The following is a 57,671-nucleotide window of genomic DNA, read 5'->3' as shown; positions in this document are numbered from 1 at the left end:
AGCCCAAGGTCGCTATCCGCGAGCAGGAGGAGGTACTGGAGCTGCGCGTGACAGACGGCAGGGTGCAGGGCGTGCGCACCCGCGCCGGCGACATCGACGCGGACCGGGTCGTGGTCTGCACCGGCGCCTGGACCGCGGAACTGCTGGCCAAGCTCGGCCGCAAGCCGGACATCCGCCCGGTGCGCGGGCAGATGATCCTGTTCTACGCCAAGCCCGGGCAGATCCGCCACCTGACGCTGTACCGGGAGCGCTATGTCATCCCGCGCCGCGACGGCCGCGTGCTCATCGGCAGCACCCTGGAAGACGCCGGCTTCGACAAGCGTACCACCGCAGAGGCCAAGGAAGAGCTCTACCGCATCGCCACGGCCATGTTCCCGCTCCTGAAGCGCACCCCCATCGAAGACCATTGGGCCGGCCTGCGGCCCGGCTCGCCGAGCGGCATCCCCTACATCGGCCCCTATCCCGGCGCCGAGGGGCTCTACGTCAACGCCGGGCACTTCCGCAACGGGCTGGTGACGGGCCCCGCGTCGGCGCGGCTCCTCGCCGACCTGCTGCTCGGCCGCGACGCCATCCTGCCGCCGTCGGCCTACGCGCTGGAGGCCATGCGCGCCTGACGGCTGGGGGCTGGGGGCTGGGGCCGGGGGGCTGGTACCGATCCAGCACGCCCGCGCCCCCGACGCAGCGCCTGACTCCGCAATACTCGACGCAAACCGCTCCGGGGTCGAGCCCATGACCGCCCAGCCACGCAGCTTCTACAGCTTCGACGACTACCTCGAAGGCGAGCGGGCCGCCGAGCGCGAGTGCCGCGACGAGCGCCACGAGTACGTCGACGGCGAAGTCTTCGCGGTGACCGGCGCGAGCTGGGAGCACAATCTCATCACCGCCAACTTCACCGGCGAGCTGCATGCTAGGCTCAAGGGACGCCCCTGCTTCGTGCTCTCCAACGACATGCGCGTGCGCGTCGAGAGTGCCAACACGGGCACCTACCCCGATGTGGCCGTGCTCTGCGGCGAGCCCAGCTTCTACGACGACCGCCGCGACACCGTCACCAATCCCACCCTGCTGGTCGAGGTCCTCTCCCCGTCCAGCGAGGGTTACGACCGCGGCGGCAAATTCGCGGCCTACCGCCAGCTACCGAGCCTGCGCCAGTATGTCCTCGTCGCCCAGGACCGCATCGCCGTGGACGTGCTGACCCGCGAGCCCGACCAGCGCTGGGTGCTCACCGCCTACGACGCCCTGGACCAGACCCTGGTGCTGGACGCCATCGACTGCGCAGTGCCCCTTGCGGACATCTATGCCAAGGTCGAGCTCCACCGCGGCGAAGACTGCGCCCACCCGCACCACAAGCCGCAGGCCATCGCCCGGACCGCGGGTTTCCCTTGCCGCACCCCGCGGATTTGGTTATCTTTAAGGGCTTGCTCGGGCACCGTCCCGGCATCCGCCCGCCGGTGTAGCTCAGTTGGTAGAGCAACGCATTCGTAATGCGTAGGTCAGCGGTTCGAATCCGCTCACCGGCTCCATTGCAGTCTCCTCGCAGTCCGGCCCCTGGCTTACGCACCATTGGCTCAACCGTCAGCGCGCGCTTAGGCTGTGGCCTCTGGATGACCGTCCGCCGAAGCCGCTGCCGCAATGGCGATAGACACGCCACAATGCCAAGCTGATCCCGACCGGGCGGTCGCCGCGCCGGCGTCGGAGCACATCCCCCGTCTCCAGCGCCTGCTGCAAGCCCTCTGCGATGACAGCCGCACCCAGGCGCTGATCGTCGAATGCGGCGACGAATCCCTGCGGGAGACGCTCATCGCCCACCTCGACCGGTTCCTCGGCGCGCGTGGAATCCACCCCATGCGGCTGCCACTGGCACCTGACGACGCCGACGCCCCCCGGGCGCTGGAGACGGCACTTGCCGCCACCGCCGCCGGCCAGGGCGCCCTGCATCTGCTCGTCCCGGACGCCGAGCTGCCGAGCACCCGCTGGCGCGCCCTGGATGTCCAGCTCGCGTCCTTGTCCGCGGGGACGCCGGCGCGGGTCATCCTCTGGCTGACACCGGCGCAGGTGCGCCGCCTGCCGACGCTGATGCCCAGGCTCTGTTCCGGGCGCTCCGGTACCTTTCGGTTCGAGCCGGCGGCAGGGCAGCCGCGACCGGCGCCGATGCAGGTCCCGGTCCGCATCGGCGGCCGGTGCCTCGCCACGCAAAGCCGCCGCATCGCGGAGCTTCAAGGTGCTCTCGCGCACGACCCGCCAGCGCCGGATGAAGCGCGGCTGCCGCTGGTGGAAGCGTTGGCGAAGCACTATCGCGACCTCGGCGAGTGGGACAATCTCCTGCGGCTCGTCCGCGATGAGGAGCTGCCCCTGCGCCGGCGGCTCGGCGATGCGCATGCCATCTCCGACACGCTGCGGCAGCTCGCCGACATCCAGATCAGCCGCGGTGCGCTCGCGGAGGCATTGACGCTGCTGCGCGAGCAGTGCATTCCGGCGATGGCGCAGCTCGGACGGGCCAGCGATCTCGCGGCCCTCTACGGCACCCTGGCCGACGTGCACGAGGCCCGCGGTGAGGCCGACGCGGCCTTGGCGATCCGCGCCGAAAAGGCGCTGCCGCTGCACGAGCGCTTGGGCGATGCACACGCGGCGGCCGTCACCCAGGGCAGGATCGCTGACCTGTATCAGGCCCATGGCCAGCTCGACGCGGCACTGCGCATTCGCCGTGAAGAAGAGCTGCCCGTCTTCGAGCGCCTCGGCGACGCGCGCGCCACTGCCATCACCCAGGGCAAGATCGCCGACGCCCTTCAGGAGCGCGGCGAGCTGGACGCAGCCCTGCGCATCCGCCGTGAGGAGACCCTGCCCGCCTACCGGCACCTGGGCGACCTGCATGCGGTGGCCATCACCCAGGGCAAGATCGGCGATGTGCTCCAGGCCCGCGGCGAGCTGGACGCGGCGCTCGGCGCCTACGAGGAAGTCCGGGCGGCCTTCGAGCAGCTGGGAGATGCCCAGCACGTCGCCCGCGCCTCCGGCGCCATTGCCGATGTGCTCCTGGAGCGCGGCGACATCGACGCGGCGCTCGGGATGCTCCGCACCGAGGAGCTGCCCGTCTACGAGCGCCTGGGCGACGCCCTCTCCCTGCTCGTCTGCCGTGCCAAGATCGCCCTCGCGCTGCTGCGCCGCAATGCCGCGGACGACCGCACGCAGGCCAAGCACCTGCTCTGCCAAGCCCTCGCCGACGCCCGCCGGCTGCGTGTGCCTGAAGCCGGGCGCATCGAAGAGCTCCTCGCCGAGCACGGCATGGACTGCGCAGGCACCGCGCCGGCCGACGGCAGCCCGTAACCCGCGGCGCCCGCAGCCGTACAGGGGGTCGGCAGGCCAATCCGGCCCGTACAAGCGCGCCAGAGCCCCTGAGCCAACTCCGAATCGGATTCCGCTGCGCTGCATCCGGGCTGCGGCGTCTGGGCTCCGTTCGGTGTCTGGTCGGTCACCGCGCCGCGCCGCCGGACCAGCCCAGCCTTGGCCGGCGGCGCCCGGCACCCGTAACATGCGTGCATCGTAGCCCAGGCCCGCGCTCAGCCCATGACCGAGAGCTATCGACCACCATCGGACATCCTGGAGGTCCTCCAGCAGATCGAGTACGAGGAGCCCCTGGGCCCCGACGACCCGCGCTACGTGGACACCCGCGAGGCCCGCGGCAGCCAGCGCACGCTGGACCGCCTCGCGCGCAAGCTCGGGCTGCTGCTGGCGGACGGGCGCATGTATCCGCCGCGGCAGAAGCATGTGCTCTTCTTCGGCCACACCGGCAGCGGCAAGACCACGGAGCTGCTGCACTATGCGACCCAGCTTGAAGGCCCCGGGCGCTTCTGTATCGTCCAGCTCGACATCACCAAGGACCTGGACCGCAACAACCTCCAGTACGCCGACACCCTGATGGCCATGGCCCGCGCCCTGCTCCACCGGCTGGATGTCGCGGGTGTGGACCTCGGCACCGATGCGCTGGCGCCGTTGGATGCCTGGTTCAGCGAGCGCGTGCTGACCACCGAGGCAGGCAGGGAGCTGCGCACGGAGATCAAGACCGGCGCCGCGGGCAAGGGCGGCATCCCCGGCCTGGTGAAGCTCTTCGCCAGCTTCACCGCCGCCTTCAAGGCCAACGCCACTTACAAGGACGAGCTGCGCCGCGTCATCCGCAACAGCTTCGGCGAGCTGGCGGCGGCCTTCAACACCCTCATCCAGCGGGCCGAGGACGCCCTGCGCGACACCGGCAACGGCAGCCGCGTCGTGTTCATAATCGACGGCACCGACAAGCTGCGCGGCGAGGACACCCGCCTGTTCTTCGTGCACGACGCCGAACAGCTGCTCGCCATCGAGACCCTGGTGGTCTACACGGCGCCCCTGAGCCTCAAGTACGAGGGCAACCTCGCCGGCAAGCTGGACGCCGACCTGATGCTGCCGATGATCAAGCTCGCCGAGCGCAACGGGACGCCCTGTGACGCCGGGATGCGCGCGGTGCGCGACATCCTGCTGCGGCGCGCCGACCGTACGCTGTTCGCCACCGATGACGACATCGAGCGACTGGTGCAGGCCTGCGGCGGCCACCCGCGGGAGCTGCTGCGGCTGCTCAAGCTCTGCTGCGAGTTTGCCGAGGACGACTGCATCGACGCCGCCACCGTGGACGCCGCCGTCCGCCAGCTCGCCTCCGAGTACCGCCGCTTCCTGGCGCCGGACGACTACGCCCTGCTCGCCGGCATCGATCGCGACGGCATCCACGCCGGCAATGACGAGCGCACCCGCCGCCTGCTCTACAACCTGGCCCTGCTGGAGTACAACGACGGCACCTGGCGCCGCAGCCATCCGGTGGTGCGCACGCTGGAGGGCTATGCGCGGGCGGCCGAGGCCGCGGCCGAGACCGGCAACTGACCGCTCGCGGATCGCTGTGACCGACGACGCGCACCGCTTCCACCTCGACCGCCACCGCGCGGCCACCGAGCTGGCGCCGGAGCACATCCCGGACTTCCAGCGCCTGCTGAAGGACCTCTGCTACGGCAGCCGCTTTCAGCTGCTCATCCTCGACTGCCGCGACGAGCGCCTGCGGGAGCTGCTGATCGCCCGCATCGACGAGGTGCTGGAAGGCAGGCGACTGCGTCCGGCGCGGCTGCGCCTCGCGCCGGACGACCCGGCCGACGTGCCCGCCCTGGAGGCGGTCCTGGCCACGCTCGCCGCGGATCACGACGCCATCCACATCACCGGCGCCGACGCCTGGCTCACCGACCCGCGCTGGCGGGCGCTCAACATCCGCCGCGAGGCCATCGCCGAGCGCGCCCCGGCCCGGCTGCTGCTCTGGCTGACGCCGGAGCAGGTGAGCCGGCTGCCGGACCTGGCACCGGACCTCTGGGCCTGGCGCAGCGGCGTCTTCGCGTTCGAAGCCGCGCCGGACGAACCGCGGCCGGCACCGGAGCGCTTCGACGCGGCCATCGACAACCGCAGCCTCGCCCAGCGCAGCCGGCGCATCGCGGAGCTGCGGGCCTACCTGGCCGAGGACCCGCCGCCGCCCGATGACCTGCGGCTGCCGCTGCTGGATGAGCTGGCGACGCTGTACGAGGACCTCGGGGAGTGGGACAAGGCACTGCGCATCCGCCGCGAGGAAGAGCTGCCCGTCTACGAGCGCCTCGGCGATGTGCGCTCGGCCGCCATCACCCAGGGCCAGATCGCCGACGTGCTCCAGGCCCGCGGCGAGCTGGACGCGGCGCTGCGCATCCGCCGCGAGGAGGCGCTGCCCGTCTTCGAGCGCCTCGGCGACGTGCGCGAGGTCGCCATCACCCAGGGCAAGATCGCCGACGTGCTCCAGGCCCGCGGCGAGCTGGATGCGGCCCTGCGAATCCGCCGCGAGGAGGCGCTGCCCGTCTTCGAGCGCCTCGGCGATGTCCACTCGCTGCTGATCACCCGCGCGAACATCGCGCTCGCCCTCCTGCAGCGTGCCGCCGACGGCGACCGCGTCGAGGCCAACACACTGCTCTGCGAGGCCCTCGCCGACGCCCGCCGGTTGCGCATCCCGGAGACGGAGACCATCGAGCGGATGCTGGCCGAGCAGGGCATGGACTGCGACGCGACCGCGCCCATGAGATAGCGAGGCATTCGTTCCGGCCTCGGACTGCGAGGCCGGCATGATGCGGCCGGTGTGGGAGCGCCGTCCCCGGCGCGATTGACAGTGCCATCCGCAGCCGCCCTGGAAGTCGTCGCGGCGGGGACGCCGCTCCCACATTCGGAGCGCGCCGGCTTCAGCCCTCGGGCGCCGTAGGATAGAAGCCCTCGTCGAGTACGCCCTCCGGCGCATAGCCGCACTGCCTCGGCAGCGCGTCATCGGGCAGGCCCGTCTGCTTGAGCGCCAGCGCCCTTGCCTTCGGGTAGGCGCGCTCCATCGCGTCGGTCAATGTCTGCTTCTGGCTTGGTGAATCTTCGAGGAGCGTGGCGATCTGTGCGCGTTGCTCGATGATGGTGTCGCGCCAGCGCTTGCCTTCGAATTCGCGCCAGCGCTCGGACAATGCCTGGAGCTGAAACTCCCATTTCAGCAGGTGCGCGAGCAGGATCACGAGACGGCTTTGCAGCTCGCGGAGGTCGCTCTTACCCATGTCCTCCAGCGCTTCGATGAGATGTGCGGCATCGATGTCGCCTGCGCGACCGGCGCGCAGCAGATCGACCTGCTCGGCAATCCAGGCGTTGAAGTCCCGGTGGTAAAGGTCAGCGGGTTGGCTCATGGCGAGGCACAGGTTTGAGTGGCGGAGTCGGCGTGCTGCTCTGCTGCTCTGTTTGCTTACGGTGTCTACGGGACGACGATCAGTGTGAGTTTGCTGCTTGTCACGCCAGCTTGTCCATCCTGCGGGCCCCAGCGGGATCGACCGGCACGGCCGACGCCGCCGGCGACTATGCTTCAGTCAGTCCCGCCGCACAGGCCAGCAGCCGATGGCAGGCGCCCGCACCAGCCCCGACCCCGTTGATGGCGACGACGCGCCACCGCCCGCGCGCAGCGCGCCCGAGCACAGATCGCCGCAAACAAGCGACGCCGTGCCCGACGCCGCGCGACGGGACGCCGTATTCCAGGTCCGCGGCGTCACCAAGGTCTACCGCATGGGCGAGGTGCGGGTGGAGGCCCTGCGTGGGGTGGACCTGGCGCTGTATGCCGGCGAGCTGGCGGTGCTGCTGGGGCCGTCCGGCAGCGGCAAGTCCACGCTGCTCAACATCCTGGGCGGCCTCGACACGCCCACCGCCGGGCAGGTGCGCTATGCCGGCCGCGACCTGGCCGCGGCGAGCGACCGCGAGCTGACCCGCTACCGCCGCCGCCACGTCGGCTTCGTGTTCCAGTTCTACAACCTGATCCCGAGCCTGACGGCGCGGGAGAACGTGGCCGTGGTGACAGAGATCGCGCGCGACCCGATGCCGCCGGCGGAGGCCCTGGACCTGGTGGGTCTCGGCGCCCGCCTCGACCACTTCCCGGCCCAGCTCTCCGGCGGCGAGCAGCAGCGGGTCGCCATCGCCCGGGCGGTGGCCAAGCGCCCGGACGTGCTGCTGTGCGACGAGCCGACGGGGGCGCTCGACTCCGCCACCGGCATCGTGGTGCTGGAGGTGCTGGAGCGGGTGAACCGCGAGCTCGGCACCACCACCGCGGTGATCACCCACAACGCCGGCATCGCGCAGATGGCGGACCGGGTCATCGTGCTGGCGGACGGGCGCATCGCCGAGGTCCGGCGCAATGCCATCCGCGTCGCGCCGCGCGAGCTCAGCTGGTGAGACCCATGCGCGCGCTGGACCGCAAGCTCGTCCGTGAGCTCTGGGGCATGCGCCTGCAGGCGCTGGCCATCGCGCTGGTGATCGTGAGCGGTGTGGGCGTCTTCATCATGTCCTTCAGCACCGTGGACTCCCTGTACGAGACCCGCGCGCGCTACTACCGCGAGCACCGCTTCGCCGCGGTCTTCGCACCGCTCAAGCGCGCACCGGAGGCCCTGGCCCGGCGCGTGGAAACCATGCCGGGCGTGGACCGGGTGCAGACCCGGGTGGTGGCCTTCGTGAGCCTGGACATCGCGGGCTTTCCAGAGCCGGTGAGCGCGCACCTGGTGTCCCTGCCGGACCATGGACCCGCCGCCGGCGCCGGCGTCCTGAACCGCGTACACCTGGCGAGCGGCCGGCTGCCGCAGCCGGGGCGCACCGACGAGGCGCTGATCTCCGTGGAGCTGGCCCGGGCGCATGACCTGGCCGAGGGCGATACGCTGCGCGCCACCATCAACGGCCGCCGCGAGCGCCTCACCATCGTCGGCCTGGCAAGGTCGCCGGAGTACATCTACCAGATCGCCCCCGGCGCCATGTTCCCGGACCCGGCCCGCTACGGCATCCTGTGGATGGGTCGCGAGTCCCTCGGCAACGCCTTGGACATGGACGGCGCCTTCAACGACCTCACCCTGACCGTAACGCGGGGCGCGAGCGTCGAGGACGTCATCGACCGGCTGGACACCCTGCTCGCGCCCTATGGCGGTACCGGCGCCTATGCCCGCGAGGACCAGCTCTCCCACCGCTTCCTCACTGAAGAACTGAAGCAGCAGCGCACCATTGCAACCGTATTTCCGGTGATCTTCTTCGGCGTGGCCGCCTTCCTGCTCAACGTCGTGGCGAGCCGGCTCATCGGCCTCGAGCGGGAGCAGATCGGCACCCTCAAGGCCTTCGGCTGGGCCAGCGCCGACATCGGCCTGCACTACGCCAAGCTGATGCTCGCCATCGTGCTGCTCGGCATCACCGGCGGCATCGGGCTCGGCATCCTGCTCGGGCGCGGCTTGAGTCACATCTACATGAGCTTCTACAGCCTGCCCTACATGGACTTCGTGCTGCGCCCGCGGGTGGTGGCCGCCGCGGCGGCGGTGAGCATCGGTGTGGCGCTGCTCGGCACCCTGCATGCGGTGCGCGGGGCGGCCCGGCTGCCGCCGGCGCAGGCCATGCGCCCGGCGCCGCCGCCGGTATACCGCGCAACCATCGTCGAGCGGCTCGGCCTGCAGCGCTGGCTCGCACAGCCGACACGGATGATCCTGCGGCACATCGAGCGGCGCCCGCTCAAGTCCCTGCTCACCACCCTCGGCATCGCCATGGCCTGCGGCATCATGATGATCGGCGGCTTCCAGCGCGGCGCCATCGACCACATGGTGGGCGTGCAGTTCGGGCTGAGCCAGCGCGCGGATCTCACCGCCACCTTCACCGACCCCACCTCCGGCCATGCCCTCTACTCCCTGCGCAGCCTCCCCGGCGTCGAGCATGCGGAGGGCTTGCGCAGCGTGCCGGTACGGCTCAGGCACGGCCACCGCAGCTATCGGACAACCCTGGAGGGCGTGGCACCGGACGGGCGCCTGCTGCGGCTGCTGGACACGGACCTCAAGCCCATCGATCTGCCGCCCGAGGGCGTCGTCCTGAACGACTACCTCGCCGGACTGCTCGGCGTGCGCGCGGGCGATGTGCTGCGGGTGGAGGTGCTGGAGGGCGAGCGGCGCACCCTGGAGCTGCCCGTCGCCGCCACCGCCCGGCAGTATCTGGGTGTGGGAGCCTACATGCAGCGGGCGGCGCTGAACCGGCTGCTGCGCGAGGGCGATGCCCTCTCCGGCGTGCATCTCGCCGTGGACGCGCGCGAGCGCCGCCGTGTCTACGCCCTGCTCAAGGACATGCCGCGCATCGCCGGCATCGTCGAGCAGGCGGCGGCCATCCGGGCCTTCTACGACACCCTGGCCCAGAGCGTGCTGTTCTTTACCCTGGTGGCGACGCTGCTCGGCGCGACCATCGCCTTCGGCGTGGTCTACAACAGCATGCGCATCGCGCTGTCGGAGCGCAACCGCGAGCTCGCGAGCCTGCGGGTGCTCGGCTTCGAGCGCGGCGAGGTGGCTTACATCCTGCTCGGCGAGCTGGCGCTGCTGACGCTCGCCGCCATCCCGCTCGGGCTCGCCATCGGCTATGGGCTGTGCGCCTATCTGGCCTATGCCTTCCAGAGCGACCTGTACCGCATCGCGCTGGTGCTGGAGCGCGATGTCTACGCGCTGGCGGCGCTGGTGGTCATCATCTCGGCGCTGGTGTCGGGCGGACTCCTGTGGCGCAGCCTGGGGCGGCTGGACATGGTGGCGGTGCTCAAGAGCAAAGAGTGACACCATGGGCTGGCTGCGACACCCCGGCATCCTCACCGCCGCGCTGGTGGTGGCAGGCCTCCTGCTCTGGGGCTTCTGGCCGCGGCCGGTGCCGGTGGAGATGGTCACCGCCGGGCGCGGGCCGCTCAGGGTCACCATCGATGAGGACGGCCGCACCCGGGTCATCGACCGCTACGAAATCCGCGCGCCGGTGGCCGGCGTCGCCTGCCGGGTGGATCTGGACGTGGGCGACCCGGTCAGCAAAGACCAGGTGCTGCTCGGCATCACCCCGCTGCAATCGGCCGTGCTGGACCCGCGCAGCCGCGCCGAGGCCGAGGCCCGCGTCGCCGCCGCCGAGGCGGCGCTCGCCTCCACGCGGGAGAACGCCGGGGCGGCCCGCGCCCGCGCCGAGTACCGCAGGGCCGAGCTGGCCCGGGTGGAGCCGCTGGCGGCAAAGGGCGTCGTGTCCCGCGAGGCGCTGGACCAGACGCGCATGGAGCGCCTGGCCGCCGACGCGGCGCTGCGCGCGGCGGAGCACGCGGTGAGCGTCGCCCGCTACGAGCTGGAGGCGGCCCGCACCGCGCTGGCCCACTCCAGCGCCGCCGCCGACAGCGAGACCGCCGAGCGCGTGCCGGTGCGCGCCCCCATCGACGGCCGTGTGCTCGCCGTGCAGCGTGAGTGCGAGGGCCCGGTCAGCCTGGGCGAGCTGCTGCTGGTCGTCGGCGACCCGTCGCGGCTGGAGGTGGAGGTGGATCTGCTCTCCGCCGACGCCGTGCGGGTGCAGCCCGGCACACGGGTGCTGTTCGAGCAATGGGGCGGCGAGCAGCCACTGGAGGGCGTGGTGCGCACCGTGGAGCCCGTGGGCTTCACCAAGGTCTCGGCCCTGGGTGTCGAGGAGCAGCGCGTGCTGGTCATCGCCGATTTCACGTCACCCGCCGCGCGCTGGCAGCGCCTCGGCGACGGCTACCGCGTCGAGGCGCGCTTCGTGCTCTGGCAGGCGGACGACGTGCTGCAGGTGCCGGCCAGCAGCCTGTTCCGGCCGGCTGATCCGAACGCCGACGGCTGGTCGCTGTTCCGGGTGGAGGACGGCCGCGCAAGGCTGCACCAGGTTGAAGTCGGCCGGCGCACCGGCCTGCGGGCGCAGATCACCGCGGGGCTCGAGCCCGGCGACGCCGTCATCGACCACCCCAGTGACGACGTGACGGACGGCGTAAGGGTGAAGGCTCGATAGACGTGCTGCGCACACCAGTCGCCGGAAAAGACCCGCGCTTTCGCGCCGACCGGGCCATACCGACGACCTGTGCAGAGAATCCTCGCAGCAGGTACCGACGCTGGGCATGGGCCTTGACCCGGAGGCAGCGATCTGTCGTCATCCCCGGCCGGGCGCCGGGCCGCCGGCGTCCCTGACCACCACGCCATCAGTCACCGCCGATCGAAGCGAGCCCGAAACCCATGTCCGACTTCCCCGACCGCCACGAGCAGATCCGTCTGGTGCACGCCGAATTCATCCGCCAGGTGGCGCAGACCTGCGGCAACGCCGAGCGCCGGGCTGAATTCGACGCCCTGCTGGCCAGTGCCGAGCAAAGCGGCTGGGGGGCGCTGGTGGCCGCACTCGAGCGCATCGCCGCCGGCGAGCGCGGCCCCGAGGTCTTCCGCGGACTGGACGAAGAGGACCAGATCATCGCCGACGCCATCCTGCGCGGCATGCAGGACCCGTCCACCCTGCCCGACCCGACCCAGCGCCAGGACCCCACCATGGCGGCCCCCGGCCTCGCGCACATGATCCATGCCGCGCGCACGGGCAATCCACAGGCGCTGGCGCTCATCGGCAACATGGCCGAGCAGATGAGCACCGTCGGCGGCCAGATGGCGCGCCTCGCCGGCGTCATCCGGCCCATGATCCAGGGCGAGCGGGATGCAGACCGGCTCACCCGCGGCATGGACAGCCAGGGCGAGCGCCTGGTGCTGGAGATCCTGTCCGAGCTCGGCAAGCTCGAAGCGCACTGAGAAAGCCCGGGGCGTCAGTCGCCCGCGCCCACCCCCAGGGCGTCCGGATTCATCACCTGCATGGCGTCATCGCCCATGCCCATCACCAGCACGCCCGCGGCGGTGGCGCGACGCACCACGCTGTCATCCGGGTAGAGGCTCGCCAGCACGCCCACGGCGCGCTTGCCCTCGTACTCGGGGCAAAAGCGCGGCAGCTCGGCGAGCTTCAGGAGCAGCGGGTCGATGTGGCTGGCCTGAAGGCGCGACTTGGTCTCGTTGACCAGGACCACGTCACCGCAGGCGAGAATGGCGTCGTACTCGCGCGTCTCGCCGTTGCGGCGGCGTGCGATGCGCACGGCGAAGAAGTCCGGTATGTCGCATCCGAACAGCTTGGCCGCGACCCGCGGCAGGCTCGGCGCCACGATGTCCTCCACCAGGGTGCCGAGGCGGTTGGCGAGATCGCCCCACTGCTTGTTCATGCGCTTGCGGTCAAGCTCGGTCTCGTCCTTGAACTCCCGCATCTCGTCTGCGAGTCGGTTCAGCGACATCTCGGTGCGCATGGCCTGGTAGCTGAGCTCCTTCATGTATTCACGCAGCTCATCGACTTCTTGGCGAATGGCGGTGGTGGCCATGGGCGCTGTCCTCCAGGCGTGTACGCAGTGGGTTTTCGCCTAGCATAGCAAGTTGCAGCGTGCTCAGACCATGCGCGGGCCGGCGCACCCGTGGCGGAGCGAGCCCAGCCCGCAGCAGGCGACACAGCGCGGATTGACATCCAACGCCACCGCGCCGCCCGGCCCCGGCTATACTGCGGCGCCAATCCCGGCGCCCAGCGCGCCCTGCCCTTTGCAAGCGACCGGAGCAGGCGATGGCAGATCCCGCCGCAACGGCCCCTTCCCCGCCCCCCAGAGCCGAGGTCGACCCGGAAGTCGCGCGCGCCGTGGATGCCGGCGACACCCTCGCCGCGGTGGACCTGGGCTCCAACTCCTTCCACCTGCTGGTGGCGCGCATGGACGGCGGCACGCTGCAGGTCATCGACCGGCACAAGGAAATGGTGCGCCTCGGCGAGGGGCTCACCAGCGACAAGCACCTGCGCGAAGACGTCGCCGAGCGCGCACTGGCCTGCCTGGAGCGCATGGGTCAGCGGCTCAAGGACATGCCGCCGGAGCGGGTGCGCGCGGTGGGCACCAATACCCTGCGCCAGATCCGGCCCGAAGCACATTTCGTGGAGCGGGCCGAGCGGGCGCTCGGACACCCCATCGAGGTCATCGCCGGGCGGGAGGAGGCGCGGCTCATCTACCTGGGCGTCTCCCACGGGCTCGCCATCGGCGACGAGAAGCGCCTGGTCATCGACATCGGCGGCGGCAGCACCGAGCTCATCGTCGGTCAGGGCTTCCAGGCGACCCTGCGCGAGAGCCTGCACATGGGCTGTGTCAGCATGTCGCGGCGCTTCTTCAGCAACGACAAGATCACCGCCAAGCAGATGGACAAGGCGGAGCTCTACGGCGCACTGGAGGTACGCCCGGTGCGCGAGCTGTTCCGGCAATCCGGCTGGGCCACGGCCACCGGCAGCTCCGGCACGGTCAAGTCCATCGCCGCCGTGGTCATGGCCGAAGGCTGGAGCGAGGACGGCATCTCGGCCGAGGCCCTCGAGCGGCTGCGCGCCGCCATCCTCGACGCCGGCAAGGCCTCCGGACTGCCCTTCAAGGGCTTGAGCGAGCAGCGCCGGCCGGTGTTCGTGGGCGGTGTGGCGGTGCTGCGGTCGCTCTTCTCCGCCCTCGCCATCGAGCACATGCGCGTGTCCGACCAGGCCCTGCGGGAAGGCCTGATTTACGAAATGGTGGGCCGCCTGGAGCACGAGGACGTGCGCGAGCGCACCGTGGCGACCTTCAGCCGGCGCTTCGACGTGGACCAGGCGCATGCCGCCCGGGTCAGGGACACCGCCCTGCACCTGCTGGCACAGCTGTCCGAGCCCTGGGAGCTGGCCCATCCCGACTATGCGCCCATGCTCGGCTGGGCGGCGGAGCTGCACGAGATCGGCCTCGCCGTCTCCCACAGCCATTACCAGAAGCACGGTGCCTATCTGATCGGCCAGGCGGACCTGTCCGGCTTCACCCGTCAGGAGCAAGAAGTCTTGGCGGCGCTGATTCTGGGCCACCGGCGCAAGTTCCCGGTGGATGCCTTCCTGGCGCTGCCGAGCAGCGTGCGCTGCTGCGCGCGACGGCTGTGCGTGATCCTGCGCCTGGCGGTGCTCATGCATCGCGGCCGCAGCGCGGACAGCATCCCCGAGCCCGCGCTCAGCGCCGCCGGGGATACGCTGGTGCTGCGCTTCCCGGAGGGCTGGCTGGACGACCATCCACTCACCCGCCTGGAGCTGGAGGAAGAGGCCTCGCGACTGCTCGCCGGCGGGCTGAGCCTGGACTTCCGGTAGCGGCTGCCCCAGCGCTGCGCCCGCCGCCGCAGCACAGCGGGGCCCCGACCCAGCCCAAGCACGCAGCCCCGCCAGGTCGCAGCGGCGACGCCCCAGCCGGACCGGGCGTCCTCCCCGGCCATGCCCCGCAGCCGCCTCCGGCAATGATCCGGGAAAGGCCGCACCCGGGTGCGCCCGTGGCAGCCCAACACCGCGCACCGAAGCCCGAAGCCCGAAGCCCGAAGCAGTTGCGGACAAGTAACCTCGTGCGCGGATGTTGCTGCTAGAATCAGCGCGCGAAGAATCACCCCGTCCGCGCGCCTGCGCGGCATCCCGCCAACGAACGAAGGAGGACAGCGACAACCATGGCCAAGCTCTTTTCCGCCGAGTGGATGAACCAGCTCAAGGATGGCTGGAACAACGACCCCGAGGTCAGCGGCAAGCTCGCCGAGATCGGTTTCGACTCCGTCATCACCTGCGGCTTCAAGAACGAGGAAAACCCCCGCGGCGTCTTCGTCGTCGAGAAGGGCATCTGCACCCGCGCCGGCGACTGGAACGGCGAGACCCCGGACTGGGACATGCGCGCCGACATGGACGACTGGCTCAAGTGGGTCAAGAAGGGCATCGGCATGATGGGCATGGGCACCGCCTACGCCACCGGCAAGCTCAAGTTCAAGCACGGTGACTACGCTGCCATGATCAAGGACCCGCGCATGGCCGGGCCCTTCGTCAAGAGCTTCAACCTCATGAAGGACATCGGCGCCGACGAGCTCGGCTGAGCCGCATCCCTCTGCCGTCCCGCCGGGCGGCGGCGTCCTGCCGCCGCCCGATGCGCCACGATTCGCCCCCCTCAATCGGCTCCCGGAAGCGGCCCCCGGTCTGCTCTGCCCACCCAACCTGGCCCCGCCGCGTCGGGCCGAAGGCGGGTTTCTCGTTGGCTGCTGGATCGTCGACTTGGTCAACTAACGTCATCGACGATCACCACGACCCTGATCGCTTCCAGCGTCGCTGCCAGCAGTCGCAGACCTGATCCTCCGGCCAGCTGGCGGTCGCCATCGGCGGCACCGCGCTGCGCCTCGATATCGCCAAGCTCCTCGGCGTCCAGACAGCCGCGGCAGCTTCGTCCGGACGAGCGCACGATCCTCCAGCTCTGCGGATATTGGTCCTCTGTCCGATCAGCGGACGGAGCACATGTCCGCGACGCTTCGGCGCGCTCAGGCTGCCGTCTGACTGCGCCCCCTCCGCCACCAAGGCGCCGCAGCTCACCATACCGGGACGCGCCCGGTCGCGCACATCGGTTCCGCAATGCCCTGCCGAAACCGCGCCGGGGAGCCAGGCGCTGCGCGACGGCAGCGACGGCGCTCGGCGCGCAAGTGCTGGGCGGGCCAGTGCTGGGCGGGCCAGTGCTGGGCGGGCCAGTGCTGGGCGGGCAAGTGCTGGGCGAGCCGGTGCTGGGCGTCCACCATCTGGGTGCACGTCATCGCTTGACCTCCAGCGCGCAACACTGAGCGGATGCCTTCCGTATCGCCGCGAAGCGCTGTTGGTCACGCATCAGGCGGTTCCCGTTCAGCCGACCCGCCCTGCGGCCGGCAGGCATGCAGGCATGAAAGGATTTAACAGTCCGGCGTGATGCGACGGACCAGATCTTGACATTGTAAACAGTCGAGCTATCTTATCGTCGACAACAATCAAATCGTGATGCCCCCATCGCACAAGCGGCGGTTTACCTATGGCCGAGAACGAGACCCTGGACCTAAAACCAGCCCTCGGTGGAATCAGGCGCGCCGCCTCATTCAAGAGGGCGCGAGCCCGAATGAGCTTGCTCAGGAAGTGCTTCGAGTGCTGAGCCTCACGCTCAAGAGAGTTGCTCCTACAACAAGACATTGAGCACGATGCCAATGCATCAGATTTCTGAAGCAGACATCGGCGTCATCGCCGCACGCCTGCTGGCGGCCCGCAAGGCCGCCGGACTCACGCAGCAGGAGGCCGCTGAACAGTTGGGCGTCAGCCGACCGACCCTGATCGCCATCGAAAAGGGCACACGGGCGGTGAAGCCCGATGAAGTGGTCAAGCTGGCGAGGCTGTATGGGCGCACCCTGAACGAGATTGTCCGTCCAAGTCCCGCACCGCAACCCATCGAGCCGCACTTGCGCGCGTCCCTGCGAACGGAGATGAGCGCAGAGCTGCAAGCGGTCATCGGAGAGTTGACGGCCTTTGCCGACGACTATCGGGCGCTTGAAAGGCTCACTGGCAGCGAGCCGTTTCGGGACTTCGCGCCCGAGGTCTCGGTACCGCAGCGCGTGGAGGTAGCGGCCTTCGCCGAAGACGTGGCGATCCGCGAGCGCTCCCGGCTGCACCTGGGCGATCAACCCATCGTTGATCTGCGCTCCCTGGTGGAACAGGCCGGTGTGCATGTCTTCTACGGCAGCCTGCCCTCGCGGCTCGCCGGCCTCTACGCCTTTGTGCCGGACCTCGGCTACTGCATCCTCATCAACCGCAAGCACCCGCCGGAACGCCGGCGCTGGACGCTGTCGCACGAATACGCGCACTTCCTTGCGGATCGCCACAAGCCCGGCGTCGATTACGTCCAGCCGGCCAAGCGCAAGCCCCTGTCAGAGCGCTTCGCGGATGCCTTCGCGGCGAGCTTCCTGATGCCGGAGACGGCCATCCGCCGGAGTTTTCTCGCCATCACGGAGCGCAGCGGGGACTTCCAGACCGCCGACCTGAGCCGGCTCGCACACCACTTCTACGTATCGGTGCACGCGGCCGCGCTGCGGCTGGAGGACGTCGGCCTCCTGCCCCGCGGCACCTGGGAGGCACTCGCAGAGCGCGGCTTCAAGCCCGGCGCCGCCCGGCAGCTGCTCGGGCTGCCGACGCGTCCGCCCTCGGAGGACCCCTTCCCCGAGCGGTACCGCTACCTCGCGGTGCAGGCCTACCTTAAAGCGGCCATCAGCGAAGGTCAGCTCGCCCGCTTCCTGCGCACCGACCGCGTCACGGCCCGCGAGATCGTCGACGCCACGCTCACCTCCCGCGATCTGGATGCGGACGGCGACGCGCAGTCCGTGCAGATGCCGGAGCAGCTGTCGCTGTTCGACTTGGCGTCGTGACGCCGGCCTGGGCCATGTCCGATAGCGTCGTTCTGGACGCCTGCTGCCTCATCAACCTCGCCGCCGCAGATGCGCTCGAAACCTGGCTCGGCGAGCTTGGGCTCCGCTGGATACTGCCGGAGGCAGTGTTGGCCGAGGCGCTGTTCCTGCGGCGAGGCGCCGAACCCGCCGCCGATGATGTCCACTCGAGCACGGCCGACGCTGCGCGCGAGCCGATCCTGCTTGATCCACACATCGAAAGCGGCCTACTGACCGTCGTCCGTCCTGAGACCGAGGCGGAGCTGGCCGCCTACGTCGCCTTGGCCGCCGAGCTGGACGACGGCGAGGCCATGGCGCTCGCCATCGCCCGGTGCCGTAGCTGGCAGCTCGCCACCGACGACCGCAAGGCGATCCGCCTGGCCGGTGAGGCGGGCGTGCTGGTGCTGACGACGCCGGCGGTGCTGAATCGGTGGGTGGACCGGCTTGGCCCGTCGGCTGGGGAAGTCCGCAGTGCGTTGATCGCCATCCGCGACCGCGCCCGCTTCCTCCCGAGCGGGCGCGATCCGTTTCACTGATCCCCACTGCGTCTGCGCGGCACGATATGCGCGCAGCAGAGGCGAGGCAGAGCCTCGCGCGCCGCATTCCCGGGCCGAGCCCGGGAACGAGAGGCAACCTCTCTTGTTTGATGGCGAATCCCCCACACGCGGGCGCACCCTGCGTCGTCACCGCTTCCAGCCCTGATTGTGTCAGGCCGGGATGACCTGACTCAGCAGTCAGCTGACCAGGTGGCCGGCGTTATGATCGAGGACCATCGCAGCGCACCCTGCCCCGCCCCCTGTCCCACCACCCTGTGCCGGACTGACCTTGCCGCAGCAACGCCACCTCAGCCCCGACGAGCGCGCCTATTTTCGCCTGCTCTGCGAGACGGTGTTCGCCAATCCCTTCGCAGCGGATCGCGGCCGGCTGGCGCGACTGCTGGGCGACGCGGAGCCGGCGCCGACGGCTGAGCTCGTCTCCCAGGCGGCGGAGTATCACCGGCTGATGCCGGGCCTCGATGCCAGGCTGCAGGCACTCGCGGCGCGCGGGCGCTCCCAACTCCAGGACTTCACCGGCGAGGACCAGGCACTGATGCGCCGGGTTTTTCTCTTCCACTGCTATCAGCGCTTCGGCGAGCGCTTCGACCCACTCATCGCGCGCGGCGGCAGCGGCGGGCTCGGCCGGGGACTCAGGCAGGAGCTGACGGAGGCGTTGGCGGGCTACGGCTTCGAGCCGGCCGAGTGCCGGCGCTGGATCGCGCTCTACTACCAGCTGCGGCGGGCCTATTTCTTCATCGATCAGGCACTGGTGGGCCGCAGTGCACCCATGCGCGTCCTGCGCCAGGCGCTATGGAACAGCGTGTTCACGGCGGATCTGGCCACCTATGCGCTGCTGCTGTGGGAGCGGCTTCAGGACTTCCCCACGCTGCTCCTCGGCGAGACGGGCACCGGCAAGGGGCAGGCGGCGGCGGCCATGGGCCGCTCCGGCGTCATCCCGCTCAACGACGCCGGCGACGGCTTTGCGCGCGGCATCGAGGCGGGCTTCATCGCCACCAACCTGTCGGCGCTGTCCGAATCGCTCATCGAGTCCGAGCTCTTCGGCCACCGCAAGGGCGCCTTCACCGGCGCCGTGGACCACCACGAGGGGCTCTTCGCCCGCTGCGATGCCCAGGGCACGCTGTTTCTGGACGAGATCGGCGACCTCTCGCTGGCCGTCCAGACCAAGCTGCTGCGCCTGCTCCAGGAGCGGACCTTCTCCCCGGTGGGCAGCCACGAGGAGCGGCGCTTCGCCGGCCGCGTGGTGGCGGCCACCAACCGGCCGCTCGCCGAGCTGTTGGGCGACGACGGCTTCCGCCGGGACCTGTTCTATCGCCTGTCCGCCAACATCATCGTCCTGCCGACACTGCGCGAGCGCCTGGCGGCCAGCCCCGCGGAGCTGCACGACTTGGTGGACGCCCTGCTCGCGCGGCTCGCCGGTGACGAGGCCGCCGCTGCGCTGCGCCCGCGGGTGCTGAAGGCATTGGACGCATTGCCGCGGGACTACGCCTGGCCCGGCAACGTGCGCGAGCTGGAGCAGGCCATCCGGCGCATCATCCTCACCGGCGGCTGCGCACCGGACCCGCTGCCGCAGCCCACCGGCACGGACGCCTGGCTCGACGCGGCCGCCGCGGGCCGGCTCGACGCTGCGGCGCTGCTGCGCGGCTATTGCCGGCGGCTCTACGACCAGCTCGGCACCTACGAGGCCGTGGCGCGGGTGACGGGGCTGGACCGGCGCACCGTCAAGCGCCACGTCGAGGGCGGCTGAGGACCAGCGCCGCCGCAGGGCTCAGGCATCGGCGCGATGGGCAACGGGGGCGACAGGAACGCCACTGCGGCGTTGCGCGGGCCGGACGGCTCCGGCAGCATCCGCACGCCCTCGTCGCGGCGGGGACGCCGCTCCCACAGGGCACCGCAACGGCCCCAGCGCCGGAACGCGCACAAGAGGCCCTTCGGTCCTTCGCCTCTTCGCGTCTTCGCGTGTCCTCTCCGTGCCCCGCCCTTCGCGCCTTCGCGCCTTCGCGCCTTCGCGTGCCCCAACCGCGTCCCGCCCTTCGCGCCTTCGCGCCTTCGCGTGCCCCTCTTCACGTCCTCTCCCGCGCATCCTCGCGCGCCGCAGCCTAACCAGCCCAAACAGCCGCCCCCGCACCCGACCCGCTACAATGCCGCCCCATGCTGCTGTCGCCCAAACACCGTTTTCTGTTCGTGCACATCGCCAAGACCGGCGGCACCAGCGTGCGCGCGGCGCTCCAGGGCCGGCGCTGGGCGGACCCCTGGTACTGGCCCATGTTCCTGTGCAGCCGGTTCAGTCATCTGAGCGGGCATCGCATCGCCACCAAGCTGCCGCGGCACGCCAAGGTCGTCGCCGCCAAGGAGCTGCTGCCGAAGGAGTGGTTCGATGCGCTGTTCAAGTTCGCCTTCGTGCGCAATCCCTGGGACCTTCAGGTCAGCTCCTTCCACCACATCCGCCGCGAGCGTCCGCAGTTCCTGGGCGGCCACGAGGATTTCGCGGACTTTCTGCGCTGGAAGCTGGACCCGGCGCGGCCCTACCAATTCCATGTGGACACCTCCATCGAGCTGCAGACGGACTATCTCATCGACCTGCACGGCGACATCGTGGTGGACTTCATCGGCCGCTACGAGCGCCTGCACGAGGACTTCGACGAGGCCTGCCGGCGCATCGGGCTCGCCGGCGTGACGCTGCCGCATCGCCGCCGGGCCGCGGACCGCGAGCGCGACTACCGCGGCTATTACGACGACGCCACCGCCGCCCTGGTGGCGGATCACTTCGCCCGCGACATCGAGCTCCTGGGCTATGCCTTCGACCCGGCCGACGCCTGATCGCAGCCCGAATCGAAGCCCGGACCGGACGCCGTCACCCGCCAACCGACCCCACACTCAACATGGACTGGCTCCTGCTCGCGCTGCTGTCCGCGGCGGCCCTGGCGTCTGCGGATGCCGCCACCAAGGCCTGGCTCGGCGATTACACCGCCGCGGAGGTGAGCGTCGTGCGCTTCTCCGTGAGCGGGCTGCTGCTGGCGCCGCTGCTCATCGGCATGCCGGCGCCCTGGACCCTGCCGGCACCCTTCTGGGGCTGGCTCGCGGCCATGCTGCCGCTGGAGATCGCGGCCATGCTGCTGTACATGGCCGCCATCCGCGATCATCCGCTGTCGCTGACCCTGCCGTATCTCGCCTTCACGCCGGTGTTCGTGCTCGCCATCGCCGATTGGCTGCTGGGGGAGCAGGTGTCGCTGACGGGCGCGCTCGGCGTGCTGCTGGTGGTGGCGGGCGCCTGGCTGCTGAACGTCCGCCATGCCAGGCTTGGCGACCTGCGCAGCTGGGCCGCACCCCTGGCGGCGATCTTCTGGGAGCCAGGCTCGCGGATGATGCTGCTGGTGGCGCTGCTGTACGGCTTCACGGCCACCATGGGCAAGGCGGTGCTGGACTACCTGCCGCCGACCCACTTCGGGCCGTTCTATTTTCTGGTGCTGGGGCTCACGATGCCGCTGGTGTGGGCGCTGCCGCTGCGGATCGGGCGGGCGGCCGGCGCGGCGGCTCCTTCCCCCCGGCTTGCGCTCTTCGGTCCCGGCGGGCTGCTGCGCCGGCCCCGCGCGGTGCTCGGGGTGGCCGCCCTCCATGGGCTCATGGCCTACACCCACTTCCTGGCCATCGCCCGGGTAGAGGTGGCCTACATGCTCGCCGTCAAGCGCACCAGCCTGCTCTTCGGCATCCTCTACGGCGCGCTGGTGTTCGGGGAAACGGGCCTGCGCTCGCACCTTGCCGCAGGCGCGCTGATGGTGGCGGGCGTCGCCGTGATCGTCAGCAGCTGACGCGCGCCCCCCACCCCAACGCATGAGCCGGTCGGACGTGCAAGCGGCGCCCATCCGCCGGGCCTTTCCGCCGGTGCTGGGGGAGGCGCCGCGGCTGTTGATCCTGGGCTCCATGCCGAGCGAGGCGTCGCTGGCGGCGCAGCAGTACTACGGCCATCCGCGCAATGCCTTCTGGCCCATCATGGCACAGCTGCTGGGGCTGCCGGCGGGGACTGACTATGCCGGCCGCGCCCAGGCGCTGCGCGACCACTGCATCGCGCTCTGGGACGTCATCGCCGCCTGCGCCCGGCCCGGCAGCCTGGATGCGGACATCCGCCCGGACACGGTGCAGGTGAACGATTTCGCGGCACTGCTGGCGGCGCACCCGAGCATCCGCTGCATCGCCTTCAACGGCGGCACCGCCGAGCGCGAGTTCCGCCGCCGGGTGCTGCCGACGCTGACCAAGCCGCACGCCGGTATCGAGCGCCTGCGGCTGCCGTCCACGAGCCCGGCGCATGCGGGGATGCCATTCGAGGAAAAGCTGGCCGCCTGGGGGGTGATCCTGGAGAAGATTCGAGAAGATCGGGCAGAAGCTCGGGCGCCCGCTGCAAGGCCGCGAAACACCTGAGGTCAGCGATCACTGATCATCGGCGGACTGAAGTCCGCCGTCCCCGGGGTACCGACTGACACCGGTGCACCCGGGGCGGCTCCTGCGTTGTCTTCGCGCTCTGCGTGGCATTGGTGGTGAGAGGCTCTTCGCAGATGCCGCTCAGCACCCGCTCTCGGTGGTGGCGTCCACGTTCTCCTGCCACCAGTCCTGGTAGGCCTGGTCCGGCGCCACCAGCCGCGCGGTGCCCGAGGACAGGGGCTCCCCGGCCGCGTCGCGCACCTCGATGGCCATGTCCACCATGCCGCCGCGCAGGATGCGGGAGACGGTCAGCGTCACGCCGATCTCGTCACCCGGGCAGACCGGCCTGCGGAAGCGCTCCGGGCAGAAGGTGAGCCCGAGGGTGCCGTCACCCGGGAACAGGGTGCCGAACAGCGCCGAGATCGTCGTCTGGATGAGGCCGCCCGGCACCACGATGTCGTGGATGTCCGGGAAGCGCATGCGCGCGGCGTCCAGGTCGCGGTGGATGGCGTTGTAGTCGCCCACCAGGTCGCAGTACTGGTCCACCTGCTCGCGGGTGAAGGCGAGCCGCGCCTCGTGGCGCATCCCCTCCTCCAGCATGGCTGCCGTCAGGCAACGGGTTCGGGTCATGGGCTGGGCCTCCCTGTTGTGGAATCTGGCCGACGGACACGAACCCGTCATGATAGCCCCTGCCCGGGCCGTCTGCCCCGACCCCGGGCAAAAGACTTGGCAATCAGGCGGCAGTCCGGTGCTCGGCGGCCCCCATGCCTGCGCCCCGGGCGCCCGACCCATGCGGCTGTTCCCGCCGGATGCGCACCGACGCCGCCGGATCGAACAGCTCCAGCCAGTGCACCACGGGCACGTCCGCGGCCCCCGCCAGGTGTGTCTGGCAGCCGACGTTGGCCGTGGCGATGAGCGCCGGGCCGCCCTGCTGCAGGGCCTCGATCTTGCGCGCCCGCAGTTGGCCGGACAGCTCGGCCTGAAGGATGGAATAGGTGCCGGCGGAGCCGCAGCAGCTGTGGGCATCGCGCACCGGCAGCAGCTCGAAGCCCGCGTCGCGCAGCAGCGCCTCCACCCGCCCCATGAGCCCCTGGCCGTGCTGCAGGGTGCAGGGGGGATGGAAGGCGATACGCTGCGGGACGCCCTGCTCCACTGGGCTCGGCAGCTGGGCCAGGTCTGTCGCCGTGAGCAGCTCGGACGGGTCCCGGGTCAGCGCAGACACGCGGGCCGCCTTGTGAGCATAGGCCGGGTCGTCTTTCAGGTGATGGCCATAGTCCTTGACCATGGCACCGCAGCCGCTGGCGGTGACCAGGATGGCCTCCGCCGGCTGTGCCGCATCCGGTGCAATGTACGGCCACCAGGCATCGATGTTGCGGCGCATGAAGACGCGGGCCTCGTCGGCGGCGGCGAGGTGCTCGCTGACCGCCCCGCAGCAGCCCCCGCCGGGACGGAGCACCTCGATGCCGACGGCGTCCAGCACCCGAATCGCCGCACCGACCGCGGCGGGCGTGAGCGCCGGCTCCGCGCAGTTCTCCAGCATGATGACCCGGCGCGGGTGCCGGCGGCTCGGCAGCGGCCCCAGCTCGCCGCCGTCCGGCAGCTTCGCCTTGAGCGCCGCCGGCAGCAGGGGCTTGACGGTCCGGCCCAGCTTGACCAGGGGCAGCAGCCGGCGCGGATAGGGCACCAGCAGCCGCAGCGCACGGCGCATGACACGCTCCATGAGCGGTCGGTCCACCTGCTGCTCCACCAGCTCGCGGCCGGTGGCCAGCAGCTTGTCGTACTGCACGCCGGATGGGCAGGTGGTCATGCAGTTGAGGCAGGTGAGACAGCGGTCGAGATGCGTCTGCACCGTCCGCGTCGGCGCGTCACCCTCCAGCAGGGACTTGATCTGGTAGATGCGCCCACGGGGCCCGTCCAGCTCGTCGCCCAGCAGCTGGTAGGTGGGGCAGGTGGCGGTGCAGAAGCCGCAGTGGACACAGCTGCGCAGGATGCGGTCGGCCTCGCGGCCGGCATCGGTGTCCGCAAGCTCGGAGAGGAGGTTGGTTTGCATGGGCGGGGCGCGGTTGCTCAGCAGTGACGGCGACGTCCCGGACAGAGACGGCTTGGGCTCTGCCCCTACAGGTCGGGATACAAGCGCCCGGGGTTCAATAGCCCCCGTGGGTCGAAGGCGCGCTTCAGGTTCTGGTGCAGGCGTTTCGGCACGGCCGCCTGGGGCGTGAAGACACCGTCCGCCGGCCGCTCACCGGCCCCGGCACGGAAGAGCGTCGCATGGCCGCCGGCGGCCTGGGCCAGCTCCCGCACCCGTGCCGCGGGCAGGTCAGCGCGCAGCCAGCGGACAGCACCGCCCCACTCCACCAGCGGCTCGGTTGGGGACGCGCCCGCGGCCAGCCCGGCTGTGGAATCCGCCGGGGTGGCCGGCGGCAGGGACAATCGCCACAACGGCGCAGCGCCGGCGAAAAAGCCGAGCCGCTGCTCGCGCAGGTCGCGCCAGAAGCCGTCGGCGGCGTCCAGCGGCAGGCCCTCGACAATGCGCTGGGTCTCCGCCAGCGCCTCCGCGCCGCCGTCCACGCGGACATGCAGCCGCCCGTCGAGCCAGGCGGTGGCGGTGATGGGCAGCGCCTTGCGCGACCAGCGCCTGAGCAGGTCCAGGGCCTGCGGCAGTGTCTCCTCGCGCACCAGCGTCAGCGTGGCGGGCGCCCGCGGGATGACCTTGAGCGACACCTCCAGCAGCACGCCGAGCACGCCCAGCGAGCCCGCCATGAGCCGGGAGACGTCATAGCCGGCGACGTTCTTCATCACGCGGCCGCCGAATTCCAGCACCTGGCCTCTGCCGTTCAGGAGCCGCACGCCGAGCACCGCATCCCGGACGCTTGCGGCATAGGGCCGGCGCGGGCCAGAGAGCCCGGCGGCGACGGCACCGCCGATGGTCGCGGTGGATTCTCCTGCGGCATCGACGGCGCCGAAGTGCGGCGGCTCGAAGGGCAGCTGCTGGCCATGCCCGGCCAGCAGCGCCTCCACCGCCGCGAGCCGCGTGCCGCCACGTACGGTGATGGCGAGCTCCGTGGGCTCGTAGGCGACGATGCCGTGGTGGGCCGTGCAGTCGAGCTCGGCACCCGCCGTCACCGGATTGCCGTAGAAGGCCTTGCTGCCGCCGCCGCGCACGGCAAGCCGGCGACCGTCCGCGGCTGCGGCGCGGACCTGCTCGGCGAGGGCTTGCTCGGCATCGGTGCTTGGATTCTCCGCTGGCATCATGGACAAAGCTCAGACTCGTGCTTGATTGGTCAGCGCCGCCACAGACCTTTGGCAGCTTGATCGGAATGCTTCAATTATGTTTACCGTCCCCACATTTTGCAGGTATCACAAGGCCCCTACGGTTAGGGCGGGACGCGCGAATTATGGTTACCGTCCCCGTATTTCGTCCCCGTATTTCTCGTGCTTTTCATCATGACCTCGGGAGCTTGTAGGCCACCTTGTCGCCGTCCAGGCTGATGTAGCCCTGCTCCTTCAGGTCACGGATCAGCTGCGCCGCCTCCGCGTCCTCCAGCTTCGGCTTGAACAGGGAGATGATGGTGTTGGTGAGCGTCTTCACCTTGCGCGGGCGCGACGGGCCGCGCCCGGCGAGATTCCTGACGATGACGCCCACCTTGTCGCCCTCGGCCACGGTGGCCGGGGTGCGCAGCGGCGGGATCTCGGCGAGGTCCTGCTCGCGGTGGGCCTCGACCCCCAGCCGGCGCAGGTGCTTGATGAGCGGGTCGAAGCCGGTGTCGCGGCTGATGACGTGGAAGTAGCCCTTCGGGTCCAGGTGCACCAGCTCGCCCAGCGTGAAGGCGATGTGGAAGTCCAGCGCGTTGCGGCCGTTGCCGGAGATCTTCACATAGCGCGCGGCGTCGCCGAGCTGCTGCATGGCCTCCACCAGCTCGAAGGGCAGCTTGGTCTGGTTCTCGCCGACGAAGACGTGGACCTGGTAGCCCTTGCCCACCAGCAGCGACAGGTTCCTGGGCTGCACGTTTTCGAAGTCGATGAGAACGTGGTTCAGCTTGGTGTCGGCGTCAGCGGTGGCGTTGGCCATGGAGGTGTCCTTGGCAAAACGGTCAGTGGAGTCGGGGTGCTCGCCGGAGCGCCGACTTCCAGTCGGCAAATTCGCCGGGGCGCCGACTTCCAGTCGGCAGGCTCGCCGGGGCGCCGACTTCCAGTCGGCGGATTCGCCGCCGCGCCGTCTTCCCGCCTTCCAGTCGGTGCACAGTCAAAACCTCGGCAGCTCCGGAAACTTGAGCTCGCCATGGTGCACATGCATGGCGCCGAATTCGGCGCATCGGTGCAGCGTCGGCACGGCCTTGCCGGGGTTCAGCAGGCCGTGCGGGTCGAAGGCGGCCTTGACCGCGTGCATCTGCTCAAGCTCGTCCGAGCTGAACTGCACGCACATCTGGTTCAGCTTCTCGACGCCGACGCCGTGCTCGCCCGTGACGGTGCCGCCCACCTCCACGCACAGGGTCAGGATCTCGCCGCCCAGGTCCTCGGCTCGGTCCAGCTCGCCGGGGATATTGGCGTCGTAGAGGATGAGCGGGTGCAGGTTGCCGTCGCCGGCATGGAAGACATTGGCGACGCGCAGCCCGTACCGGCTGGAGAGCTCGGCGATGCGGTTCAGCACGGTGGGCAGCTCTTTGCGGGGAATCGTCCCGTCCATGCAGTAGTAGTCCGGCGAGATGCGGCCGACGGCGGGAAAGGCCGCCTTGCGGCCCTTCCAGAACACCAGCCGCTCGGCGTCGTCGCGAGCGGTACGCACGTCGGTGGCGCCTGCCGCGAGCAGCAGGTCGCGCACCCGCATCACCTCTGTGGACACCTCGGCATTGAAGCCGTCCAGCTCGCAGATGAGAATGGCCGCGGCGTCCACCGGATAGCCCGCGTGCACGAAGTCCTCCGCTGCACGGATGGCCGGGTTGTCCATCATCTCGAGCCCCGCCGGCACGATGCCGGCGCCGATGATCTGCGCCACCGCGGCGCCGGCGGTCTCCACGCTGTCGAAGGCGGCGAGCAGCGCCTGCGCGCGCTCCGGCTGCGGCAGCAGCTTAACGGTGACCTCGACGATGACGGCGAGCATGCCCTCGGAGCCCGTCATCAGCGCCAGCAGGTCCAGCCCCGGGGAGTCCAGCGCCTCCGAGCCCACCTCGAACAGCTCGCCGTCGATGGTCACCAGCTTGAGCTTGACGATGTTGTGCACCGTGAGCCCGTACTTGAGGCAGTGCACGCCGCCCGAGTTCTCGGCGACATTGCCGCCGATGGTGCAGGCGATCTGGCTGGACGGGTCCGGCGCGTAATACAGCCCGTGGGGCGCCGCCGCCTCGCTGATGGCGAGGTTGCGCACGCCGGGCTCGACGCGTGCGGTGCGGTTGTCCGGGTCGATGTCGATGAGCCGGTTGAACTTGGCGAGCGACAGCAGCACGCCATCGGCAAGTGGCAGTGCGCCGCCGGACAAGCCCGTGCCGGCGCCGCGGGCCACCACCGGCACGCCCATCTCAGTGCAGCGCTTGAGCACCGCCTGCACCTGCGCCACGGTCTCCGGCAGCGCCACCGCCAGCGGGCGCTGGGCGAAGGCCGTGAGCCCGTCGCACTCGTAGGGGCCGAGCTCCGCCGGCGTGGACAGCACGGAGGTCGCGGGCAGGATGCGCTTCAGCGCGTCCACGATCTCGGGCTTGGGGCTCAGCGGACGTTCGTCTGGGATTCTGGGCATAGCTGGACGGCATGACTGACGGGCTTCATCCTTGCCCCATGCTGCGACTGTCGCAAGGCTTCTGCAAGGCGCGGCATCAACTGCGGGTCGCCCGCATGATGCGATAGACCTCTGCCAGCGCCTCATCACCACCGACATTGCCGGGGAAGATCACCACCGGCAGGCCCGGAAAGCGCGGGTGGTCGTCCGGACAGCGCACCACGGAGCAGCCGGCGCGGACCTGGCCGAGCACGCGGGCGGTGGTGAGCGCGAGTCCCTTGCTCAGGGTGTCGTTGGAGGTGATGCCGCCCTTGCTGATGAGAAAGCCGATGTCCGCCGGCAGGCGCTGGACGAGGCGCACCAGGAGGTCCGACACCTGCTCGCCGAAGGCCAGGCGCTCGGCCTTGCTCGGGAAGCTCCGCTCACCGCGGCTGGTGTAGAGCACGGCGCCGCGACCGTCGGCCTGGGCGCGCTCGACGCCGCTGATCAGGTCTGCAATGAGCCCGTCTGCATCGTCCAGGCGGTCCAGGTCCACCTCCAGCGCCACGATGTCGGTGTTTGCCGTCAGGTGCTCAAGCTGGCGGGTGGACTTGCCGACGTGGCTGCCCATGAGCACGACGCCGGGGCGTCCGCCGCGGGTGAACTGCCCCATGTCCGCGGGCGCCACCGGCTGCGCCGGCAGCGCGGCGAGGGAGGTGAGCAGGCTCGCGGCGCTGCGGAACAGGAAACGCTTGCCCCGCGCCGTGGCGGCGAGCACGGCGGCGGCGAAGGCGTCCAGGTCCGACTGCTGCTCCGCATCCACGGCGCAACAGGCGTTGCCGGCGAGGGCCGTGAGCCTGGCTTCCAGCCCGGCGCGATCCCCGCGCAGGTCCGCGAGCCCGAAGCGCTGCACCATGCCGGCGCTGATACGCCCCTGGGTCTTCTCTTCCACATAGTCGGGCAGGAAGGCGGTGCTGAAGCCGAACACAGAGTCCCGCGCGAACTCCGTCTCGTGCACCGGCACGGGCCGGTCGTCGACCATGAGATAGTGCGTGCCGTCGCGGGTGATGCGGCCACCCTCGAAGAAGGCCGGCACCAGGAAGTGGGCATCGAATGGGCCCAGCTCGGCGGCGATGACGTCCGTCTCCACCGGATAGTGACCGCGCAGCGTGCTGTCCGAGCGGCTCACGATGACCGGCTGCACCGGTGTGCCGGCGGCGGCCAGGTCCGCGAGCGCAAGCCGCAGGTTGACACAGATGTTCCGCGTCACCGCCGCCGCGCGCTCGGCGTCCATGCCGCGGGTGTTGCTGAGCACGAAGCACAGCGGGGATTTGTCCTGCAAGGCGTGGGTCAGGGTGCGCACGTCCCAGCGGGTCAGCAGCAGACAGCCGTGGACCGTCTGCGAGCCGGTGGGGTCGTCGTCGATGGCGATGATCTTGGTGACTGGTGTCGTCATGCTGCTCTCGGTGAATGCGCTGCCCGGGGCCGCCGAGCGCGAGCCCGCCCGGGCCGCCCGGCTCCACTCGGCCCGCCGCCGGTGCGGCGCGATGCCGCGGCGGGGGCGTTGTGGGGGATCGGTTTGGGCTTTGCTTGTGATTCGCCGTGTGAGGAGGCTGCTTTCGCTTGACAGCATCCGGCGCGGGCATTGAGCCCACGCCGGATGTGGCCGAGTGAAACTCGGCGGCCCCAGGGGCGGCGCCCGTGGGATTTCGCCGAGTGAAACTCGGCGGCCCCAGGGACGGCGCCCGTGGGATTTGGCCGAGTGAAGCTCGGCGGCCCCAGGGGCGGCGGGTCCCGGGCTAGCCGAGCAGGCGGGTGGCACGGTCGCGCAAGGCCTCGCCGGTGATGCCGTTGAACGCCATGATCTCCGCCGGGCTTGCGGTGGTCTCGCCGCGCTGCCAGGCGATGAGGTCCCGGGCCGGTGACTTGGTGCGCAGCAGCACGGGCTCCAGCGCCGTGCTGCCGCCGCCGCTGACGGCCAACAGGGCATCGCCGTCGAACAGGTCCGCAAAGGCCGCATCGTCCATGAAGGCGCCGTCCGGCTCGGCGCTGTGCTGCCAGGCGACATCGCCCGGGCGGAACAGCCGGCGCGGGTTGGCCACGGCGACGATGCGCACACGCTTGCCTGCCGCCTCCAGCTGATCCTTGGCCGCAAACACGGGCAGCAGCACCATGTCGCCGGTGACGGCGAAGACCACCAGCGGTCCGTCGCCGCTGTCCGACTCGTACAGGCTGATGGCGCCGTCATTGATGGCCTGCTCCGCCTGCGCCGGCGTGGTGTGCACCGGCAGCGCAGACTTGCTGGCGACGATGCTGATGGCCTTGTTGGACTGCTGCACCGCCCAGGCGTAGGCCGCCTGGATCATGTTGGCGTCGCTCGGATACAGCAGGTAGACGTTACCGTTGCGCAGCTGGGCGCCGATATAGCTCTCGATCTCCGGGCGCTGGTGGGTCCAGCCGTTGCGGCCCTGCTCCAGGGCGCCGGCGGTGAACATGCTCACCACCGCGGGCGTCTTCCGGCGCAGCTCCGCCATGGCCTGGCCGACGGTCTGCACGATGGGCCAGCCGTTGATGGCGAAGGACTCGTAGCTGAGCCACAGCGAGCGCCCGCCGAAGAGCGCGATGCCGGCGGCGAGGCCCGCGCAGGCGTCCTCCGACAGGGGCTCGTACACCTGCCCGCTCGGCCCCTGGTGGTAGAGGTCGTCTGCGGTGGGATGGCGGATGTGCAGGCGCTGGTTGATGACCTTCATGGCGCTTGCCTCGGTGCCGTCGGCGTTGCTGACGATGAAGGCCGGGTCGCGCTCGCCGAGCGCGGCGACCATCTCCGCCATGGCCGTGGACGGCACCGCCTTCTCGCCCACCGGAAAGTCCTGCATCGGCAGGGTGCCGATGGCATCCAGCGCCCGCTCCCGCTCTGTGACCGCCACCTCGGCCGCCGGGCCGCCGCCGGCGCGGGAGAGGTTCTGCCGCACCAGGGCCCACTGCTGCGGCGACAGGGCACCGCGGGACAGCGCCTCGGCAATGGCCGGCTTCTCCGCCGTGTCGCCGGGGTAGAGGTTGTGGGACTTGGCACCGTGGGCATGCACACCGGCGCCCTTGAGCTGCTTGATGATGACCACTGTCAGCGTGCCGCTCATGGCTGACTCGGCCGCCTCGCGCATCGCCTCCAGCACCGCGCGGGTGAAGGCATTCCGGGCGGCGTCGCCAAAGCGGGTGCTGTCCACATAGGCGCCCGGCTGACCGGCGTCGTCGTAGTCCCTGGCATCCACCAGGATCACGCGCTCGAAGTCGTGTGCGCGCCACAGATTGGTCATGGCCGCGTTATCCATGAGCGAGACCATGGCGTGGTGCTCCTGGCTGTAGCCGTTCCACACCAGCACCGGCAGGAAGTTGGTGATCTCCGGATAGGCCGTGTGGAAGTGCTTCATGGCGCTCAGCACATAGGGCTCGCCCAGGCCGCCGTCGCCGATGGTGCAGGGGAAGAGCTTGTCCGGGTGCAGATAGGCCCCGGCCATGGCGAAGTGCTGGCCCTGCCCCAGCGGACCAGCCGGTGCCAGCAGCCCCGGGATGGCGCCGGACAGATGCCCGAGCAGCCCGTCGCGCTCGCGAAAGCGCGCCTGGAGCTCGGTCATGGTCTCGATGCCCATGCCGCTGAGCGACCCGTCCAGGAACATGGCGCTGTAGAAGCCCGGCGCATGATGGCCCACCTCCGTCACGATGTTCTTGTGCCCGAGCAGCATCAGCGCCGCAACGGCATCCGCGGAGCTGGCGAAGCCGCCCGGATGACCGGACTGCTTGGACGCGCAGAGCTGCAACGTGGTGTAGCGCAGGGCGTCCGCCGCGAGCTGGGTCTGGTACACGGCGTCGGCGTCGATGGCGCCGATGGCCGTTTCACCCGCGGCGATGACGGGCTCAGCGGCCAGCTCAGCGTCCCGCGGGTCGGACTCGGCAAAGTAGAGCATCCCTTCGCAGAAATGCGGGATGGACGTGGCAGGGGCTTGAGACGCGTCGAAGGCCTCGGTGCTCAGGACGGCGGACATGGCAGGGCTCCAGGTGCATGGATGGGTTGATGGATGGCGAAACGGACTGCGGGGCGCTGCCCCGGCATGCACTCAAACTGAAGCCGCACGCAGTTTTCCGCAATGAGCAATAGTTTTCACAATACGCAAAACGCCTGCCCCAAAAAACGGGGACGGTAACCATAATCCATACCCCAGCGATGGCCCACCAAGACGGTTAAGGTTACCGTCCCCATAATAGTGGGGGTCCTGGATGCGCCTGGGCAGGTCCTCGATGTCCTTGAGCTGCGCCGCGCCGTGCAGCTCCGGCGGCAGGAAGCCCGCGCTCTTCAGCAGCCGATACCCCGCGCGCAGGTGCTCGGGGACCATGGACAGGTCATCCTCCGGTACGGGCCTGCCGGCACCCGGCAAGGCATCGAGCTCACCGCGCTCGATGGCCTCCTGGATCTTCTTTTCGGCGAGGGCGTCGATGAGCCACATGGCATGGTCTGCGTTCACGGCTTGCCGCCGGGGTGGATGTAAGCTACATACATTGATATATGTTCGCAGACCAAGGCGCCTGAAGATGCCCCAACTGTTCTTTTCCGTGGAACGCCCCGTGGCGGACGAGCTTGCCCGTCGCGCCGCCGCAGAGAACCTCTCGCTGTCGCAGTATTTGGCCCGACTCGTGCGCGAGCAGATCCAGACCGAATGGCCGGATGGCTATCTGTCAGCGGTCATCGGCTGCTGCGCGGATGATCCGCTACGGGAACCGCCGGACGAGGCGCCGGACGAGGTCGAGCTTCAGTCCCCACGGCAGGCCCCGGGAGTCCAGGCGTGAAGTGGCTGCTGGATACGAACGCCTGCATTCACATCCTGAACGGCACGTCCGCCCCCGTCATCGCGCGTTTCCGGGAGCGATCACCACGGCAGCTGGCAATTTGCGCCGTGGTCAAGGCAGAGCTGCTCTATGGCGCCCGCAAGAGTCGCCGGGTCGCCGACAACCTCGCGCGTCTGGAACGCTTCTTCGCGCCGCTGTCGAGTCTGCCCTTCGATGAAGCATGTGCTGCGGAATACGGCCTGCTCCGCGCCGATCTCGCCGCGCGGGGCACCCCCATCGGCAGCAACGACCTGATGATTGCGGCGATCGCCCGCGTCCACGACCTGATCGTGGTCACTAACAACTCTGATGAGTTTGCACGGGTGGTTGGGCTGCGCGTGGAAGACTGGGAGACCTCCTGAATCCCCGCGCGATCCGCACCCCCCGCGTTTTCGCGATACGAATAAGCTTTCACGATACGGAATTCGATGCGCCTGGCTGCTGCACCGCACAAAGCCCGCCAACCGCACCAATGCTGGGCTCACAGACCGTCCGTGGATAATTGATAGATCATAGCCTATGTAAAAAATCGGAAACTTCAACGTTGTCTAACTGAGGTATGCGGCTATGTTTCGCTCCGTACCCCGCGCACCGGGGGGTTCAACGAGGAGTGGAGAGCATGTCTACGACCGTCTTGACCCTAAGCAGCGCCGCCGCCCTGGCGGCCCCCGTGATCCTCTGGCTCACCGGCCTCGTGCCGCGTGATACCGCCGACCGCAACGGCGCCACCATGGCGAAGCTCGCCACCGGTGTCGCCTGGAGCGCCTTCGCGCTGGCCGTCCTGGCCTTTGCCGGCTACGCCGCCGGACCCGGCTTCGGCAGCGCCCAGACCCTGAACCTCATCGCCTTGCCGCTGCCCTTCGGCGTCGGCGACTTCGCCATCGGCGTCTTCGTCAACGCCGTCACCGTGATCATGCTGACGCTGGTGTCCCTGGTGGGCGCCGTGGTGACCACCTATGCCCGCAACTACATGGCGGGCGACGCCGGTGAGGGCCACTTCCACAAGTGGCTGATGCTGACGCTTGCGGCGATTCTGACGCTGCTGGTGTCCAGCAATCTGCTGATGTTCGCACTGGCCTGGATGGCCACCAGCCTGAACCTGCACCGGCTGCTGCTCTTCTACCCGGAGCGCCGGGCAGCGCAGATGGCGGCGCACAAGAAGTTCGTGTTCAGCCGCATCGGTGATGCGAGCCTGTTCATCGCGGTGCTGCTCATCGGCGCCTCGGTGCACACGCTGGACTTCCAGACCCTGTTTGCGGCCATGGAGCGCGTCGAGGGCCCGCTGCCGCTGGGCCTCGAAGCCGCCGCCTGGCTCATCGCGCTCGCGGCCGTCCTGAAGTGCGCCCAGTTCCCCTTCCACGGCTGGATCATCCAGGTGATGGAGGCGCCGACGCCGGTGTCCGCTCTGCTGCACGCCGGCATCGTCAACGCCGGCGCCTTCCTGGTGATCCGCATGAGCCCGGTGATGTCGGTGTCGGGCGGCGCGCTGGAGGCCCTGGCCGTGGTCGGTCTCGTGACCCTCGCCGTGGCCTCGCTGGTGATGCTGACGCAGACCAGCATCAAGGTGTCGTTGGCCTGGTCCACCTCGGCGCAGATGGGCTTCATGCTTATGGAAGCGGGCCTCGGCCTCTACAGCCTGGCGCTGCTGCACCTGGTGGCCCACTCGCTCTACAAGGCCCACGCCTTCCTGGCCTCCGGCAGCAGCGTGGACGGCTTCCGGGCGCCGGCGCTCAGGTTCAAGGGCGGCGCGCCCGAGCCCTGGCACTGGCTGGTGGCCTTCCAGGGGGCGATCCTGATGGCGCTCTTCGCCGGCTTCGCCTTCGGCGTGGACCCGAGCCACCAGCCGGCGCTCATCGTCACCGGCGCCATTGTCGCCATCGCCACCGCCCAGCTCCTGCTCCAGGCCCTGGTGCTGGAGGACAACGCCCGGCTCCTGCTCCGCGCCACAGCCATCGGCGCCTTCGTCTGCTTCGCGTACTTCGGGCTGCATGCGGCCTTCGAGCACGCGCTCATCGGCAGCGTGCGGCCGGCCGAGACCATGGGCGGCGCCTTCGAGCTCTGGCTCAGCATTGCCATCGTCGCCGTGTTCGTCGGGCTCATCACGCTGCAGCACCTGTTCACCCGCATCCACGCCCCGCTGCGCCAGGCCATCCAGGTGCATCTCTATAACGGGCTCTACGTGGACGTGCTGGTGACCCGACTCATCGTGCGCCTCTGGCCCATCCGCCAGCCCATGACGGCCGCCCCGGCCGCCGCCTGATCGGCATCAACCCTTCGCTGCAACCGAATTGAACGAGGACAGAAGCCATGAACCCGCAAGACCTGCGCTTCGATGACGAGATCCTGGAGCAGCAGCCGCAGGCGGCGACCGCCGAAGGCTATGCACCGCTCACCCCCGCGGACGCCGACCCGGTGACGCCGGAGCTGGCGCAACAGATCGAGGCCGCCTGCAACCGCATCGCGCCGGTGTGGCCGCTGGACCGCTTCGTCGCCGTGAACCCCTTCCACGGCCTGGTGGACCAGCGCTTCGAGGAGGCAGCGGCCACGCTGCGGCGCATCGCCGATGCACGCATGTACATGCCCCGCAGCTGGTACCACGAGCAGCTTAAGGCCGGCCGCATCACCGATGACGACCTGTGCGAGGCGGGCTGCCTCTGCGGCAGCAAGCTCACGCCGCAGCAGATCCGCGATGCCGCGGCAGCGGAGCGTCAGGGCCCCGCCGGCGGCGTGCCGCTGCTGACAGCGTTGGTGGACGAGCTGGATGCCGACGATTGGTCCAGCTTCGTGGTGGAGCGCATCAGCCACCACTGCGCCGCCTACTTCGACATGGGACAGGCCACCTGGAAGCGGCCCTGGGCCGGCATGTCGCTGTACGCGGCCTGGCGGCGCTTCGCGGCCCTGGACTACAGCCTCACCATGATGGGCCAGGACGGCATGCGCGCCCGAGTCAAGGCGCTGCCGGAGTCGCCGCGGGCCTGCATCGCCTCGGCCATCCGTCGGCTCGGCCTCCCGGAGACCGCCGCGCTGGACTACATGCACGCGGCGCTGATGGACATCGGCGGCTGGGCGGCCTGGACGCGGCTCCTGCGTTGGGAGGCGGAGCTGAACGGCAGCAGCGATGACACCATCGTCGAGCTGCTGGCCATTCGCCTCGCCTGGGACCTGCTGCTCTACGAGCACAAGTCCACGCCGACCATCCGCCCCCGCTGGCGTGAGATCTGCGCCCGCCTCGGCCGCGGCGAGACCGACGCCGGTGTCGGCGGCGACCGCACGCCCACCGGCGGCAACGACGCCGAGGTGGAGCATGTGCTGCTCACGGCCCTGGAGCAGGGCTACCAGCGTCGTCTCATCGAGCAGCTCGCGGCCGGCGGCGATGGTAAGACCCCGGTCACCCGCCCCGCGGTGCAGGCGGCCTTCTGCATCGATGTGCGCTCGGAGATCATCCGCCGCGCCTTCGAGACCGTCTGCCCCAAGGCGCAGACGCTCGGCTTCGCCGGCTTCTTCGGCGTGCCCATCGAGCACGTGCCGCTGGGCGCCGTGGAGCCCCGCTCGCACATGCCGGTGCTGCTCACGCCGACCTACAAGGTCTGCTCCGCCGTTCAGGGTGCAGACCAGGACGAGGCCGAAGAGACGCTGGCCACCCAGCGCCGCCGCACCGGCATCCTGAAGTCCTGGAAGGCCTTCAAGATGGGCGCCTCCAGCTGCTTCAGCTTCGTCGAAGCAGCGGGCCTGCTGCTCTACGCCCCGAAGATCATCGCCGACAGCTTCGGCTGGAGCCGGCCGGTGGCGGCACCCGATGATCTGCACCTGGACGAAGCCACCGAGCAGCGCGTGGGCCCGACGCTGGAGGCGCCCCACCACGGCGCCTGCGCGCACCATCATGCGCATGACAGCATCGGCATCCCGGCGGCCGACCGCGTGCCGCTGGCGGAGGGCATCCTCAAGGCCATGTCCATGACCGGCAACTTCGCCCGCCTGGTGCTGCTGGTGGGCCACGGCAGCACCGTGGTCAACAACCCGCACGCCACCGGCCTGGACTGCGGCGCCTGCGGCGGCATGACCGGCGAGGCCAGCGCCCGCATCGGTGCGGCGCTGCTGAACGACCCGGCGGTGCGCAAGGGCTTGGTGGAGCGCGGCATCGAGATCCCGGCGGACACCTGGTTCATCGGCGCCCAGCACGACACCTGCACGGACGCCGTCACGCTCTACGACACCGACCGGCTGCCGGCGGGCTATGCGGAGGAGCTGGCGGAGCTGCGCAGCTGGCTCAAACAGGCCGGCGAGCTGACGCGGCTGCAGCGCGCCGCGCGTTTGGGGCTGGAGAGCCAGTCCCTGCGCGCCGTCACCGCCAATGTGGAGCACCGCAGCCGCGACTGGGCGCAGGTGCGGCCCGAGTGGGCGCTGGCGGGCTGTGCGGCCTTCATCGCTGCCCCGCGGGCGCGCACCCGCGGGCTGGACCTCGGCGGGCGCACCTTCCTGCACGACTACCACTGGCAGCAGGACGAAGGTTATGGCGTCCTGGAGCTGATCATGACCGCGCCCATGGTCGTCGCCGGCTGGATCAACCTGCAGTACTACGGCTCCACCACCGACAACCGCCGCTTCGGCAGCGGCAACAAGGTGCTGCACAACGTCGTCGGCGGCGCCATCGGCGTGCTGGAGGGCAACGCCGGGGACCTGCGCGTGGGTCTGCCCATGCAGTCCCTGCACGACGGTAAGCAGTGGATGCACGAGCCCATGCGCTTGAGCGTCTTCCTGGAGGCACCGCAGCAGGCCATCGACGACATCATCGCCCGCCACGACCTGGTGCGGCAGATGCTCGACAACGGCTGGCTGCATCTCTTTCGCATGGATGACCAGGGCGGCATGCACCGTCGTGTGCCCAGCTCCGGCTGGCAGCAGGTGAGCCGCGAGGCCCTGCCGGCCGCCGCCTGACCGGCCGCCGGAGCGCGGCAGCGCCGAGCCCCACTCGGCCCCCTGGGGGCGCCGAGTTTCACTCGGCCGCACCTGGGAGCGCCGAGTTTCACTCGGCGGCACCCGCCGCGGACTCAACGCCCGCGGCGGGTGCTCTCCCAGAACCACGAAAAAACACCGCCCGCGTCAGATCAAGGCTGCAACGACGCCATCGCTGCGGCATCGAGCCGCAGCGATGGCGGGCCGAGTGAAACTCGGCGGCCCCAACGCGCCGAGTGGAACTCGGCGGCCCCAACGGGCCGAGTGGAACTCGGCGGCCCAACGCGCCGAGTGGAGCTCGGCGGCCCCAACGCGCCGAGTGGAGCTCGGCGACCCCAGGCATGAGCAGATCCACCAAGACCAGAAGCAACGAGACCTGATAACCACCACCACAAGGTGACCGCCATGAGCGAAGCACTGCAAGCCGCCATCGCCCGCCAACGCATGCTGCTCCAGGGCCGGCTCGCCGGCCAGCTGGGCCGCCTGGTCGAGCCCTGCCGGGATCTCTGGGGCGATCGCGCAGCGCTGGAGGTCCTGCTCGACAGCGCCCTGCACGAGCTGCCCGCCTGCAAGTACCTCTATCTGCTGGATGCCGACGCCCGCCAGGTGACGGCAAACCTCTCCCGCCAAGGCCCGCTGCCGGAGCACCACGGCCGCGACCGCAGCCGGCGCCCCTACCTGGCCGAGGCGCTGGCCGGCGCCGAATTCTCGCTGTCACCGGCCTATCTGAGCCGCAACCAGGGCCGACCCTCGCTCACCGCCATCCAACGCGTGACGGCCGCCGACGGCGGGCTGCTCGGCTTCCTCGGCGCCGACTTCGACCTGCGCGAGCTGCCGCTCACCCGCGAGCTCTACCGCCAGCCGGACCAATGGCTGCAGCTCAAGGGCGACCCGGCCATCCGCGGCGGACTCTTCTACCAGCAGCGGGTGGAGAGCCTGATGGACAGCCGTATCGACGAGGTGCTCGGGCTGTTCACGGAGCTCGTCACCGACCATGGCGTCTTCCACGGCAAGCTGCATTTCTCCAGCTCCCGGGCGACCATCTGGTCCCTGGACGACCCCTACCGCTTCCGGGTGCTGGACTTCGAGGACCTGACCAACCCGGACACACGGCTTGCCTATCCGCAGCGGGATTACCCGGCCGAGGCGGAGATCCCCGGCGAGCGCGTCGGCGCGGTGTTTCAGTCCTTCAGAGGGCTGCGACTCATGGACGAGAACATTTACCTGCGCTCCGGCTCCCTCAACATTTTCAACGGCATCGTCGCCCTCAACTTCAGCTGCGACGGCTCGCACTACATGCGCTGGGAGGAATTCCTGGACAAGGACATGGACTTCTGGCTCGGCACGGGCATGTCCTGTGCCGCCCAGCCCCACGCTGAGCCCGCGTGCGAGTCCGCCGCCGCCTGAGGTTTTCACGCTGCGGCGCAACGCACCGGCGACGTTGCGGCCTGAACCGCGCCGGCGCCGGTGCAGCGGACTGCCAGACACGGAAACGCGCACGCCCCGCGGCGATGCGATGGGACTTGGTTGAACACTTTACGGACGGGCAAACACCATGCAAGCGCTCAAGCACATCCTCTACTTCGCCGACGGCGAGTTCGGCCCCACCCGAGCGTTCCGCAGGGCGGTGGCGCTGGCCCGGGAGCATGACGCCAGGCTGACGCTCATGGACGTCACCATCGAGTCCGGCATCGGCGCCGACCTGGTGAAGCGCTTCGGCCTCGCCGACGACGTGCAGCAGAGCGAGCAGCGCCTGTATGCCCTCGCCGACCTCGCCGAGGAGTGGGTCCGGGGCCAGGCGCCCCGACTGCGGGTCACCATCGGCACACCCTTCATCGAGGTGATCCAGGCGGTGCTCCGCGACGGGCACGACCTGGTGCTGAAACCCGTGCGCCAGCGCCCAGGCTGCCGCGGGCTCTTCGCCAGCACGGACATGCACCTGCTGCGCAAGTGCCCCTGCCCGGTGTGGATCGACCGCGAGCCGGAAGACGCGGCCACGGGAGCGCCGGCGGTCACGCCTGACGACCCGGCCACCCACAGCTGCACCAGGGTGCTCGCCGCCGTGGATGCGGCCCAACCCGACAGCCGCGCGCTGAACCGCCGCATCCTGGACACGGCGGCGGCCGTGGCGGCCCGCGACGGAGCGATGCTCGATGTGGTGCACGCCTGGCAGGCACCCTTCGACGGCGCCCTGCCCGGCACCCGCACGGAGCACGATCCGCGGCTCGCGGATGCCCTGGGGCTCATCGAGCGCCAGCACGCGGCCGCCCTGGCGGAGGTGACCGGCGACTACCGCACGCAGCTGCGCGACGGCGCGACCCACCTGGTGCGCGGCACCCCCGCCGAGCAGGTGCTGGCGCAGGCCCGCCGCCTGGCGAGTGATCTCATCGTGCTCGCTACTCTGAGCCGCCCGCGCGAGCCCGGGCTCTTCATCGGCACCACCGCGGAGGACCTGCTCCAGGGCGCCGAGACTTCGGTGCTGGCGCTCAAGCCCGCGGGCTTCGTGTCACCGGTGGGCTGAGCGGTCCCGGCCCCGCCCCGTGCCGGCTCAGGCGTTGCCCAGGTCGCCGAGCCGATACTTGGCGATCTTGCGATAGAGGGTGCGCTCGCTGATGCCGAGCGCCGAGGCCACCCGCCGCCGGTTGCCGCCGCAGCGCCGCAGCTGACCCGAGATGTACGCCGCCTCCACGTCGTCCAGACTCGAGCCGGATGCGTTGTGCGCAGCCGGCGTGCACACCGGGGGCGCCGCCGCCACCTCGCGATCGGCCCGGTGCGCGACGCGCCCCTGTGGCACGGGCGCGGCGCTGTAGTGCTCGCGCATGCGCAGCCCCGCCGCCACCGCATCCGCCGTGACCCGGCCGCGGTGCCCCTGCTCCAGGTGGGCCACCGCCACCTGCAGCACACTGCGCAGCTCGCGGACATTGCCCGGATAGTCGTAGGCGAGCAGCAGCCGCAGCGCCTCCGGGTCCAGGTGATAGCGCCGGTGCGCCGCCCGCCCGATGCGCTTCAGCAGGGCGTCGGCGAGCCCCGGCACGTCCTGCGGGCGCTCGCGCAGCGGCGGGATGCGCACCCGAAAGCAGGCGATGCGGTAATACAGGTCCTCGCGGAAGCTGCCCGCCTCCACCAGCTGCCACAGGTCGCGGTTGGTGGCACAGATAACGCGGGCATCGGTGCGGATGACCTTGTTGCCACCGACACGGCGAAACTCCCGCGCCTCCAGCACCCGCAGCAGCTTCGCCTGGGCGCTGGGCGAGGCCTCGGCGATCTCGTCCAGGAACACGGTGCCGCTGCCCGCGATCTCGATGAGCCCCGGGCGCGTCTGCACACTGCCGGTGAAGGCGCCGCGCTCGTGGCCGAACAGCTCGCTCTCGAACAGCGACTCCGCGATCACCGAGCAGTCCACGGCCACGAAGGGTCGGTCCCGGCGCGGCGAATACCGGTGCATGAAGCGCGCCGCGAGCTCCTTGCCCGTGCCGGTCTCGCCCACCAGCAGCACCGGCGCATCGGTGCGTGCCGCCTGCTCCAGCTGCTCCATGACGCTCAGGAACGCGGGTGAGCGCCCCACGGGCCGGGTATCGTCTACCTCTTCGTGGCCCTCCCGGGCCGCGATCTCCTGCACCAGCTCGCCCACATAGCGCTCGCCGTCCGCGCCGGCGATGGGATACATGTTGACCCGCACCCAGTGGGTGCCGCCGCCGGCATCGCCGTGGGTGTGCAGGCAGCTGCGCGGCTGCTGCTCCGCAAGGCAGGCGGCGAAGGGGCAGTCCTCGCCCGTCTCGTCGCAGGGCCGGTCCTGATTGTGCAGCACGCGGTGGCAGGGCAGGCCCGCGAGCGCCGCTCCCGGTTTGTTGAAGGCGCGCTCGAAGGCCTGGTTCACGGCCACCACGCGCCGGTCGGCAGCGATGACCACGAAGGGCCGCTCGTGGGTCTCCAGCAGGGAGCGCAGCGCAACGAGATCGGGCATGGGCGAGCACCTCCGAACAGGTTCCGTGCCGCCCGCAGTCGGGGGCGGGATGGGGCGTTCCCTGCCGGGCGTGCGTCCGCCCGCGCGCCGCCGGCAACGGCGCCACCGACCACACCGGGCTGCGCCGTCTGCGCTCAGCGCTGCCGGGCCACCCGCCGCCGCCTGACAGTTCTGTCAGGCGGCGGCAGGTCCTGCCTGCACTGGCAGTCCGGCAACTGCCGGATCTGTCAGGTGGCGCGGGCCGGCCACGGCGTTAGGCCGTTGAAATTGCAGCGTTCCATGGTTTCAGCATGGATTATGCAGAAAGGAGCGGTACGGAGGAGACCGTCAGGGATGGGGCTTCTCCGATATTGCAATGGGAGGAACCACTTGATGCTGCTGACAACGACCACGCGAGCCGCCGCATTGCTGCTGGCGCTCGCCGTACCCACGGCCTTTGCGGCCAACGTCGTACCCAACGACGCCAAAATGCCCGGGACCCAGCCCGAGGACGGCATCGTCCCCCTGGACGATGTCGGCGTCTGCGCCAACTGCCACGGCAATTACGATTTCAATGCGGAGCCGCTGCACAACTGGCGCGGCAGCATGATGGCGCACTCCAGCCGCGACCCGATCTTCTGGGCCACGCTCGCCGTGGCCGAGCAGGACTTCAACGGCTCGGGCGACATCTGCATCCGCTGCCACACCCCGGCCGGCTGGCTCAGCGGCCGCTCCACGCCCACCAACGGCGCCGGGCTCGACAACAACGCCGACCGCAACGGCGTTCAGTGCGACCTCTGCCACCGCCTGACCAACCCGGACCAGTCCGAACACCTGGGTGTGCAGATCTCGCCCTTCCTGGCCTACCTCGCCGATGACCAGGGCAACCCCATCGAGGGCCACTACGGCAGCGCCCAGTACGTGGTCACCGACAGCAACGGCACCAAGCTCGGACCCTATGCCGACGCCTTCCCGCCGCCGCGGGCACATGCGGCGCTGCAGTCGCAGTACCACCGCTCCCCCGAGCTCTGCGGCACCTGCCACGATGTCTCGAACCCCGTGGTCGGCGGCCTTGCGCACAACAATGGCGCCAAGCTGGACCTCGATTACAACAACCCGGGGGTGAACAACACCGAGCTGGATTTGAACGTGCCGTTCAAGTACCGGCCCTATCAGTACGGCGTCGTCGAGCGCACCTACAGCGAGCACAAGGCAAGCCTGCTGGGCTCCATCCGCGTCGCGGACTATGACACCCTGCCGCCCGAGCTGCAGGCAGGCGCCATCAAGCGCGCCCGGGATGCGGCCGTGGCCGCGGACCCGGCGGGGCTCGGCAACTATGCCGACGGCACCGAGCGCCTGTTCACCTGCCAGACCTGCCACCTGGCGCCGGTCACCGGCAAGGGCGCGGGCCGTCCGCCGCGCACGCCCGTGCGCTCCGACCTGCCGAAGCACGACCTCACCGGCGGCAACTACTGGATGCCGGAGGCCATGCAATGGCTGAACAGCCAGGGCCGGCTGCGCTTCGGCGCCCTCACCGCCGCCGAGATCGCCGGCATGAACGACGGCGTCGCCCGTGCCAAGTCCAACCTGGAGGCGGCGGCATCCCTGATCGTGGAAGGCGACACCCTCAAGGTGGTGAACCTCACCAGCCATAAGCTGATCTCCGGCTATCCGGAGGGGCGGCGCATGTGGCTCAACATCCAATGGCTGGATGCCAACGGCAACCTCATCGACGAGGAAGGCGCCTACGGCGAGCTGCAGACGCAACTGGATCTGGACGGCGACGGTACCGACGACGTCGTACGCACCCTGCTCGACCTGAAGGGCACCGCCAACGCGCCCATCTACGACATCCACGGTGCCATCACCGGGCAATGGGCATCGCAGCTCGTGAGCCTCAATGCGGGCTATCGCGACCTGGTGGTGGGCTTCGACCGGGTCACCGGCGAGATCACGGCGACTCTCGAAGACCTGGCGCTGCTCTGCGAGCAGAATCAGGAGCCCGACGGCAGCTGCCCGTCCGTCTACGACTACAGCTTCCACTTCGTGCTCAACAACAAGGTCGGCACCGACGGGCGCATCCCGCCCTACGGCTACGACTACGACGAGGCCAAGCTGCGCAACGCCCTGCCGGAGCCGGAGACCCAATACGGCAACCCGGGCCCGGGCGGCACCTACAACCACTGGGACGAGATCGCCCTGAGCCCGCCCGCCGGCGCCGCCAGCGCCGAGATCCGGCTCTTGTTCCAGCCCACCAGCTGGGAGTACGTGCAGTTCCTGTACCTCGCCAACGAGGGCCTCGACCCGAACCTGGGCGGCGCCGGCCAGGACTACCTGGACGCCTGGCTCGCCACCGGCATGGCCGAGCCGCACGTCATGGCCACGGCCCAGTGGGTTGCCACGGGTCCGGTCAACGAGCCGCCCATTGCCAGCTTCACGGCCAGCTGTACAGAGCTCGCCTGCGGCTTCGACGCCAGCGCCTCCGTGGACCCGGATGGCACCATCCTGAGCTATGAGTGGGACCTCGGCGACGGCACCACGGCCACGGGCGTCACCGCGAGCCACACTTACGCCGCCGCAGGCACCTACACCGTGACGGTCACGGTCACGGACGATGGCGGCCTGACGGACACGGTTGCGCAGAACGTCACGGTGAGCACCGGCAATGTCCCGCCCACGGCGAGCTTCGCGGTCGCCTGCACGGACCTGGCCTGCAGCTTCGACGGCAGCGCCTCCACCGACACGGACGGCAGCATCGTGAGCTGGGCCTGGGACTTCGGCGACGGCGCCACGGCCACAGGTGTCAGCGCGAGCCACAGCTACGCCGCGGCCGGCACCTACACGGTGACCCTCACGGTTACGGATGACCAGGGCGCGACGGGAACCCTGTCACAGGCCGTGACCGCAGGTAACCTCCCACCGACGGCGAGCTTCACGTCCAACTGCACGGATCTGGCCTGCACCTTCGACGCCAGCGCCTCCGCGGACCCGGACGGGACCCTCGTCAGCTGGGCCTGGGACTTCGGCGACGGCACCACCGCCACGGGTGCAGCCACGAGCCATACCTACGCCGCAGCAGGGACCTACACCGTCACGCTCACGGTCACGGACGACGGCGGGCTCACGGCGGTGGCCACGCAGGCGGTGACCGTCACGGCTCCCGCCGGCATCCCGGGACCGGGGCCGGGGCCGAGACGCTGAGCCGGACGGGCAGCGGATGCCCGTACGGGCGCGTATGAGGCGAGCGGCGCCTGCGCCGGCCGGCGGGCCGGCGCGGGTGCCGTCATCTGGACAGGATGCACAGGGCAGACCGCGCCTGTTGGCCTGCCTGACCGAGGCCGGCACGGAGTGCAGGACCTCGGTCTGCGCGCCCGATCATCTTCAGCGCCGCAGTGGCGCTGAGGACGGCCGGGCACTTTGCCCGGCCGCAAACGCAGGCAATCTCGGCATGCACTCAGAGACCGGCCGCGACGCAGGCGTCCTCCGACGCCGTCTCGGCTGCGTCATCCGATTCCGCCGGCGCGGCGAGCATGGCGGCCTCGTCGCTGTAGACGATCTCATACAGGCCGCGGCGGCAGCGCTGCGAATACAGCCGGATGCCGCGGTAATGATCCACCGATGCGTCGCGGAACGCGTACCACTCGCCGAAGGCACCCCGGCCGATGGGCTCGCCGTACTTGGCTTCCAGGGCCGCCGCGAGCGCCCGGGCGGCCGCGCACTGCTTGGAGCGCGTCTCGGGCTCGTGGTAGGCGCGCACGGCGTAGACGATGCCGTCGCTGTTGGTGTCCACGGCATAGCGGGTGAAGCCGGTGTTCGGCACCCGCGGCATCACGTGGTAACGGGTGCCCGTGTGCTCGGTCTTGTCCGCATCGCGGTAGGTGATGGGCTCTTCGCGCAGCACCTCCGCCACCACACAGGCTGCAAAGGGCTCGCCCAGCGCAATGCCGAAGGCGCCGGTGATCGGCGCCGTCTCAGGCTCCACCGGCGCGGCTTCGGCCGCCGGTGCAGCCTCCGTGTCCCCAACCGGCGCAGCGGCGCCGGCCGCTGCCCCGGCCGTCTCCTCCCCGGCCGGGGCAGCATCTCCTGTCGGCGCATCCGGCGCCGACTGCTCATCACCGCCCGCCGGGGCGGCGCCGGTGTCGCCCGGCTGCGCAGCCGGTGCCGGTGCTTCAGCCGCCGGCTGCGGCCCGGCCCCGGCGGTTGCCGCCGGGTCATCGGCCGCCACCGCGAGCTGGGGCGTCACGGCCAGCGCCGCGGTCAGGATCAACAGGGAGGACGTGGAAATCGGTCGTGCTGGCATGCTTCTTCTCCTCGAACCGATGATTGCCTTGGGTTGACGACGCGCTCGCCGCCGGTCACGGGCGCAGGGCTGCGCCCGCCCCGGTGCGCTCGCGTCGGATGCTCGATGGCGCCGATGGCGCCGATGGCCGGCAAGCTGCGGGCCGGCGGCACGCTGTGGCTGGGCGCAGGCCCCAAAGGAGCCCCGGGGCCGCGCCCTTGCACGCATTCATTCCAGCGCCGCACACCGCCGGCCTGCACGCGCCGCAAGGTGCAGGTCCGGGCGGTGCGGCACCGGGAGTCCGGGCGCACGCCGCCCGGCCTGGGCGCCGCGGCCTTCGGGCCGCCGGGCGCCTCCATCCGGCGATGCCCGGCATCGCCACTGCAACTGAGGAACAACTGATGACAAGCACTGGACTCAAGCCCGCGCGCTGCATGACCGGCCTGCTGCTGGCGGCGGGCTTCACCCTGGCCGGCACCCTGATGAGCACGGCACCGGCGCAGGCGAGCCCTGAGGGCGACTGCGTGGACGTGGTCATGGGGCCCTTCCACATGGTCCCCGGCTTCATGACCGAGGCCGGCGCCTGCGCCGTCCGCGACTACCTGGACGGCGAGCTGCAGGAGGCCTTCTACCCCTTCACCGTCGAGGATCATCGCTTCAACTGCGAGGTCTTCGGCGACGTCATGCCGCTCAAGATCGGCGATATGGCGGTAGAAGTCCCCACCTCGGTGCAGAGCCAGGGCCCCATCAGCGGCACCATCGGCGGCGCGCCCTTCACGGCGGACCTTTACTGCGCGAGCCTCACCAACTGGTATGAGCAATTCTGCGAAGACCCCTTCGACCCCGAGGCGCCGTGCCTGCAGCTCGCGCGGCCCTTCCTGAGCCAGGGCCTGCCCTATCCGCGCGTGACGGAGGTCTCCATCTTCGACGGCGTCGTCACCGTCGGCCGCGGCAAGAAGACCGCCGAGGTGCCGCTGCTCCTGGTCACCCGCGCCGCCGGCATCACCCACCTGGAGGACCTGACCACGAACCCGCCGCTGGTGGGGGCATCCGTCACCCACAGCCTGCTCGGCATGGTGACCCTGGAGGGCGATGACGACCTGGACACCCTCGACGGCAGCGCCGACCTCCTGTTGCAGGGCCACATCTTCGCGCCCCTGCCCGTGGCCGATGACCCGGGTGCCGCGCGCATCCGCGGCGCCCTCTGCGGCAAGGACATCCAGCGCCTGCTGCGGGCGCCGGGCGGCAAGCCGCACAAGGGCGATTCCGACGACGAGGATGACGATGACGATGACGATGACGACACGGATGATGATGACGACGACACGGACGATGACGACGACACGGACGATGATGACAGCGACGATGACGACGACTGAGTCAGTCCGCCGTCAGCGCCCATAGCCCGGGAAGCCGGGCCCCCAGCTCGGCCCAAAGGGACCCGGGCCGTAGCCGGGTCCGCGGCCCCGTCCGCCGGGGCCGCGACCGCGGAAGCGATCCCAGTCTGAGCGGTCCCAGTCATAGCGGTCCCAGTCGTACCTGTCCCAGTTCCGCGGGTCCGGGTACCAGCGATCCCAATCACCGCGATCCCAGTTCGGCGGCACGGCGCGCCCCGGCCCCCGCCTCTGGCCACCACGGACCAGGACATCGTCCCCGCTGCCGCTCGGCCCCTGGCCGGGCACCGTCGCCGCCGGACCACCGCCGCGGCCTGCGCCGGGCCCGCCACGGCCCTGACCTGGTCCGCTGCCGAAGCCGGAGCCACCCGGCCCCTGGCCGAAGCCCGGACCGCCGACCCGCTGGCCGGGGCCGCCGCCGCGCTGGCCGGGGCCGCCGCCGGCACCGCCGCCCTGTACCAACAGCGGGGTGGACTCACCCTGCTGCGCCAGAGGCAGCAGCGCCGGCGCCGCCGCCGGCGTCGCCTGGGCCGCGGGGGCCAGGCAGACAGCGGCAGTGAGGGCAGCGGCGAGCAGAGGCGTTTTTGGCATGATCATCTCCCGGGGCTGCATCGGCCCCATGCACAGGGGCCGCATGACGCGGCCCACATTGTCAGTGGTGAAATCGGTTATCGCCGGCGTCAAAGCGCCCGACCCAAACGGGCCGGGCGCTGCATCACGACCGTCGAGCCGGCGACCCGCGCCGGCTCGAAGGGTCGTCAGTCGTCATCATCGTCGTCGTCGTCGGCCTCGAGGTAACCGTCACTCATGGCGAGCATGAAGGCCACGAGGGCGACTTCCTCTTCGTCCGTGAGACCCAGATTGCCGAGCTCGTCGGTGTTGACGTTCGCGGCCACTTCCGGCCGCGGCCAGCAGTCGTTGGCCAGGGCGACATCCACCGTGGCATCCAGCACCGGCGGCTCCAGCTCCTCGCACACCGGCTTCACGTCGCGGGTGTTGTAGAAGTTCACCACCTGCCACAGGGTCTTGAAGTAGCCGTTGTGCATGTAGGCCTTGGTGATGCACTTGCCCTTGCCCTTGCGGCGATCTTCATCATCCTCGTCGTCCGCAAACGCCTCCGCCTCGCAGGAGCCGAGGCCCACGTTGCGCAGGGTCGGCACCTTCTGCTTGCCCAGGTTCGCGTCCGCGTACTCGGCGAAGCCTTCGACGTTCATCAGGAAGCCCGCCAGGCCCGGATCAGCCCAGTCCGGGTTGGCGATGCTGAAGGGGTTCAGCGGGTTGCGCGGCACGCCGAGGTTGTCGTACGTGAAGTCCGTGAACAGCGGCGGCGCCGCACCCGGTCCGGGCGTACCCACATGGCATTCCGAGCACAGGCCCTTGCCGCGGAAGATGTCCCGACCCATCGCCTCCTGCTCGGTGAACTCGTACATGCCGGCGCGGTGGGCATCGATCTTGGACGTGAAGGCGTTGCTCTCCGGCGAGTCCTCGAAGGCCGCCACGGCCAGCGCCACGCGATCATAGGCCTGGTCCACGCGGTTGCGGTCCTGCGGCGACAGGGCCACCTCGCCGTCCGTTTGGGCGCAGACGCCGTTGATGTTGTTGGGCCAGTCGATGTTGCAGCGCTGCGGACCCCAGACCTCGTCAAACAGGCTGCCGTACTTGCCTGTACAGACGCGATAGACCACGCAGGCGGCGTCCGGCAGGGCCTGCTCGACGGGGTTCAGGAAGGGCCCCTGGGCCTGGTCCGCGGCGGGGTTGCCGAGCTCCCATCCGGTGGCGCGGCCGTCCCAGAAGTTGCCGCCGACGAAGAGCGGGTCGTCGGCCAGATCCGGGTCATTGTCACCCAGCAGCCGATTGCCGAAATCGGCGTAGAAGATGGGCGCCAGCGTTGCATACGCCGAGCTCGGCGGCTTGCGGTTGCCGAACTCACCCTTGATGGAGCCCTCGTAGACGGCGCCTGCCTCGTTGATGGTTGGGTCATCGCCGGTCCAGCCGACCTCGGGCACGTGGCAGGTGGCACAGGACTGGTTGCGACGGATGGACAGCTGCTTGTCGAAGAAGATCTTCTTGCCGAGCTTCTCGATGGGCAGGAGGTCCAGATCGTCATCGGATGCCTGGACGCCCTGCAGGCCAAGGCCGGTTGCCAGCGCGGCGCCGACGGCCGCAGACAACAAGGGCTTGTGGAACTTCATCTTGCACTCCTAATGGTCCTTGACGGTGATGCCAGCCCCCGCCGGCCGGCTGCGGGCTCCCGGGCCACTCTGCGGTGACCGCTCAGCCCATGACCGGCCCATGGGGGCAACGAGCCCGGCGGCGCCGGCGCGCCGGCCTGCCGGGCGGTGGTACCGCCGCCGGCTGAGGGCAGCCGGCGGCGGAGCTCGCATCGCGCGGGCAAAAACGCCCCTCGCAACCCTGCTGTCGTCCCACGGTTCTCGGTTCGGATCGATGCCGTGCAGCACGGCCGTCCTTGTCGTCGTCTGCGAGCCCGGGCGCGCGTCCGCCCGCGGCTCGCTCAAGCCCCTCGACGGGGCCCTGTGGGTGCGCACGGGGCGCACCTCTGGCTGGTCGCCGGCATCGCCGGCGCCCACCGGAAATCGCTTGATTGGGCTTTGCGCTGCTCACGCACCGGCCGTCCTGGCGGCCTACCCGCGTGAAGGCTCGGGATGACCCGGGCCGCGCTTGTGATGCCGGCGGGCCTGCCGAGGCCGAGCCGCCGGCGGCCGTCCCTGGCCCCGACGCCACTCAATCGTCGTCCCTGTCGTCCTCGTCGTCGTCGTCCCTGCCGCGGTGACCGCGGTCGTGGTCATCGTCCCTGCCCTTGCCATGACCGTCCTTGCCATGACCGCCCTTGTCCTTGTCGCGGCACTGCACGCGGGTCACGGCCTCGACGGTGTCGTTGGTCGGGTCCGCGTTCTCGGCCGCGTCGATGATCGCCGTCCAGGTGATCTCGTAGCTGCCCCGCTCCTCGCACTCCACCTCGGCCTCGAAGTCGAAGCGCGTGTCCCGGCCGCCGGGCACCACGGTTTCCGTCACACGCTCGGGCTCGATCTCCACCTCCAGCGCCTCGTCATCCCACGCGTCGCCGTCCAGGGTGGCGGTGAGGGTCACCGTCGCCTCCTGCTCCAGGGTGTCGCCGTCACCGAGGACGCGCACCCTGAACTCCGCCTCGTCGTCGTCGCGCAGCTGGAGCTGCCGCGGCACGTTGATGCGGGTCAGGAAGACGTCCGCCTCCGCCGTCTGGTCGTTCACCATGATGGTGACGGTAGCCTCGGCACTGCCGCCGAAGCCGTCCTCGACCGTGTAGGTGAAGTTGTCCTCACCGGTGAAGCCGGTGTTCGGCATGTAGGTGACAGTGCCGTCGGCATTGACCTGCGCGGTACCGTTCAGCGCCGCGCCGAGGCTCACGACCGTCAGCGCATCACCGTCCTCGTCGCTGTCGTTGGCCAGCACATCGATGGTCACCGGGGTGTCGATGTCCGTGGTGGCCGAATCGTCCGCCGCGACGGGGTTCCGGTTCACGTCGGTGACCGTCCAGCTGAAGGCCGCCGAGTCGGTGAATTCGCCGTCGTCAACCGTCACCGTCACGGCGTACACCGCTTCGGTGTCAGGATGCGTGACGGCATCGAAGGAGACCACGCCCAGGATCTCACCGGTGTTGGCATCGATGGTCAGGCTCGGCGGCAGACCCGTGGCCGAGTAGGCGAGGGCATCACCGTCCGGGTCGGACGCGACGATCTGCAGGCTCACGAGGTCCGTCTCATCACTGGCCTGATCACCCGGGTTGTCCACCACCGGCGGGTCGTTGACCGTCACCTCCTGGACGTTGATGGTCACCGTCGCAGCCACGCTGTCCTCGATGCCGTCATTGGCAACATAAGTGAAGCTGTCCTGGCCGATGAAGCCCGCGCCCGGCGTGTAGCTGAAGGACCCGTCAGCGCTCAGCGTCAGCGAGCCGTTGCTGACATCGCTGCCGAGCACCGCCGTCAACTGATCGCCGTCCGCATCCGTGTCGTTCCCGAGCACACCCGGCGCAGGGATCATCAGCGCGACATCCTGATCCGTGAAGTACACATCATCCACCGCCACCGGCGCCTCGTTGGTCACCGTGACCGTCACCGTGGCCGTCGCGGTGCCACCGAAGCCGTCCTCGACGTCGTAGTCGAAGCTGTCGCTGCCGACGAACAACGCATCCGGCGTATAGGTCACCACAGTGCCGTCGGTGGTCACGCTGCCGTTTTGCGGATTGGTGAGCCCGTTGTTGGGGATGCTCAGCGTATCGCCATCGGCATCGCTGTCGTTGTCGAGCACAGCGATGATGACCGGGTTGTCGTGCACCGTGGTGGCGCTGTCGTCGACCGCCACCGGATTGCGGTTCTGGTCATCGATGGTCCAGTCGAAGCTGACCGCCACCGGCAGGTTCACGCCGTCCGAGACCTCGACCGTCACCGGGTAGACCTGCTGAACAGCCGGATGCTGGACGGCATCGAAGGAGACGGTGCCGGTGATGGCGCCGGTGTCCGCATCGATGGTCAGATCCGCGGGCAGGCCGATGGCCGTGTAGGTCAGCGGGTCGCCCTCGGGGTCCGTCGCGTCGATCTGCAGCGCGACGCCGTCGGTCTCGGTGCTCTGCTGATCCGCGGGGGTGGTGACCACCGGGGACTCGTTCACCTCTCCCGGGCAGGTGACGTTCACGGTCACCGTGGCCGACGCGGAGCCGCCGAACCCATCGACAATGGTGTAGTCGAACGCGTCCGTGAAGGTCGCGTCGGGCGTGCAGCTCGGCGTATAGGTGACGCTGTCGTCGGCGTTGATCCCGGCCGTGCCGTCCGCCGGGTTGGTCACATTCGTGACGGTCAGCGCATCGCCGTCGGCGTCGGTGTCGTTGGCGAGCACGTCGATCACCACCGGCGTGCCGTCGGAGGCCGCACCGTCATCGTTCGCGATGGGCGCACGGTTCACGTCGTCCACCGTCCAGACGAAGAGCACGGTGACCGCATCGATGCCGTCGTCCACGGTGACTTCAACGCTGTAGTTCACCGACAGGCTCGGATGCTGAACCGCCGTGAACGGAATGGTGCCGCTGATCAGGCCGGTCGCCGGGCTGATGCCGAGCCCAGGCGGCAGACCGATGGCGCTGTAGGTCAGCGTATCGCCGTCGAGGTCATCGGCGACGATCTGCAGGCTGACGAAATCGTCCTCCAGGGCCAGCTGATCGCCCGGATTCGTGACATCGGGCGGGGTGTTGTCGCCGACCGGATCGAGGTCACCGGTGACGCCGGTCGGAACCGTATCGCCCACCGTCCAGCCGGGCTGGGTGCTGGCGTTGAGCTCCTCGACATTGGTGAAGCCGCCGGGGTCGCCGTCGGAGTCCAGAGCTTCGATGGCCCGGTAGCGGGCCTCGAGCGTGGCGCCGCTAGCGTTGCGAAATGCGTCGCCGTAGGGGTTAAAGCCGGTGCCCGACGAGTAGGCGTTGTGGCAGAGCGCGCAATTGGCGTTGATGGCCGAGTCCGAGTTTGGATAGACGAACTCGAACTCGAACAGGTAAGCGGAAAAGGGAAAGGCTGGGGACGCCGAGAGCAGCAATGGGACCCCGATCAGCTTGGTGAGAAGTCCGGCAACCGGGCTTCTGCGTGTCTGTGGATGCAGTTTCATCGCACTCCTCTCTGTATTTATTGGTGCGAAGACAAACCGATGAGGCCTGAATAGGCCCCTTAAGAGAAGTCGTCGGGCCGCCGCAGGGCGGCGACCCGACGCTCCATTGATGGCGCCTCCCTGCGCCTTCCTTCAGCGGGTCCTACGGCGTCGGATCCTGCCCCTCCGAGCCGCCGACGTTGTCGTACGCGTCGGGTGCGATGTACTCATCCAGCCACCACACCCGGCGGAACAGCACGTCGGCGTCGACGAGCTCGCCGGTATCGTCCACGTTGAACTGCCCCCACACGCCGTAGAGGAAGTCGCCATAGGCGCTCGCCGTCACGCTCGCCTCCTCCGACAGGGCAAGCGGGAAGCCCTCCAACGAGTCGAACTCGTTGCAGAAGCCGGTCCCTTCGGCAAAGGCAACAGCGGTGTCACCGTAGGTGTTGCTCGGATAGCAGTCGGCGACGGGGTCGCTGACGCCGGTATCAATCTCACTCCACACCGTGTAGTGATCACCGAACACCTCACCCCGGCCGTAGTCGAGGTTCAGCGGCTCCGCCTCGCCGACCGCCACCGTGGTGTTGTCGCCGGTCTCGAAGACCACGAAGTTGCGCGACGGGTCACGGAGGTCGGTCGGGTCGATGGGCTCGAACACCGTCCAGCCGTCGTAGTCCAGCGGCGGCTCACCCACGCTGCCCGTGGTCGGCGAGTAGCGCGGATCGAGCGTCGTGATGCGCATGGACTTGTGCTGGGTCACATTGCGCGACTGCTCCGCATCACCTGCGCCGTAGGCGGTGCAGACATGGGAGTCCGTGGTGGAGTCCGCTCCGTCACGCCAGGTCTCGCAGGTGGTGGTGCCGCTGCCGCTGTAGCTCACCTCGTTGCTGGCCACGAAGCTGTCCGGCGTCGTGGTCCAGGTGATGCCGCCGTCGAAGGAGCGCCGCGTGTAGAGCTCGTAACGGTCGCGACCGACCGCGTTGAGCTTGAAGTTCGGCGACCAGGCGTACAGCAGGAACACGAAGTCCCCGTCCAGGAAGCCGCGGTGGGCCTTGGAGATGTCGATGGGCATGTACCAGGACCGGTCGTCCAGATTCGGACCCAGCAACGCGCTGTCGGGCTCAATGTAGCACCCGCCCGGGATGTCGCTGGGGGCCAGCACGCCGTTCTCGATTACGCCCGTCCACCCGGGGCACTCGTACCAGGTCAGCAGCTTGTCCAGCAGCTGGTTGTCCTCCGGGTCCGTCAAGGACGAGCAGAGCTGACCGAACGCCTCGTCATCCACACAGGTCATGTCCGCCGCACCCGGGCACAGCCCATCGCTGCCGCCCGACGCCTCACAGGTGTAAGGCGTGCGCGCCGACAGGTTGATGGTCGGCGCCGTGCACAGTCCCTTCGGGTAGTAGGGGTTGGTGCCGTCGGCATACAGCACTTCGCCTTCGAACACACCCCCCTCGCCGTCGTACCACTCGCACTTCATGTTCGAGACGTCGTACGGGTTGCTGGTGGCTTCACTGCCGGTCCAGTTGCTCTCGCCGATGGAGCCCGTGATCGCCAGCGCCGCCGGCGCAGCAGCGAGCAGGCCCACGGCGGCATACGCACGTAGTGATGTCGTCTTCATGGGTTTACCTCCTTACTCGCACGCAGGCGGGATGGGGCCGGTGCATTGCAGGTCAGGCAGGACCGAGGTATCCACCTCCGTCCAGGGCCCGAACGCCGCCGCCGGCACGTCCCAATCGGCCACCTGGATGGCACAAGGGATTTCTTGCCAGGTATCGGCGTTGATGTTGTACGTCACAGACGTACCACTCTCGTCCACATCCCGCGGGAAGCCGTAGAGGTCCGTGGTCACCGCGTTGCGCAGTTGCAGGCGGGTCCCCGTGCGGGTCTCCGGATCCCACTGGATGCCGTCGAAGCCGCTGACCGTCACCTGCAGCCGCCAGCCGCCGGTGGAGATCACACGCAGCGTGGCGCGCTCGACCACGGGCTGGTCTGCATCCACGTTGTCATCGATCGGGCACTCTTCAGGCGGGGTGCCACCATTCGCTGGGATGGAGACACGACGCGCCATGATGTCAGCCGGGCCACCCTGGTTGATGATGCCCTCCTTGAACAGCGGCATCGCCATCAGCGCCTCATCCTTGCTGGTCTGGAGCGCAGTGCTCAGCGGCTGCGACATCAGGCTCGCCCGACGCGCGATCTCCGTATTGATGATCCCGAAGTTGAGGTCACCGAAGTCCCACATCTGCTCGGTGCTCATCGGCGGGTACAGCGTACCGGTCCGCCAGTTCACCTCAGGCGCGTTGTACTGGGCCTGTTGGTCGACCAGGTTGTTGACCAGCGCGAAGTTGAAGTCCGCAGCGGGTTGCAACGATCCGCCGGATTCCACCTGCGAGGTCGCAGGCGAGCCCTGCGCGAAGCTGATGTAGAACTGGTTCTTGCCGATGTCGGCGCGATCGCAGTTGTCCGTCTGGTCTGCATCGGGGTCCTCGCAGCCCGAAGCCGGCACGTCTTCACCGGCCCACATCTCATCGTTGAGGAAGCCGAAGCGGCCGAGGCCCTTGTCCTCTTCGTGGATGACGATGACCCAGGCATCATCAGTGACGCCGTCGCCGTCGCTGTCACGCGGGCGCAGGTTCAGGCGCGGCCGGCTCGCGGCGGTGTTGGCCACGTTCGGCAGGTCACCCGCATCCAGTGCGCCGCTGTCGTTGGCGTCCACGACGCAGATGGGCTGCAGGTTGCCCTGCGGACCCAGCGGGATCTCAACCGTACCCACGCACTGGTCCTTGATGCCGTACGCGCCGGCCACATCCTCGAGGCAGTAGGCGGGGCTGTCCGGGCCCAACGGGAAGCTGCAGCGCGCGTTGTTCGTGAGCCGCATCGGCACCGCCATGGGCACGTAGGGCTGCGGACGACCGGTGGTGAGGATGTTGTCCGCCAGCGGCACCGGCGCGCTCAGCCCGCTCGTGGTCGGGTCGACGATGTCGAAGTCCTCCCAGTCGATGAAGCTGTACCAGATGTCGGTCTGGTTGTTGGTGGTGGCGCCGGCCCAGCCGGTGCCCGCACCCTCGCCCTCACCGGGACGCAGGCCTTCGGGGTCTTCCTGCCAGGTGATGCCGCAGCCGCCGCCGGCGACACAGGACACCTCGACACGGTTCACGTCACGCCGACCGGAGGTCAGACGCTCGGCCTGGAACCACACCATCTCGGTGGCATTCTCAGTCTCGCTGCCCTCGGGGTTCGGCCGCAGGATGCCGCGCGCCGCCCACAGGCAGTTGTAGGGCACTTCACCGACGCCGTCGTACTCGCTCGGATTGGTCGGCTCCGCCTGCTCGCGGTAGTCCACGGACGCCTGCGAGCCCGCCACACCGAACAGGTCTTCCAGGTACATGTCCGTGGTACGGTCGATGCCGAGATAGCCCGCAATGCTGTCCGCATCGCTGCTGGCACCACCGGTGTAGCCCGGGAAGCCGGAGGAGCAGAACCTGCTCTGCCAGGCCACCAGCACGCGGTTGCCCGCCACGCCGTGGAAGATGTTGATCACATCACCAGGGTACTCCGCCAGCAGCGTGCACTCGCCGTCACCGCCGGTGCCGTCGTCGCAGTTCTCCGGTGCGTCTTCGACCGGCACGGCCTCGCTCTCGTCGTCGCCGACGACGGCTGCAACGGTGCACGGAACCGCGTCGTCAGCCAGCTCGACCTCGCACTCGAACTCACCATCGCGATCGCTGCGGGTGGTGCAGACCTCTGCGCCGGTGGCAGCGTTGATGATGGTCACCTCGACACGGCCACGACGGCCGGTCTCGCCCTCGACCTCGAGCTCACCGGTGCCGTCGTCTTCAGGCTCCCACTTGGCCTCTTCGATCACGAGGCCCGCGTCGTCGGCATCGTCGTCGTCGTCGTCATCATCGTCATCGTCATCACGACTGGCGAGCAGCGCCGTCACTGGGCTGGTGGCCGCAGTCCCTTCCGCCGGCGCATGGTGGCAGTCCGGGTCCGCCGGGTCCGGAACCAGGAAGTCCGTGGTCAGCGTGAAGGAGCTCTGGTCAGCCGAATTGGACAGGTTGGTCACCTGCCAGGTCTCGCCGTCGTCCAGGCTCACGGCGCCGTAGGCCTCGCGCTTGCCATGGCCTGGGAAGCCGGATTGCGAGAAGTCATCGAAGCCGATGACCGGGCCGAAGACATAGACGCTGATCAGCGGCTTGGCGCTGACCTCCGTCTTCACCAGCACATCTTCGATGTTGTAGTACTCGACGGGCTCTACCGTGCCGTTGGCGCGCTGGGTGGGCACGAGG

43 protein-coding genes and 1 tRNA gene (2 of these 44 cut by a window edge) are annotated in these 57,671 nt (G+C 69.8%); 26 read left to right on the top strand and 18 right to left on the bottom strand.

Translation table 11 applies throughout. From position 1 onward, the window contains the following. The 6 genes from thiO to QZ607_RS00665 all read left to right on the top strand — a co-directional run. Positions 1-614, top strand: the 3' portion of a protein-coding gene (gene thiO / locus QZ607_RS00690; protein WP_295878488.1) for a glycine oxidase ThiO. 490 nt of this gene lie to the left of the window's left edge; the window shows 614 of its 1,104 coding nt (coding positions 491-1,104); the start codon falls outside the window, past its left edge; the stop codon is at positions 612-614. Between the two features lie 115 nt (positions 615-729). Then, entirely contained in the window at positions 730-1,482 is a 753-nt protein-coding gene (locus tag QZ607_RS00685) for a Uma2 family endonuclease (RefSeq protein WP_367268135.1), read from the top strand. Next, positions 1,445-1,520, top strand: a tRNA-Thr gene (locus QZ607_RS00680). The genes QZ607_RS00685 and QZ607_RS00680 overlap by 38 nt, the downstream gene beginning before the upstream one ends. 109 nt (positions 1,521-1,629) lie before the next feature. Then, on the top strand, positions 1,630-3,318 hold the full coding sequence (locus tag QZ607_RS00675; protein ID WP_295878486.1) for a lipopolysaccharide assembly protein LapB: 1,689 nt from the start codon (positions 1,630-1,632) through the stop codon (positions 3,316-3,318). 240 nt (positions 3,319-3,558) lie between these two features. Continuing rightward, positions 3,559-4,896: a hypothetical protein gene (locus QZ607_RS00670; RefSeq protein ID WP_295878484.1), complete on the top strand. Its 1,338-nt coding sequence runs from the start codon at positions 3,559-3,561 to the stop codon at positions 4,894-4,896. A 16-nt stretch (positions 4,897-4,912) separates the two neighbouring features. Continuing rightward, complete coding sequence (locus tag QZ607_RS00665; RefSeq protein ID WP_295878482.1) at positions 4,913-6,103, top strand: hypothetical protein; 1,191 nt, start codon at positions 4,913-4,915, stop codon at positions 6,101-6,103. A gap of 151 nt (positions 6,104-6,254) precedes the next feature. Here the strand turns inward: QZ607_RS00665 and QZ607_RS00660 are convergent, their stop codons facing one another. Next, positions 6,255-6,731: a DUF29 domain-containing protein gene (locus tag QZ607_RS00660; RefSeq protein WP_295878480.1), complete on the bottom strand. Its 477-nt coding sequence runs from the start codon at positions 6,729-6,731 to the stop codon at positions 6,255-6,257. A gap of 370 nt (positions 6,732-7,101) precedes the next feature. On the opposite strand from QZ607_RS00660, the gene QZ607_RS00655 reads away from it, so the two are divergent. The 4 genes from QZ607_RS00655 (at position 7,102) to QZ607_RS00640 (ending at position 12,128) form a co-directional block, all read left to right on the top strand. Further along, on the top strand, positions 7,102-7,761 hold the full coding sequence (locus QZ607_RS00655) for an ABC transporter ATP-binding protein (protein WP_295878587.1): 660 nt from the start codon (positions 7,102-7,104) through the stop codon (positions 7,759-7,761). Positions 7,762-7,766: 5 nt separating this feature from the next. After that, positions 7,767-10,142, top strand: a complete 2,376-nt coding sequence (locus tag QZ607_RS00650) for an ABC transporter permease (protein WP_295878479.1) — start codon at positions 7,767-7,769, stop codon at positions 10,140-10,142. Between the two features lie 4 nt (positions 10,143-10,146). After that, the gene (locus QZ607_RS00645) at positions 10,147-11,352 is read left to right on the top strand and encodes an HlyD family efflux transporter periplasmic adaptor subunit (RefSeq protein WP_295878477.1); all 1,206 of its coding nucleotides are present in this window, start codon (positions 10,147-10,149) and stop codon (positions 11,350-11,352) included. 221 nt (positions 11,353-11,573) lie between these two features. Next, positions 11,574-12,128, top strand: coding sequence for a hypothetical protein (locus QZ607_RS00640; RefSeq protein ID WP_295878476.1), 555 nt, complete (start codon positions 11,574-11,576; stop codon positions 12,126-12,128). 14 nt (positions 12,129-12,142) lie between these two features. Here the strand turns inward: QZ607_RS00640 and QZ607_RS00635 are convergent, their stop codons facing one another. Further along, positions 12,143-12,739 (bottom strand): hypothetical protein, encoded by a 597-nt coding sequence (locus tag QZ607_RS00635; protein WP_295878474.1) that lies wholly within the window; start codon positions 12,737-12,739, stop codon positions 12,143-12,145. Between the two features lie 233 nt (positions 12,740-12,972). On the opposite strand from QZ607_RS00635, the gene ppx reads away from it, so the two are divergent. Continuing rightward, positions 12,973-14,535, top strand: coding sequence for an exopolyphosphatase (gene ppx, locus QZ607_RS00630; protein WP_295878472.1), 1,563 nt, complete (start codon positions 12,973-12,975; stop codon positions 14,533-14,535). A gap of 344 nt (positions 14,536-14,879) precedes the next feature. Beyond that, entirely contained in the window at positions 14,880-15,293 is a 414-nt protein-coding gene (locus QZ607_RS00625; protein WP_295878466.1) for an SCP2 sterol-binding domain-containing protein, read from the top strand. Positions 15,294-15,472: 179 nt separating this feature from the next. On the opposite strand, the gene QZ607_RS00620 is transcribed toward QZ607_RS00625, so the two are convergent. Then, positions 15,473-15,652, bottom strand: coding sequence for a hypothetical protein (locus tag QZ607_RS00620; protein WP_295878463.1), 180 nt, complete (start codon positions 15,650-15,652; stop codon positions 15,473-15,475). 760 nt (positions 15,653-16,412) lie between these two features. On the opposite strand from QZ607_RS00620, the gene QZ607_RS00615 reads away from it, so the two are divergent. The 6 genes from QZ607_RS00615 (at position 16,413) to QZ607_RS00590 (ending at position 22,609) form a co-directional block, all read left to right on the top strand. Further along, complete coding sequence (locus QZ607_RS00615; RefSeq protein ID WP_295878460.1) at positions 16,413-17,621, top strand: XRE family transcriptional regulator; 1,209 nt, start codon at positions 16,413-16,415, stop codon at positions 17,619-17,621. Positions 17,622-17,635: 14 nt separating this feature from the next. Further along, positions 17,636-18,175 (top strand): hypothetical protein, encoded by a 540-nt coding sequence (locus QZ607_RS00610; RefSeq protein ID WP_295878458.1) that lies wholly within the window; start codon positions 17,636-17,638, stop codon positions 18,173-18,175. Between the two features lie 289 nt (positions 18,176-18,464). Then, positions 18,465-19,940: a sigma 54-interacting transcriptional regulator gene (locus tag QZ607_RS00605; RefSeq protein WP_295878456.1), complete on the top strand. Its 1,476-nt coding sequence runs from the start codon at positions 18,465-18,467 to the stop codon at positions 19,938-19,940. A 404-nt stretch (positions 19,941-20,344) separates the two neighbouring features. Next, complete coding sequence (locus tag QZ607_RS00600) at positions 20,345-21,013, top strand: sulfotransferase family 2 domain-containing protein (RefSeq protein WP_295878454.1); 669 nt, start codon at positions 20,345-20,347, stop codon at positions 21,011-21,013. A 62-nt stretch (positions 21,014-21,075) separates the two neighbouring features. Further along, positions 21,076-22,002 (top strand): DMT family transporter, encoded by a 927-nt coding sequence (locus tag QZ607_RS00595; RefSeq protein ID WP_295878452.1) that lies wholly within the window; start codon positions 21,076-21,078, stop codon positions 22,000-22,002. A gap of 22 nt (positions 22,003-22,024) precedes the next feature. Continuing rightward, positions 22,025-22,609 carry a DNA-deoxyinosine glycosylase gene (locus tag QZ607_RS00590; RefSeq protein ID WP_295878450.1) on the top strand — a complete coding sequence of 195 codons (585 nt, stop codon included), beginning with the start codon at positions 22,025-22,027 and terminating at the stop codon, positions 22,607-22,609. 141 nt (positions 22,610-22,750) lie between these two features. Here the strand turns inward: QZ607_RS00590 and QZ607_RS00585 are convergent, their stop codons facing one another. From QZ607_RS00585 to QZ607_RS00550, 8 genes are all read right to left on the bottom strand, one after another. After that, positions 22,751-23,239: a MaoC/PaaZ C-terminal domain-containing protein gene (locus QZ607_RS00585; RefSeq protein WP_295878448.1), complete on the bottom strand. Its 489-nt coding sequence runs from the start codon at positions 23,237-23,239 to the stop codon at positions 22,751-22,753. A gap of 103 nt (positions 23,240-23,342) precedes the next feature. Next, on the bottom strand, positions 23,343-24,659 hold the full coding sequence (gene glcF / locus QZ607_RS00580) for a glycolate oxidase subunit GlcF (RefSeq protein ID WP_295878446.1): 1,317 nt from the start codon (positions 24,657-24,659) through the stop codon (positions 23,343-23,345). 65 nt (positions 24,660-24,724) lie between these two features. Beyond that, a complete protein-coding gene (gene glcE, locus QZ607_RS00575) occupies positions 24,725-25,861 on the bottom strand; it encodes a glycolate oxidase subunit GlcE (RefSeq protein WP_295878584.1) in 1,137 nt (378 codons plus the stop codon). A 190-nt stretch (positions 25,862-26,051) separates the two neighbouring features. Beyond that, positions 26,052-26,678, bottom strand: a complete 627-nt coding sequence (locus QZ607_RS00570) for a PIN domain-containing protein (protein ID WP_295878444.1) — start codon at positions 26,676-26,678, stop codon at positions 26,052-26,054. A 174-nt stretch (positions 26,679-26,852) separates the two neighbouring features. Continuing rightward, positions 26,853-28,337, bottom strand: a complete 1,485-nt coding sequence (locus QZ607_RS00565; protein WP_295878442.1) for an FAD-linked oxidase C-terminal domain-containing protein — start codon at positions 28,335-28,337, stop codon at positions 26,853-26,855. A gap of 76 nt (positions 28,338-28,413) precedes the next feature. Further along, positions 28,414-29,751, bottom strand: a complete 1,338-nt coding sequence (locus QZ607_RS00560; protein WP_295878439.1) for a four-carbon acid sugar kinase family protein — start codon at positions 29,749-29,751, stop codon at positions 28,414-28,416. A 343-nt stretch (positions 29,752-30,094) separates the two neighbouring features. Then, positions 30,095-32,335: a phosphoketolase gene (locus QZ607_RS00555; protein ID WP_295878438.1), complete on the bottom strand. Its 2,241-nt coding sequence runs from the start codon at positions 32,333-32,335 to the stop codon at positions 30,095-30,097. A gap of 72 nt (positions 32,336-32,407) precedes the next feature. Next, positions 32,408-32,794 (bottom strand): DnaJ family domain-containing protein, encoded by a 387-nt coding sequence (locus QZ607_RS00550; protein WP_295878436.1) that lies wholly within the window; start codon positions 32,792-32,794, stop codon positions 32,408-32,410. A gap of 85 nt (positions 32,795-32,879) precedes the next feature. On the opposite strand from QZ607_RS00550, the gene QZ607_RS00545 reads away from it, so the two are divergent. From QZ607_RS00545 to QZ607_RS00520, 6 genes are all read left to right on the top strand, one after another. Then, complete coding sequence (locus tag QZ607_RS00545; protein ID WP_295878434.1) at positions 32,880-33,134, top strand: hypothetical protein; 255 nt, start codon at positions 32,880-32,882, stop codon at positions 33,132-33,134. Further along, a complete protein-coding gene (locus QZ607_RS00540; protein WP_295878431.1) occupies positions 33,131-33,535 on the top strand; it encodes a type II toxin-antitoxin system VapC family toxin in 405 nt (134 codons plus the stop codon). Before QZ607_RS00545 ends, QZ607_RS00540 begins: the two co-directional genes overlap by 4 nt. Before the next feature lie 257 nt (positions 33,536-33,792). Then, entirely contained in the window at positions 33,793-35,433 is a 1,641-nt protein-coding gene (locus QZ607_RS00535) for an NADH-quinone oxidoreductase subunit L (protein ID WP_295878428.1), read from the top strand. 47 nt (positions 35,434-35,480) lie between these two features. Next, a complete protein-coding gene (locus QZ607_RS00530) occupies positions 35,481-38,108 on the top strand; it encodes a YbcC family protein (RefSeq protein WP_295878427.1) in 2,628 nt (875 codons plus the stop codon). A gap of 423 nt (positions 38,109-38,531) precedes the next feature. After that, a complete protein-coding gene (locus QZ607_RS00525) occupies positions 38,532-39,533 on the top strand; it encodes a PDC sensor domain-containing protein (protein ID WP_295878425.1) in 1,002 nt (333 codons plus the stop codon). Positions 39,534-39,681: 148 nt separating this feature from the next. After that, entirely contained in the window at positions 39,682-40,647 is a 966-nt protein-coding gene (locus QZ607_RS00520; RefSeq protein ID WP_295878422.1) for a universal stress protein, read from the top strand. Positions 40,648-40,674: 27 nt separating this feature from the next. Here the strand turns inward: QZ607_RS00520 and QZ607_RS00515 are convergent, their stop codons facing one another. Continuing rightward, the gene (locus QZ607_RS00515) at positions 40,675-42,090 is read right to left on the bottom strand and encodes a sigma-54-dependent Fis family transcriptional regulator (protein ID WP_295878416.1); all 1,416 of its coding nucleotides are present in this window, start codon (positions 42,088-42,090) and stop codon (positions 40,675-40,677) included. A 372-nt stretch (positions 42,091-42,462) separates the two neighbouring features. Between QZ607_RS00515 and QZ607_RS00510 the strand changes: the two genes are divergently transcribed. Further along, a complete protein-coding gene (locus tag QZ607_RS00510) occupies positions 42,463-45,270 on the top strand; it encodes a PKD domain-containing protein (RefSeq protein ID WP_295878415.1) in 2,808 nt (935 codons plus the stop codon). 253 nt (positions 45,271-45,523) lie between these two features. Here the strand turns inward: QZ607_RS00510 and QZ607_RS00505 are convergent, their stop codons facing one another. Continuing rightward, the gene (locus QZ607_RS00505; RefSeq protein ID WP_295878413.1) at positions 45,524-46,369 is read right to left on the bottom strand and encodes a hypothetical protein; all 846 of its coding nucleotides are present in this window, start codon (positions 46,367-46,369) and stop codon (positions 45,524-45,526) included. A gap of 380 nt (positions 46,370-46,749) precedes the next feature. Between QZ607_RS00505 and QZ607_RS00500 the strand changes: the two genes are divergently transcribed. Beyond that, positions 46,750-47,727 carry a hypothetical protein gene (locus QZ607_RS00500; RefSeq protein WP_295878411.1) on the top strand — a complete coding sequence of 326 codons (978 nt, stop codon included), beginning with the start codon at positions 46,750-46,752 and terminating at the stop codon, positions 47,725-47,727. A gap of 12 nt (positions 47,728-47,739) precedes the next feature. Here QZ607_RS00500 and QZ607_RS00495 read toward each other — a convergent pair whose 3' ends face one another. From QZ607_RS00495 to QZ607_RS00475, 5 genes are all read right to left on the bottom strand, one after another. Continuing rightward, complete coding sequence (locus QZ607_RS00495; protein ID WP_295878410.1) at positions 47,740-48,333, bottom strand: hypothetical protein; 594 nt, start codon at positions 48,331-48,333, stop codon at positions 47,740-47,742. 167 nt (positions 48,334-48,500) lie between these two features. After that, entirely contained in the window at positions 48,501-49,934 is a 1,434-nt protein-coding gene (locus QZ607_RS00490) for a cytochrome c peroxidase (protein WP_295878407.1), read from the bottom strand. Positions 49,935-50,484: 550 nt separating this feature from the next. Beyond that, positions 50,485-53,394 (bottom strand): Ig-like domain-containing protein, encoded by a 2,910-nt coding sequence (locus tag QZ607_RS00485; protein WP_295878406.1) that lies wholly within the window; start codon positions 53,392-53,394, stop codon positions 50,485-50,487. A gap of 142 nt (positions 53,395-53,536) precedes the next feature. After that, positions 53,537-54,997, bottom strand: a complete 1,461-nt coding sequence (locus tag QZ607_RS00480) for a choice-of-anchor O protein (RefSeq protein WP_295878404.1) — start codon at positions 54,995-54,997, stop codon at positions 53,537-53,539. 12 nt (positions 54,998-55,009) lie between these two features. After that, positions 55,010-57,671, bottom strand: the 3' portion of a protein-coding gene (locus tag QZ607_RS00475) for a choice-of-anchor O protein (protein WP_295878399.1). It continues 173 nt past the right edge of the window; 2,662 of the gene's 2,835 nt are visible here — the last part of the coding sequence; its start codon lies off the right edge, out of view — the gene reads right to left on this strand; the stop codon is at positions 55,010-55,012.

This window comes from uncultured Thiohalocapsa sp., assembly GCF_913063425.1.
Lineage (GTDB): Bacteria > Pseudomonadota > Gammaproteobacteria > Chromatiales > Chromatiaceae > Thiohalocapsa.
Note: the sequence above shows the minus strand (reverse complement) of the source record. Positions and strands in the feature narration are given on the sequence as shown.

What these genes read in the sequence shown, in the direction of transcription:
- QZ607_RS00675 (WP_295878486.1), top strand. Translation starts at nt 1,630, where the DNA reads ATGGCGATAGACACGCCACAATGCCAAGCTGATCCCGACCGGGCGGTC.
- QZ607_RS00535 (WP_295878428.1), top strand. Translation starts at nt 33,793, where the DNA reads ATGTCTACGACCGTCTTGACCCTAAGCAGCGCCGCCGCCCTGGCGGCC.
- QZ607_RS00525 (WP_295878425.1), top strand. Translation starts at nt 38,532, where the DNA reads ATGAGCGAAGCACTGCAAGCCGCCATCGCCCGCCAACGCATGCTGCTC.
- QZ607_RS00485 (WP_295878406.1), bottom strand. Translation starts at nt 53,394, where the DNA reads ATGAAACTGCATCCACAGACACGCAGAAGCCCGGTTGCCGGACTTCTC.
- QZ607_RS00645 (WP_295878477.1), top strand. Translation starts at nt 10,147, where the DNA reads ATGGGCTGGCTGCGACACCCCGGCATCCTCACCGCCGCGCTGGTGGTG.
- QZ607_RS00655 (WP_295878587.1), top strand. Translation starts at nt 7,102, where the DNA reads ATGGGCGAGGTGCGGGTGGAGGCCCTGCGTGGGGTGGACCTGGCGCTG.
- QZ607_RS00505 (WP_295878413.1), bottom strand. Translation starts at nt 46,369, where the DNA reads ATGCCAGCACGACCGATTTCCACGTCCTCCCTGTTGATCCTGACCGCG.
- QZ607_RS00530 (WP_295878427.1), top strand. Translation starts at nt 35,481, where the DNA reads ATGAACCCGCAAGACCTGCGCTTCGATGACGAGATCCTGGAGCAGCAG.
- QZ607_RS00615 (WP_295878460.1), top strand. Translation starts at nt 16,413, where the DNA reads ATGCATCAGATTTCTGAAGCAGACATCGGCGTCATCGCCGCACGCCTG.
- QZ607_RS00560 (WP_295878439.1), bottom strand. Translation starts at nt 29,751, where the DNA reads ATGACGACACCAGTCACCAAGATCATCGCCATCGACGACGACCCCACC.
- QZ607_RS00625 (WP_295878466.1), top strand. Translation starts at nt 14,880, where the DNA reads ATGGCCAAGCTCTTTTCCGCCGAGTGGATGAACCAGCTCAAGGATGGC.
- QZ607_RS00565 (WP_295878442.1), bottom strand. Translation starts at nt 28,337, where the DNA reads ATGCCCAGAATCCCAGACGAACGTCCGCTGAGCCCCAAGCCCGAGATC.
- QZ607_RS00500 (WP_295878411.1), top strand. Translation starts at nt 46,750, where the DNA reads ATGACAAGCACTGGACTCAAGCCCGCGCGCTGCATGACCGGCCTGCTG.
- QZ607_RS00595 (WP_295878452.1), top strand. Translation starts at nt 21,076, where the DNA reads ATGGACTGGCTCCTGCTCGCGCTGCTGTCCGCGGCGGCCCTGGCGTCT.
- QZ607_RS00640 (WP_295878476.1), top strand. Translation starts at nt 11,574, where the DNA reads ATGTCCGACTTCCCCGACCGCCACGAGCAGATCCGTCTGGTGCACGCC.
- QZ607_RS00570 (WP_295878444.1), bottom strand. Translation starts at nt 26,678, where the DNA reads ATGGCCAACGCCACCGCTGACGCCGACACCAAGCTGAACCACGTTCTC.
- QZ607_RS00510 (WP_295878415.1), top strand. Translation starts at nt 42,463, where the DNA reads ATGCTGCTGACAACGACCACGCGAGCCGCCGCATTGCTGCTGGCGCTC.
- QZ607_RS00585 (WP_295878448.1), bottom strand. Translation starts at nt 23,239, where the DNA reads ATGACCCGAACCCGTTGCCTGACGGCAGCCATGCTGGAGGAGGGGATG.
- QZ607_RS00495 (WP_295878410.1), bottom strand. Translation starts at nt 48,333, where the DNA reads ATGCCAAAAACGCCTCTGCTCGCCGCTGCCCTCACTGCCGCTGTCTGC.
- QZ607_RS00590 (WP_295878450.1), top strand. Translation starts at nt 22,025, where the DNA reads ATGAGCCGGTCGGACGTGCAAGCGGCGCCCATCCGCCGGGCCTTTCCG.
- QZ607_RS00670 (WP_295878484.1), top strand. Translation starts at nt 3,559, where the DNA reads ATGACCGAGAGCTATCGACCACCATCGGACATCCTGGAGGTCCTCCAG.
- QZ607_RS00545 (WP_295878434.1), top strand. Translation starts at nt 32,880, where the DNA reads ATGCCCCAACTGTTCTTTTCCGTGGAACGCCCCGTGGCGGACGAGCTT.
- QZ607_RS00660 (WP_295878480.1), bottom strand. Translation starts at nt 6,731, where the DNA reads ATGAGCCAACCCGCTGACCTTTACCACCGGGACTTCAACGCCTGGATT.
- QZ607_RS00600 (WP_295878454.1), top strand. Translation starts at nt 20,345, where the DNA reads ATGCTGCTGTCGCCCAAACACCGTTTTCTGTTCGTGCACATCGCCAAG.
- QZ607_RS00490 (WP_295878407.1), bottom strand. Translation starts at nt 49,934, where the DNA reads ATGAAGTTCCACAAGCCCTTGTTGTCTGCGGCCGTCGGCGCCGCGCTG.
- glcF (WP_295878446.1), bottom strand. Translation starts at nt 24,659, where the DNA reads ATGCAAACCAACCTCCTCTCCGAGCTTGCGGACACCGATGCCGGCCGC.
- QZ607_RS00520 (WP_295878422.1), top strand. Translation starts at nt 39,682, where the DNA reads ATGCAAGCGCTCAAGCACATCCTCTACTTCGCCGACGGCGAGTTCGGC.
- ppx (WP_295878472.1), top strand. Translation starts at nt 12,973, where the DNA reads ATGGCAGATCCCGCCGCAACGGCCCCTTCCCCGCCCCCCAGAGCCGAG.
- QZ607_RS00515 (WP_295878416.1), bottom strand. Translation starts at nt 42,090, where the DNA reads ATGCCCGATCTCGTTGCGCTGCGCTCCCTGCTGGAGACCCACGAGCGG.
- QZ607_RS00480 (WP_295878404.1), bottom strand. Translation starts at nt 54,997, where the DNA reads ATGAAGACGACATCACTACGTGCGTATGCCGCCGTGGGCCTGCTCGCT.
- QZ607_RS00685 (WP_367268135.1), top strand. Translation starts at nt 730, where the DNA reads ATGACCGCCCAGCCACGCAGCTTCTACAGCTTCGACGACTACCTCGAA.
- QZ607_RS00550 (WP_295878436.1), bottom strand. Translation starts at nt 32,794, where the DNA reads ATGTGGCTCATCGACGCCCTCGCCGAAAAGAAGATCCAGGAGGCCATC.
- QZ607_RS00650 (WP_295878479.1), top strand. Translation starts at nt 7,767, where the DNA reads ATGCGCGCGCTGGACCGCAAGCTCGTCCGTGAGCTCTGGGGCATGCGC.
- glcE (WP_295878584.1), bottom strand. Translation starts at nt 25,861, where the DNA reads ATGATGCCAGCGGAGAATCCAAGCACCGATGCCGAGCAAGCCCTCGCC.
- QZ607_RS00555 (WP_295878438.1), bottom strand. Translation starts at nt 32,335, where the DNA reads ATGTCCGCCGTCCTGAGCACCGAGGCCTTCGACGCGTCTCAAGCCCCT.
- QZ607_RS00610 (WP_295878458.1), top strand. Translation starts at nt 17,636, where the DNA reads ATGTCCGATAGCGTCGTTCTGGACGCCTGCTGCCTCATCAACCTCGCC.
- QZ607_RS00635 (WP_295878474.1), bottom strand. Translation starts at nt 12,739, where the DNA reads ATGGCCACCACCGCCATTCGCCAAGAAGTCGATGAGCTGCGTGAATAC.